General features: G+C 71.8%; 53 protein-coding genes, 1 tRNA gene and 1 riboswitch (1 of these 55 running past the window's edge). Of the genes, 23 read left to right on the top strand and 31 right to left on the bottom strand.

What is annotated here, in order from left to right; all coding sequences use genetic code 11:
• Nucleotides 1-354 carry the beginning of an isoprenyl transferase gene (locus tag B2W79_RS09680; protein ID WP_025103942.1) on the bottom strand. Its footprint begins 426 nt before the window's first position, so the window shows 354 of its 780 coding nt (coding positions 1-354); its start codon is at nt 352-354; its stop codon lies off the left edge, out of view.
• Between the two features lie 96 nt (nt 355-450).
• On the opposite strand from B2W79_RS09680, the gene trhA reads away from it, so the two are divergent.
• Nucleotides 451-1,182: a PAQR family membrane homeostasis protein TrhA gene (gene trhA, locus B2W79_RS09675; protein ID WP_071328155.1), complete on the top strand. Its 732-nt coding sequence runs from the start codon at nt 451-453 to the stop codon at nt 1,180-1,182.
• Nucleotides 1,183-1,189: 7 nt separating this feature from the next.
• Here the strand turns inward: trhA and B2W79_RS09670 are convergent, their stop codons facing one another.
• On the bottom strand, nt 1,190-1,477 hold the full coding sequence (locus tag B2W79_RS09670) for a hypothetical protein (RefSeq protein ID WP_071328154.1): 288 nt from the start codon (nt 1,475-1,477) through the stop codon (nt 1,190-1,192).
• Between the two features lie 68 nt (nt 1,478-1,545).
• Here B2W79_RS09670 and B2W79_RS09665 point away from each other — a divergent pair, with 68 nt between their 5' ends.
• A complete protein-coding gene (locus B2W79_RS09665) occupies nt 1,546-1,932 on the top strand; it encodes a DUF4307 domain-containing protein (protein ID WP_060922683.1) in 387 nt (128 codons plus the stop codon).
• 97 nt (nt 1,933-2,029) lie between these two features.
• On the top strand, nt 2,030-2,521 hold the full coding sequence (gene greA, locus B2W79_RS09660; protein WP_025103938.1) for a transcription elongation factor GreA: 492 nt from the start codon (nt 2,030-2,032) through the stop codon (nt 2,519-2,521).
• 60 nt (nt 2,522-2,581) lie between these two features.
• On the opposite strand, the gene ilvA is transcribed toward greA, so the two are convergent.
• Both ilvA and B2W79_RS09650 read right to left on the bottom strand, forming a co-directional pair.
• On the bottom strand, nt 2,582-3,811 hold the full coding sequence (gene ilvA, locus B2W79_RS09655; protein WP_071328153.1) for a threonine ammonia-lyase: 1,230 nt from the start codon (nt 3,809-3,811) through the stop codon (nt 2,582-2,584).
• Nucleotides 3,808-5,004, bottom strand: a complete 1,197-nt coding sequence (locus tag B2W79_RS09650; protein ID WP_083391664.1) for an AI-2E family transporter — start codon at nt 5,002-5,004, stop codon at nt 3,808-3,810. Before B2W79_RS09650 ends, ilvA begins: the two co-directional genes overlap by 4 nt.
• Before the next feature lie 85 nt (nt 5,005-5,089).
• Between B2W79_RS09650 and B2W79_RS09645 the strand changes: the two genes are divergently transcribed.
• Complete coding sequence (locus B2W79_RS09645) at nt 5,090-6,349, top strand: winged helix-turn-helix domain-containing protein (protein ID WP_071328152.1); 1,260 nt, start codon at nt 5,090-5,092, stop codon at nt 6,347-6,349.
• Complete coding sequence (locus B2W79_RS09640; protein ID WP_071328151.1) at nt 6,346-7,245, top strand: hypothetical protein; 900 nt, start codon at nt 6,346-6,348, stop codon at nt 7,243-7,245. Before B2W79_RS09645 ends, B2W79_RS09640 begins: the two co-directional genes overlap by 4 nt.
• Nucleotides 7,246-7,254: 9 nt before the next feature.
• Here the strand turns inward: B2W79_RS09640 and B2W79_RS09635 are convergent, their stop codons facing one another.
• From B2W79_RS09635 to B2W79_RS09625, 3 genes are all read right to left on the bottom strand, one after another.
• Complete coding sequence (locus tag B2W79_RS09635) at nt 7,255-7,821, bottom strand: LemA family protein (RefSeq protein ID WP_071328150.1); 567 nt, start codon at nt 7,819-7,821, stop codon at nt 7,255-7,257.
• Between the two features lie 87 nt (nt 7,822-7,908).
• Nucleotides 7,909-9,222 carry a D-arabinono-1,4-lactone oxidase gene (locus tag B2W79_RS09630; protein WP_071328149.1) on the bottom strand — a complete coding sequence of 438 codons (1,314 nt, stop codon included), beginning with the start codon at nt 9,220-9,222 and terminating at the stop codon, nt 7,909-7,911.
• Nucleotides 9,219-10,463 carry an alanine racemase gene (locus B2W79_RS09625; RefSeq protein ID WP_071328148.1) on the bottom strand — a complete coding sequence of 415 codons (1,245 nt, stop codon included), beginning with the start codon at nt 10,461-10,463 and terminating at the stop codon, nt 9,219-9,221. Before B2W79_RS09625 ends, B2W79_RS09630 begins: the two co-directional genes overlap by 4 nt.
• Nucleotides 10,464-10,528: 65 nt before the next feature.
• Here B2W79_RS09625 and B2W79_RS09620 point away from each other — a divergent pair.
• A tRNA-Leu gene (locus B2W79_RS09620) sits at nt 10,529-10,601 on the top strand.
• A gap of 4 nt (nt 10,602-10,605) precedes the next feature.
• Here B2W79_RS09620 and B2W79_RS09615 read toward each other — a convergent pair.
• From B2W79_RS09615 to B2W79_RS09565, 11 genes are all read right to left on the bottom strand, one after another.
• Entirely contained in the window at nt 10,606-11,478 is an 873-nt protein-coding gene (locus B2W79_RS09615) for a cation-transporting ATPase (protein ID WP_292788979.1), read from the bottom strand.
• Nucleotides 11,479-11,675: 197 nt separating this feature from the next.
• Nucleotides 11,676-12,755 (bottom strand): hypothetical protein, encoded by a 1,080-nt coding sequence (locus tag B2W79_RS09610; RefSeq protein ID WP_292788976.1) that lies wholly within the window; start codon nt 12,753-12,755, stop codon nt 11,676-11,678.
• 164 nt (nt 12,756-12,919) lie between these two features.
• Complete coding sequence (locus B2W79_RS09605) at nt 12,920-14,446, bottom strand: NAD(P)/FAD-dependent oxidoreductase (protein ID WP_071328145.1); 1,527 nt, start codon at nt 14,444-14,446, stop codon at nt 12,920-12,922.
• A 25-nt stretch (nt 14,447-14,471) separates the two neighbouring features.
• A complete protein-coding gene (locus tag B2W79_RS09600) occupies nt 14,472-15,788 on the bottom strand; it encodes a S8 family peptidase (RefSeq protein WP_292788972.1) in 1,317 nt (438 codons plus the stop codon).
• Nucleotides 15,785-16,327, bottom strand: coding sequence for a DUF501 domain-containing protein (locus B2W79_RS09595; protein WP_071328143.1), 543 nt, complete (start codon nt 16,325-16,327; stop codon nt 15,785-15,787). Before B2W79_RS09595 ends, B2W79_RS09600 begins: the two co-directional genes overlap by 4 nt.
• Before the next feature lie 47 nt (nt 16,328-16,374).
• Entirely contained in the window at nt 16,375-16,911 is a 537-nt protein-coding gene (locus tag B2W79_RS09590; RefSeq protein ID WP_292788969.1) for an FtsB family cell division protein, read from the bottom strand.
• 76 nt (nt 16,912-16,987) lie between these two features.
• Nucleotides 16,988-18,268, bottom strand: coding sequence for a phosphopyruvate hydratase (gene eno / locus B2W79_RS09585; RefSeq protein ID WP_292788966.1), 1,281 nt, complete (start codon nt 18,266-18,268; stop codon nt 16,988-16,990).
• 87 nt (nt 18,269-18,355) lie between these two features.
• Nucleotides 18,356-19,015, bottom strand: a complete 660-nt coding sequence (locus B2W79_RS09580; RefSeq protein WP_292788963.1) for an O-methyltransferase — start codon at nt 19,013-19,015, stop codon at nt 18,356-18,358.
• Between the two features lie 4 nt (nt 19,016-19,019).
• Complete coding sequence (locus B2W79_RS09575; RefSeq protein ID WP_292788961.1) at nt 19,020-19,988, bottom strand: CPBP family intramembrane glutamic endopeptidase; 969 nt, start codon at nt 19,986-19,988, stop codon at nt 19,020-19,022.
• Complete coding sequence (locus tag B2W79_RS09570; RefSeq protein WP_292788958.1) at nt 19,985-21,040, bottom strand: DUF1648 domain-containing protein; 1,056 nt, start codon at nt 21,038-21,040, stop codon at nt 19,985-19,987. Before B2W79_RS09570 ends, B2W79_RS09575 begins: the two co-directional genes overlap by 4 nt.
• Nucleotides 21,027-21,434 (bottom strand): GntR family transcriptional regulator, encoded by a 408-nt coding sequence (locus B2W79_RS09565; protein WP_292788955.1) that lies wholly within the window; start codon nt 21,432-21,434, stop codon nt 21,027-21,029. Before B2W79_RS09565 ends, B2W79_RS09570 begins: the two co-directional genes overlap by 14 nt.
• A gap of 99 nt (nt 21,435-21,533) precedes the next feature.
• On the opposite strand from B2W79_RS09565, the gene B2W79_RS09560 reads away from it, so the two are divergent.
• Nucleotides 21,534-22,004, top strand: coding sequence for a PaaI family thioesterase (locus B2W79_RS09560; RefSeq protein WP_105949465.1), 471 nt, complete (start codon nt 21,534-21,536; stop codon nt 22,002-22,004).
• A 41-nt stretch (nt 22,005-22,045) separates the two neighbouring features.
• On the top strand, nt 22,046-23,281 hold the full coding sequence (locus B2W79_RS09555; protein WP_292788949.1) for an APC family permease: 1,236 nt from the start codon (nt 22,046-22,048) through the stop codon (nt 23,279-23,281).
• 5 nt (nt 23,282-23,286) lie between these two features.
• Here the strand turns inward: B2W79_RS09555 and B2W79_RS09550 are convergent, their stop codons facing one another.
• Complete coding sequence (locus tag B2W79_RS09550) at nt 23,287-24,066, bottom strand: AraC family transcriptional regulator (RefSeq protein WP_292788946.1); 780 nt, start codon at nt 24,064-24,066, stop codon at nt 23,287-23,289.
• Nucleotides 24,067-24,161: 95 nt separating this feature from the next.
• On the opposite strand from B2W79_RS09550, the gene B2W79_RS09545 reads away from it, so the two are divergent.
• Nucleotides 24,162-24,689 (top strand): VOC family protein, encoded by a 528-nt coding sequence (locus tag B2W79_RS09545; RefSeq protein WP_292788944.1) that lies wholly within the window; start codon nt 24,162-24,164, stop codon nt 24,687-24,689.
• Here B2W79_RS09545 and B2W79_RS09540 read toward each other — a convergent pair.
• From B2W79_RS09540 to nhaA, 4 genes are all read right to left on the bottom strand, one after another.
• Nucleotides 24,658-25,452, bottom strand: coding sequence for an SGNH/GDSL hydrolase family protein (locus B2W79_RS09540; RefSeq protein WP_396654764.1), 795 nt, complete (start codon nt 25,450-25,452; stop codon nt 24,658-24,660). The two genes, B2W79_RS09545 and B2W79_RS09540, sit on opposite strands and share 32 nt — an antisense overlap.
• 69 nt (nt 25,453-25,521) lie before the next feature.
• A complete protein-coding gene (gene hisS / locus B2W79_RS09535) occupies nt 25,522-26,772 on the bottom strand; it encodes a histidine--tRNA ligase (protein WP_292789037.1) in 1,251 nt (416 codons plus the stop codon).
• A gap of 67 nt (nt 26,773-26,839) precedes the next feature.
• Nucleotides 26,840-27,502, bottom strand: coding sequence for a MazG family protein (locus tag B2W79_RS09530; RefSeq protein ID WP_292788938.1), 663 nt, complete (start codon nt 27,500-27,502; stop codon nt 26,840-26,842).
• A 19-nt stretch (nt 27,503-27,521) separates the two neighbouring features.
• Complete coding sequence (gene nhaA, locus B2W79_RS09525) at nt 27,522-28,688, bottom strand: Na+/H+ antiporter NhaA (protein ID WP_292788935.1); 1,167 nt, start codon at nt 28,686-28,688, stop codon at nt 27,522-27,524.
• Between the two features lie 174 nt (nt 28,689-28,862).
• On the opposite strand from nhaA, the gene B2W79_RS09520 reads away from it, so the two are divergent.
• Entirely contained in the window at nt 28,863-31,472 is a 2,610-nt protein-coding gene (locus B2W79_RS09520) for a phosphoenolpyruvate carboxylase (RefSeq protein ID WP_396654765.1), read from the top strand.
• Nucleotides 31,473-31,604: 132 nt separating this feature from the next.
• Nucleotides 31,605-32,975, top strand: coding sequence for an NADP-specific glutamate dehydrogenase (gene gdhA / locus B2W79_RS09515; RefSeq protein ID WP_071328131.1), 1,371 nt, complete (start codon nt 31,605-31,607; stop codon nt 32,973-32,975).
• A 72-nt stretch (nt 32,976-33,047) separates the two neighbouring features.
• Here gdhA and B2W79_RS09510 read toward each other — a convergent pair whose 3' ends face one another.
• On the bottom strand, nt 33,048-33,644 hold the full coding sequence (locus B2W79_RS09510; RefSeq protein WP_025103909.1) for a gamma carbonic anhydrase family protein: 597 nt from the start codon (nt 33,642-33,644) through the stop codon (nt 33,048-33,050).
• Nucleotides 33,645-33,705: 61 nt separating this feature from the next.
• Nucleotides 33,706-37,272: a transcription-repair coupling factor gene (mfd, locus tag B2W79_RS09505; protein ID WP_292788927.1), complete on the bottom strand. Its 3,567-nt coding sequence runs from the start codon at nt 37,270-37,272 to the stop codon at nt 33,706-33,708.
• Nucleotides 37,273-37,415: 143 nt separating this feature from the next.
• On the opposite strand from mfd, the gene B2W79_RS09500 reads away from it, so the two are divergent.
• From B2W79_RS09500 to B2W79_RS09470, 7 genes are all read left to right on the top strand, one after another.
• A complete protein-coding gene (locus B2W79_RS09500; RefSeq protein WP_071328128.1) occupies nt 37,416-37,979 on the top strand; it encodes a GNAT family N-acetyltransferase in 564 nt (187 codons plus the stop codon).
• A gap of 50 nt (nt 37,980-38,029) precedes the next feature.
• Nucleotides 38,030-38,893 carry an Fpg/Nei family DNA glycosylase gene (locus B2W79_RS09495; RefSeq protein WP_071328127.1) on the top strand — a complete coding sequence of 288 codons (864 nt, stop codon included), beginning with the start codon at nt 38,030-38,032 and terminating at the stop codon, nt 38,891-38,893.
• Between the two features lie 68 nt (nt 38,894-38,961).
• Nucleotides 38,962-39,106: riboswitch (FMN riboswitch) on the top strand.
• A 64-nt stretch (nt 39,107-39,170) separates the two neighbouring features.
• Nucleotides 39,171-40,229 carry a bifunctional diaminohydroxyphosphoribosylaminopyrimidine deaminase/5-amino-6-(5-phosphoribosylamino)uracil reductase RibD gene (gene ribD, locus B2W79_RS09490; protein ID WP_292788922.1) on the top strand — a complete coding sequence of 353 codons (1,059 nt, stop codon included), beginning with the start codon at nt 39,171-39,173 and terminating at the stop codon, nt 40,227-40,229.
• A complete protein-coding gene (locus B2W79_RS09485; protein ID WP_292788919.1) occupies nt 40,229-40,897 on the top strand; it encodes a riboflavin synthase in 669 nt (222 codons plus the stop codon). Before ribD ends, B2W79_RS09485 begins: the two co-directional genes overlap by 1 nt.
• The gene (ribA, locus tag B2W79_RS09480; protein ID WP_292788916.1) at nt 40,894-42,162 is read left to right on the top strand and encodes a GTP cyclohydrolase II; all 1,269 of its coding nucleotides are present in this window, start codon (nt 40,894-40,896) and stop codon (nt 42,160-42,162) included. Before B2W79_RS09485 ends, ribA begins: the two co-directional genes overlap by 4 nt.
• Complete coding sequence (gene ribH / locus B2W79_RS09475) at nt 42,159-42,632, top strand: 6,7-dimethyl-8-ribityllumazine synthase (RefSeq protein ID WP_025103903.1); 474 nt, start codon at nt 42,159-42,161, stop codon at nt 42,630-42,632. The genes ribA and ribH overlap by 4 nt, the downstream gene beginning before the upstream one ends.
• Before the next feature lie 85 nt (nt 42,633-42,717).
• On the top strand, nt 42,718-43,077 hold the full coding sequence (locus B2W79_RS09470) for a Fe-S protein (protein ID WP_071328707.1): 360 nt from the start codon (nt 42,718-42,720) through the stop codon (nt 43,075-43,077).
• Nucleotides 43,078-43,085: 8 nt separating this feature from the next.
• On the opposite strand, the gene B2W79_RS09465 is transcribed toward B2W79_RS09470, so the two are convergent.
• Both B2W79_RS09465 and B2W79_RS09460 read right to left on the bottom strand, forming a co-directional pair.
• Nucleotides 43,086-43,589 (bottom strand): GAF domain-containing protein, encoded by a 504-nt coding sequence (locus B2W79_RS09465; protein ID WP_292788909.1) that lies wholly within the window; start codon nt 43,587-43,589, stop codon nt 43,086-43,088.
• Nucleotides 43,586-44,083, bottom strand: a complete 498-nt coding sequence (locus tag B2W79_RS09460) for a metallophosphoesterase family protein (RefSeq protein WP_292788906.1) — start codon at nt 44,081-44,083, stop codon at nt 43,586-43,588. Before B2W79_RS09460 ends, B2W79_RS09465 begins: the two co-directional genes overlap by 4 nt.
• 145 nt (nt 44,084-44,228) lie before the next feature.
• Between B2W79_RS09460 and B2W79_RS09455 the strand changes: the two genes are divergently transcribed.
• Nucleotides 44,229-45,689 carry an MFS transporter gene (locus B2W79_RS09455; RefSeq protein WP_071328121.1) on the top strand — a complete coding sequence of 487 codons (1,461 nt, stop codon included), beginning with the start codon at nt 44,229-44,231 and terminating at the stop codon, nt 45,687-45,689.
• Nucleotides 45,690-45,761: 72 nt separating this feature from the next.
• Here the strand turns inward: B2W79_RS09455 and B2W79_RS09450 are convergent, their stop codons facing one another.
• The gene (locus B2W79_RS09450) at nt 45,762-46,148 is read right to left on the bottom strand and encodes a type II toxin-antitoxin system VapC family toxin (protein WP_292788903.1); all 387 of its coding nucleotides are present in this window, start codon (nt 46,146-46,148) and stop codon (nt 45,762-45,764) included.
• A gap of 221 nt (nt 46,149-46,369) precedes the next feature.
• On the opposite strand from B2W79_RS09450, the gene B2W79_RS09445 reads away from it, so the two are divergent.
• Both B2W79_RS09445 and B2W79_RS09440 read left to right on the top strand, forming a co-directional pair.
• Nucleotides 46,370-46,576, top strand: a complete 207-nt coding sequence (locus B2W79_RS09445) for a hypothetical protein (protein ID WP_060923460.1) — start codon at nt 46,370-46,372, stop codon at nt 46,574-46,576.
• A gap of 76 nt (nt 46,577-46,652) precedes the next feature.
• Nucleotides 46,653-48,539, top strand: a complete 1,887-nt coding sequence (locus tag B2W79_RS09440; protein WP_292788899.1) for an ABC transporter ATP-binding protein — start codon at nt 46,653-46,655, stop codon at nt 48,537-48,539.
• A 245-nt stretch (nt 48,540-48,784) separates the two neighbouring features.
• Here the strand turns inward: B2W79_RS09440 and B2W79_RS09435 are convergent, their stop codons facing one another.
• Nucleotides 48,785-50,647: a phosphoenolpyruvate carboxykinase (GTP) gene (locus tag B2W79_RS09435; RefSeq protein ID WP_396654763.1), complete on the bottom strand. Its 1,863-nt coding sequence runs from the start codon at nt 50,645-50,647 to the stop codon at nt 48,785-48,787.
• A gap of 109 nt (nt 50,648-50,756) precedes the next feature.
• Between B2W79_RS09435 and B2W79_RS09430 the strand changes: the two genes are divergently transcribed.
• Entirely contained in the window at nt 50,757-52,199 is a 1,443-nt protein-coding gene (locus B2W79_RS09430) for an XRE family transcriptional regulator (RefSeq protein ID WP_292788896.1), read from the top strand.
• 103 nt (nt 52,200-52,302) lie between these two features.
• Here B2W79_RS09430 and B2W79_RS09425 read toward each other — a convergent pair whose 3' ends face one another.
• Nucleotides 52,303-53,346: a winged helix DNA-binding domain-containing protein gene (locus tag B2W79_RS09425; protein ID WP_292788894.1), complete on the bottom strand. Its 1,044-nt coding sequence runs from the start codon at nt 53,344-53,346 to the stop codon at nt 52,303-52,305.
• Between the two features lie 98 nt (nt 53,347-53,444).
• The gene (locus B2W79_RS09420) at nt 53,445-54,887 is read right to left on the bottom strand and encodes a glyceraldehyde-3-phosphate dehydrogenase (protein ID WP_292788891.1); all 1,443 of its coding nucleotides are present in this window, start codon (nt 54,885-54,887) and stop codon (nt 53,445-53,447) included.
• 164 nt (nt 54,888-55,051) lie between these two features.
• Between B2W79_RS09420 and B2W79_RS09415 the strand changes: the two genes are divergently transcribed.
• Nucleotides 55,052-56,395, top strand: coding sequence for an amidohydrolase (locus B2W79_RS09415; protein WP_292788888.1), 1,344 nt, complete (start codon nt 55,052-55,054; stop codon nt 56,393-56,395).
• Nucleotides 56,396-56,434 lie beyond the last annotated feature (39 nt).

The raw sequence follows: 56,434 nt of genomic DNA, 5'->3' as shown, positions 1-56,434 counted from the left end.
CTTGACCCGCCAGTTCCCCTTCTGGGACAGCGCCTCGGCGAGCTCCGCGATGATCTCGATGAGGTCGGCGAGCTCGGCCGAGTCCCGTTTGCGGAGGTTGTCGCTGGAGAGGAGGTAGAGCGAGACCACACGCACCCCGAGTTCGTCGCACCAGCCGAGGAACTCCTGCATCTTGGCGGCGCCTGCACGGTGCCCTTCGGCTGGGGTGTCGAATCCGAGCTGTCGCGCCCATCGGCGGTTGCCGTCGATCATCATGGCGACGTGGTGCGGAACGGAGGCCGGATCGAGGTGGCGGCGCAGCCGGCTGGTGTACAGCCGGTACAGCGGTCCCCGCCCCGGGCTCTCGCGTGACATCACCCACCTACGCTACCCTGCCCCGCTCTTCCGCGTCGGTGCAGAACCTGGGGACATGTACGGGGACGGGCATGCGCTCCCACCTAGAGTGAGCACGTGAGCACTTCCGACCAGACCGGCGCCGACCTCCCGAAGCTGCCGCTGCTCGAAGCGGCGGCCGTCGACGCGGCGGCCGAGATCAAACCGACCTGGCGCGGGTGGATCCACGCCGGCACGTTCCCCGTCGCGATCGCCGCAGGCATCGTCCTCATCGCCGTATCCCAGGGGGCGGCGGCGAAGTGGGCGGCGGCGGTCTTCATGGCCACCTCGTTGCTGCTGTTCGGGAACTCCGCCGTGTACCACCGCTTCAACTGGCGCCCCCGGGTGAAGGGCATCCTCAAGCGGATCGACCATGCGAACATCCTGCTGCTCATCGCCGGCACGTACACGCCGCTCGCCACCCTGGCGCTGCCGCCGGAGAAGGGCGTTCTGCTGCTGACCCTGGTCTGGAGCGGAGCCCTGCTCGGCATCCTCTTCCGGGTGTTCTGGATCCATGCGCCGCGCTGGCTCTACGTCGCGCTGTATCTGCTGCTCGGCTGGGCCGCGGTGATGTACATCGTCGACCTGCTCGACGCCAACGTGGCCATGATGGTCCTCGTGATCGTCGGCGGTCTGCTCTACACGGGCGGCGCCATCGTCTACGCGCTGAAGAAGCCGAACCCGTGGCCGGGACACTTCGGCTTCCACGAGATCTTCCACGTGTGCACGGTCCTGGCCTTCCTCTGCCACTGGACCGCGTGCCTGCTGATCGCCCTGCACCCGCTGTCGCCGTCGCTCGGCGCGCCCTGAGCGGCGGTCAGCGCTCGCGCGGCTCCTCGTCGGGCGCGGCGGGCGCTTCCGGTGCGGTGCGGCCCTGGTCCTGGGCGTCTCCGGCGGCGCGGGCGGCCTCCTCCGCGTCGAGCTCCTCGCGCACCTCTTCGCGGTACCGCACCCGGCGGATCCGGCGGTTCATGTCCCAGATCAACAGGATCACGGCGACGAGCACGATGACGATCACCGCGAAGCCGGCGAAGCCCGGCGTGACCGACTCCGGGGCCACCGTCATCGACGGTGTCGGCATCGGGGTCTCGGAGAGGAAGCGCATGAATCGGCCTTTCGTACGCAGGTCGCATAACCTGGTATCACCAGCCTAACGACCGGAAGACCCCACCTGTGACGACCGCCCTCCAGCTCGACGAACGCTACGGCCGCACCCGACGCCGTCGGTGGCCGTGGTTCCTCGCCGGGGCCGTCGCGCTCCTCCTCCTCGCCGCCCTCGCGTGGTCCATCGTCGGCCAGTCGCTGAGCGCGGTCGACGCCGATGATCTGGGCTTCGAGCTCGTGGACGAGCACGCCGTCGACGTGCGCTTCCAGGTGACCGGCGTCCAGGGCAAGGACGTCGTGTGCGTGCTCGAAGCCCTCGACGAGGAGTTCGGCGTCGTGGGCTGGAAGATCGTGGAGATCCCGGCCGGAGATGCCCATGCGCTCACCCGCGCGGAGCGCATCCCGACCGTCGCGGAGGCGACGACAGGTTTGGTGAACACCTGCTGGGTCGCCTAGACTGATGCCAGACAGACGACGCCCCGGCACCGTGCCGGGGCGTCTTGGCATATCCCCCGCGGCATCTCGGCGGGATCCCGATAGAAGGAGCTTCGTCATGTCCACCGATGCTCAGGTCCCCTTCCTCACGCAGGAAGCCTACGACCGGCTCGTCGCCGAGCTGGAACACCTCTCCACCGTCGGTCGCGACGAGATCGCCAAGCGCATCGAGGCGGCCCGCGAGGAGGGCGACCTCAAGGAGAACGGCGGCTACCACGCGGCGAAGGACGAGCAGGGCAAGCAGGAGGCGCGCATCCGCACCCTGGAAGCGCTGCTGAAGACCGCCAAGGTCGGCGAGGCCCCTGCCAGCCGGGGCATCGTCGAGCCGGGCACCGTCGTGACCGCGATCGTCGCGGGCGGCGAAGAGGTCTTCCTCCTCGGCAGCCGCGAGATCGCCGCCGCCGGCAGCGACCTCGACGTCTACAGCGAGGCCAGCCCGCTGGGCCAGGCGATCCTCGGCCTCAAGGTCGGCGAGTCCTCGTCGTACGAGGCGCCGAACGGCCGCTCGATCAGCGTCGAGATCGTGAAGGTGGAGACCTACACGGGCTGACGCCCCTCACGAGACACCCCCTCGACCGCCACGGTCGAGGGGGTGTCTCGCGTCCGGGGGTCAGTCCTGGACGACGATGGGTGCGAAGCCGGCGCGACGGAGGGTGTCGAGCGTGTGGGCCGAGTGGTCCGCCCCACGGGTCTCGACACTGAGCTCGAGGATGACCTCGCTGATCTGCAGTCCGTGGCCGTGACGGGTGTGCATCGCCTCGATGACGTTCGCTCCCGCCTCCGCGATGAGTTCGGACACGCGGGCGAGCTGACCGGGGCGATCGGGCAGCGGGATGCGGATCGTGAGATACCGTCCGGAGGCGGCGAGGCCGTGCGACACCACGCGTTGCAGCAGGAGCGGGTCGATGTTGCCGCCGGACAGCACGGCCATCGTCGTGCCGGTCGCCGACACGCGTCCGGAGAGGAGAGCGGCGACCCCCGCGGCGCCGGCGGGTTCCACGACGACCTTGGCCTGCTCCAGGAGGACGAGCATGGCGCGCGCGAGGTCGTCGTCGGAGACGGTGACGACCTCGTCGACGAGGTCCTTGATGATCTCGAACGGCACGGCCCCGGGGCGGGCGACGAGGATGCCGTCGGCGATGGTGGGGCGCGTGACGATGTCGACCGGTTCCCCGGCTGCCAGCGACGGCGGCACCGCGGCCGCGTTCTCCGCCTGCACGCCGATCACGCGGATCGTCCGCCCGAGCTCGGCGGCCTTGGCCTTGATCGCGGCGGCGACGCCGGCAATCAGCCCTCCGCCGCCGATGCCGAGGACCACGGTGTCGATCTCGGGCGCATCCTCCAGTAGCTCCAGGCCGAGGGTGCCCTGCCCGATCACGATGTCACGGTGGTCGAACGGATGGATGAGCACGGCGCCGGTGCGCTCGGCGAACTCGGCGGCCAGGCGCAGCGACGTGGCGACGGTCTCCCCCTCGAGCACCACCTCGGCCCCGTAGCCGCGGGTGGCGAGGAGTTTCGGCACGGGGACCCCGAGCGGCATGAAGATCGTCGCCGGGATGCCGAGCGCCTGAGCGGCCAGAGCGACGCCCTGCGCATGGTTGCCGGCCGAGGCCGCCACGACCCCGCGGGAGCGCTCCTCCGCGCTGAGACGGGAGAGCCGGTAGGTCGCCCCGCGGATCTTGAAGGAACCCGTGCGCTGCAGGTTCTCCATCTTCAGCAGCACCGGGGCGCCGAGCGCGTCGGACAGCGCCCGGGAGGGCAGCGTCGGGGTGTGCGAGATCACCTCAGCCAGACTTCGAGCCGCGTCCTGGAACTCGGTCAGGCTGGGGACTGCGCTCATCGATTCCTCCGTCTCCGCTCGCGCGGAACTGTGCTCCAGATCAGGTCTCCGCTCGGCCCGACGCCGGTGCGCCAGGATCCCGAGCTGATGGTCACCGCCGCCACGTTCACGAACGCGGCCAGCGGGACGGCGAACAGGGCACCGGGGATGCCCGCGATCATCGCGCCGCCCGCGACCACGAGGACGACGGCGAGGGGGTGCACCTTGACGGCGGAACCCATCATGATCGGCTGCAGGATGTGGCCTTCGATCTGCTGCACGGCCAGCACGACGACGAGCATCCAGAGGGCGATCCACGGCCCGTTGTAGACCAGGGCGAGGAAGACGGCCACGGCACCGGTCACGACCGCACCGACGATCGGGATGAACGAGCCGAGGAAGACGAGCACGGCGACGGGCAGCGCGAGCGGGACCTGGAGCAGGAACGCGCCGAGGCCGATGCCGATCGCGTCGATCGTCGCCACGAACAGCTGCGTCCTGGCGTAGTTGACGATCGTCGTCCAGCCGTTGCGCGCGGCGCCGTCGACAGCGGGGCGGGCCTTCCGCGGGAAGATCCGCAGCGTCCAGCGCCAGATGCCCGCACCGTCGGCCAGGAGGCAGATGAGGATGAACAGCGACAGCAGCGCGCCGGTGGCCACGTGCCCGACGGTGGTCCCGATCGCGAGGGCCCCCGTCCAGAGGACCTGCGCCTGCTCGCTGATGAAGTCGAGGCCCTGCTGCAGGTAGTTCGCGATCTGCGTGTCCGACAGGTTCAGCGGACCGTCGTGCAGCCACACCTGGAACTGGTCGAAGGCCTCGGTCGTGCGCTGCTGCACGTCCGGGAGCTGGGCGCGCACCTGCCAGACCACGAGCCACATCAGTCCGGTGACGATGGCGATCGTGCCGATGAGCGAGACAGCGATCGCGAGCCAGCGCGGGAAGCCGCGGCGCAGCATCCAGGAGAACGCCGGCCACAGCAGGGCGGTGATGAGGATGCCCACCATTAGCGGGATGACGAGGAGCTTGAGCAGCATCACCAGCCAGATGAAGACGCCGGCCGCCGCTGCGATGAGCAGCAGGCGCCAGGCGTAGCTCGCCGTGATGCGCAGGGGCAGCGGCACCGCCTCGTCGGCTTCGGTGGTCACGGTCCGATCGGTCACCACGGGGCGCGGACGGAACAGATCGCGCAGCCGGGGTCGCTGGTCCTCGCTCATCGCCTCAGTCTACGGTCATGCCGTATGCCGCTCGACGCATCTTGCGCTCTCCGACGATGTCGGAGAGCGAGGATACGCTGGCGGCGTGACCGACACCCTCAGTCCCGCCCAGGCGCGCCGCATCGCCCTCGCTGCCCAGGGCTTCACCCGCGCCCGTCCGGCCACCGTCTCCGGTCGCCATCTGCACCGCGTGATGGAGCGGCTCGGCGTGCTGCAGATCGACTCGGTCAACGTGTTCGCCCGGTCGCACTACCTTCCCCTGTTCTCCCGGCTCGGCGCCTACGATCCGGCGCTTCTCGACCGCCTCTTCCTCTCTCGCACGACGCACTATGTGGAGTACCTCGCCCACGAGGCGACCTTCATCCCCGTCGAGGACTGGCCGCTGTGGCGGTTCCGCATGGACGACTTCCGGCGGCGCTGGTCCGCGGAGGACTCCTGGCTCCGCACGAACGCCCGGACGGTGCAGTGGGTGCAGGACGAGCTCCGTGCGCGGGGACCGCTCCGCCCGGTCGATCTCCGTGCCGACGCCCCACGCGAGCGCGGCACCTGGTGGGACTGGGACGAGGTCAAGCTCGCCCTCGAGCATCTGTGGCGCACGGGAGACGTGGCGGTGAGCGGGCGCCGGGGATTCGAGCGCACCTACGCCCTCGCCGAGCAGGTCATCCCCGACGGCATCCGGTCCCGTGAGATCCCGCGCGAGGACGCCATCCGCGAGCTCGTCCGGCGCGCCGCGCGGTCGAGCGGCGTCGGGACGGCGGCCGACCTGGCCGACTACTACCGCCTCCGCGACCGTGCCGCGGTGACCGGAGCGATCGCCGATCTCGTCGACGCGGGCGACGTGCACCCCGTGACCGTCCGCGGCTGGGAGCGCGGCGGTCGGCCCCTGCCCGCCTGGCGGCATCGCGACGCGGTTCTTCCGCGCCGGGTCGAGACCGCCGCCCTGTTGACCCCGTTCGATCCCGTGGTGTGGTTCCGGGAACGTGCGCTGCGGGCGTTCGAACTCGACTACCGCATCGAGATCTACGTGCCGGCAGCGAAGCGCCGCTACGGCTACTACTCGCTGCCCGTGCTCGTCGGCGACCGGATTGTGGCGCGGGTCGACCTCAAGGCGGACCGCGGCACGTCCACGCTGCAGGTGCAGTCGGCATGGTGGGAGCCGCAGGCGCGTCCCGGCGACGCCGAGGCGATCGCGGCGGAGCTCCTGCGCGCCGCGCGGTGGCAGGGTCTCGACCAGGTGTCGGTCTCCGGATGGGGCGATGCGACCGCCGCCGTCCACACCGCACTCACCGCCACCGCCCCGGACACGGTGCGTCGCCATGTCCACGTCCGGGAGGGCGTCGCGTGAGCCATCGTCGATGGTGGCTCCTGGGCGGGCTCGTCGCGGCCGTCGCTGTCGCGGGGGCGGTGTGGTGGGGACTGTCCGCGCTCCGCTCGCCCACGGCGGAGGAGGCGGCGCTGGCCTATCTCCACGCGCTGGAGTCGGGCGATCCGGAGGCGGTCGCGGCGACCGGGACCAGGGCGTCCGACGCCGCCCTCACCGCGTTCGCCGGAGCGACGTCGACCATCCAGGATGCCGAGGTCACCGATGTCCGCGAGGGGGACGGTGGCGCGTCCGCGACGGTGCGCTTCCGGCTCGACGGAGACGAGCACGAGGCGGACCTCCGACTGACGCCGGGCATCGGCGGGTGGGTCGTCGATGACTCCGGCCTCGGCGCCCTCCGCTCCACGACCACGATCGGGACGGCGGTGCAGGTCGGCGATGCGGTCCTCCCGGTGGAGCAAGACGCCGCGCTGCTCCCTGGCGTGTACCCCGTGACGGCCGCACCTCGGACGCTGCTGACGGGTACGGCCGAGGTTGTCGTGCTCCCCGGGGATGACGCCACCGCGGGCGTGACCGCCGAGCTCCGGCCCGAGGCGACGGAGGCTGCGCAGACCCAGCTGGAGGCCTACCTGACGAGCTGCACCGCCGACGGCACCGTGGTCCCCGAGAACTGCGGCGTGCGGATCCCGTGGGGGACGGAATTCCGAGAGATCTCCGACATCGCGTTCCGTGTCGAGCGGTTCCCCGCGGTGCTGCTCACCCCGACGGCGTTCACCGCGGACGACGGCATCCTCGAAGCGACCGTGACCGGCACCGGCCAGGACGGCGCCGCGCGCACGGTCACCTATCGCAGCACCGCGTGGAGCGTGCGCGGAGGCGTGGACGTCACCGCAGACGAACTCGCCCTCACGGTGTGGTGAGGGCGAGGATCAGAACTGCACGCGCGGCGGCTCCGAGATGGCGCCGCTGTCGGCGACCTCGAAGAACTCGCGCTCGGTGAAGCCGAGTCCCTTGGCGAAGAGGTTGTTGGGGAACACCTTGATCTTCGTGTTCAGCTCGCGCACGCCGCCGTTGTAGAAGCGTCGCGCCGCCTGGATCTTGTCCTCGGTGTCGACGAGGGCCTGCTGCAGCTGGAGGAAGTTCTGGCTGGCCTGCAGCTGCGGGTAGGCCTCGGCGACGGCGAAGAGGCTGCGCAGCGCCTGCTGCAGGTGGCCTTCAGCGATCCCCGCCTCACCGGGACTGCCGGCAGAGAGAGTCTCGGCACGGGCGCGGGTGACGTTCTCGAACACGGCTTTCTCGTGCGCGGCATAGCCCTTGACCGTCTCGATGAGGTTCGGGATGAGGTCGGCTCGACGCTTGAGCTGTACCGTGATGCCGCTCCAGGCTTCGTCCACACGGACGTTCAGCTGCACCAGCGAGTTGTATGTCGCCCAGAGATACACGCCGACGAGCAGGATCACCCCGACGACGATCAGTACCGGCACGAGCCATTCCATCAGTGCCCCACCCTTTCCCGTATTTCTCTCATCCTAGACGCGGTGCCTGCACGTGGACTGGGGACGAGAGTCTCCGGCCCGACTCGATCAGCGCCCGAGCACGCGTTCCAGGTAACGGTTCGAGAATCGGCGGTCCGGATCGAGGCGGTCGCGCAGCGCCACGAAGTCCTCGAAGCGCGGATACCGCCCCCGCAGCGTGTCGTGCGTGAGCGTGTGCAGCTTCCCCCAATGCGGGCGACCGTCGTGCGCGCTCATGATCTCCTCCACCGCGCCGAAGTACTCGGTCGGGTCCGCCCGCCAGTACCGGTGGACCGCGATGTAGGCGGTCTCGCGACCGTATGCGGTCGAGAGCCAGCGGTCGTCGGCTGCCGCGAACCGCACCTCCACCGGGAACTCGACCCGCCAGCCGCGCTGGTCGATGAGATCCTGGAGAGCGCGGAACGCGGGCACGACGTCCGCCGCCGGGAGCGCGTACTCCATCTCACGGAATCGCACCGTCCTGCTCTGGGTGAGCACGCGGTTCGACAGGTCGGTGTACTCGCGGTCCCCGGTGAGTCGCACGGCGAGCCGGTTGAACCGAGGGGTGATCGCCGGAACAGCCTGTCCCGCCGCGCAGACGACGCGGTACACGCCGTTCGCGAGCAGCGTCTCGTCCACCCATCGGCCCACGGGAGGAAGGGGCCGGCGTCGCGTCGACTCCGGCAGACGCGCTTGGCGCTTGGTCAGCGCGACGTCGGTGTGCGGGAACCAGTAGAACTCGAAGTGATCGGCCGCCGCGACGCGCTCATCGATCGTCGAAAGGACTTCCTCCATCGGCACGGGTTCGTCGATCGCATGCATCACGAACGTCGGCACGCACTGCAACGTCACCTCGACGATGATGCCGAGCGCTCCCAGCCCCACGGCGACCGCGGGCAGCAGCTCGGGGCTGTGGGCTTCGTCGATGCGGAGGAACTCGCCGTCCGCGGTGATCAGAGTCACCCCGACCACCTGGGTGGCGAGACCGCCGAAGCCGGCGCCGGTCCCGTGGGTGCCCGTGGAGATCGCCCCGGCGATGGACTGCCGGTCGATGTCGCCGAGATTCTCCATCGCGAGTCCGTAGCGCGCCAGCAGCCCGGGGATGCGGTGCAGCCGGGTGCCGGCGAGGAGCGTGACGCGCCCGCTTACGGCGTCCGCGGATACGAGTCCCTGCAGGTCGTCGAGCTCCAGGAGGACACCGGGAGCGACGGCGATCCCGGTGAAGCTGTGACCGGCGCCGACCGCCTTGACCGTGAGTCCCTGTCGCACCGCTGCCCGCACGGCACGCTGTACGCCCTCGGGACTGCGCGGCCGCTCGACTCGGACCGGGCGCACCGACGCCGACCGGCCCCAGTTCTGCCAGGTGCCGCCGATTCTCGTCACAGGAACGCCTTCCCCTCGCCGCGGTACGTCGGCAGCTCGTCGATGACCTCGTCGCCGGACACGAGATGGTAGGCGGCGATGCGCTCGGCCGGTTCGCCGCTCTTCGCATGACGGAACCAGACGCGATCGCCGACGCCGAGCGTCGCGGCGCTCGGCCCCTGCAGCGGCGTCTGCACCTCGCCTGCCGCCTCCCGCGGAAGCGTGCGGAGATTCGCCGGCCACACCGGGCGCGGCTGTCGGGAGGCGACCGCGGGACCGGAGGCGATCCAGCCGCCGCCCAGCACCGTTGCGATGTCGGCCGCAGGACGGCGCACGACGTCGAAGGCGAAAGCCGCAGCCGGTGCCGGGTGGAAGGACCGGTACCCGTCGAACAGGTGCCCTCCGAGCAGGCCGCTACCCGCGCTGGCCTCGGTGAGGGACTCGTCGCTGCCGCTGAACTCGAGGGAGCCGGTGCCCCCGCCGTTGAGGAACTCGAGGGAGGTCACGGCACTGACTGCGGCGACGATCTGCGCCCGCCGCTCCCGCAGCTCGTCGCGCGAGCGGGCCTGAACGCGGCGGATCAGCGGCCCATCGGGGCCGGCGTCACCCTGTCCGGCGATCTGCGCGTCGTACATCTGCAGCCCCACGAGGCGGAAGCCGGGGCGAGCCACGACCTTCCGGGCGAACGCCGCGACCTCGCCGGCGGAGAAGAGAGCTGACCGGCGGACGCCGATGTGCCCGAGCAGCGCCGATCGCCAGGATGCATCGACGTCGATCGCCACCCGGAGCTCGGGGCGCGCTGCGGGGGCCACCACACTGTCGACGAGGTCGAGGTGCACGGGATCGTCGATCATGAGGGTGATGCGCTGCGCGGCCTCTTCGTCGGCGCAGAGCCGTTCGAGGGCGGCCCGGTCCACGGTCGGATAGCCCAACACGATGTCGTCGTGCGTCTCGGCGAGCCAGAGCGCTTCCTCGAGCGTGAACGCGAGGATGCCGCGGAAGCCGGGGACGCGGAGCACGGCATCGAGGACGGCACGCACCCGCACCGATTTCGACGCCACCCGGATCGGCAGACCGCCTGCACGGACGAGCAGATCCATGGCGTTGTAGCGCAGCGCCTCCCGATCGATGACGGCGACCGGGGCCGGAAGGTGCCCGGTCGCGGCCGACAAGCGCGGCCAGTAGCGGCCCGGGTCCTCCCATTCGGGGGCGACCGCGGGGCCACCCGGGACGGGGCTCAGTTCGTCGGTGAGGTCGAGCACTCCCCCACCCTACGGCCTGAGCCCCGCCCGGGTCACGACCCCGCCGACGATAGGCTGGCGGCACGGCCCCCGTAGCCCAATGGCAGAGGCAGGCGACTTAAAATCGCTTCAGTCTGGGTTCGAGTCCCAGCGGGGGCACCCGTCAGCGGCCGAGGATGTCGCCGATCCCCGGGAGGCCGAGATCGCCGAGCCGCTCTCCCCAGCCGGTCGCGGTCTCGCCGAGTCCCGAGACGGCCTCCCCGGCCGAGCCGAGCATCTCGTCGGCGCCACCGGCCAGCGCATCGACGTCGACGCCGGAGGCGAGGGCGTCGATGTCGATGCCCTGCGCCCAGGCGTCGAAGTCCACTCCGAGGCCTGCGGCCTGTTCCAGGAGGGGTGCCGCCACGGTGCTCAGGACGGCCCCGCCGGCCACCACACCCAACAGGCCGACCGCCGCACCGCCGGCGGCGACCGCCGCCCCACCCGCGCCGGCGCCCCGGACCCGGGAGAGGAGGCCGCGCAGACGGCCCGGCTGCATCGCCTCGGCGCGGCCCGCCGCGCGGGCGAGGTCACCCGCGGAGGAGGAGCGCGGTCGCTCCTCCGCCGGGAGCTCGGCCCGCATGCGGGCCTCGACCTGCTCCCGCTGCGACGGCGTGAGACGCGCGAAGGCCTCGCGATGGATCTGCTCGACGCGGTGCGGGTCCGCCGTCTGCAGAAGGTAGTCGTACCGGGCGATGGCCGCACGGTCCGCCGCGGAGGCGTCCGGCCGACCACCGGCACCGGGGGCAGGCGGCGGCGCGTACGAGGTCGACGGTCGTCCCGCGGCAGGGCCGCCGGCCGACGACGAGGCGGGAGACGGGGTGTCCGGGCGCGGCCCCTCGGTACCGGGACCACGGACGGCATCCACGGCGCCACGGATCATCCCGCTCCAATCCGTCGAAGAACGAGAGCCCTCCCCGCCCCTCGCGGCGGGGCTCGCGCCCTTCGCGTCGAGGGCGTCGGTGGCGAGGCGGATCAGGCGGGAGAGTTTCGACATGAGGGTCCGTTCGTGAGACGGGCCGCCGTTCTCCGCGACGTCGGTCGACGCAAGGTTCCGGGCAGCCCGCGATGCGGGTGCCAAGGTCTCCTCCACCCTCACGGGCCAGCGGGCCGGGGCACGATGACATGCCCGTCATGACGACGTCGCTGCAGACGGGAGTACTCCCCTTGCCCTCGACACGCTAGTGAGGCGGCCTATGGATCGGCTCCATGCTCCGGCCGGGGCGACCCGCGGAGGATGGCGGTCATCTCCTCGTACAGCGCCTCGAACGTCTCGCGGAGCTCCGCCGCACCGTCCGGACGACGTGCTGCCGGAACGGCCTCCGCCAAGGTCCCGAGTGCGAGCGTCGCCGCCGCTTCCCGGGCCACGGCCACGCCGAACGCATCGGACGGCCGCCCCCACGCCGCTGCGAGGAGGAGCTGGTCGCGCAGCACTCCCGCCACGCCGAGGAGTACAGCCGCCGCCCGGAGGTGACCGCGAGCGACCTCGGTGCCCAGAAGCCGGTCGTGCATCACCCGCGCGAACCGGCGGGCGTGCGGTGTCGGCACATCTCGGCGCGCGCGAAGACGCCAGCCGTCCGACGTACCCGGCACAGCCTCGTACGACAGCGGCTGCCCGTCTCGCAGATGCACCACAGGGATCAGCGGCGGTGCCTGGAGCGTGTCCCGTCGCCACCACTCCGCGGGAGCGACCTCGGCGGGCAGGAAGGCGGTGGCCGGAGCGTGCGCCCCCGGCTCGTCGCGTTGCACGAGATCGGCAGTGCTCGCGAGCAGGGCGAGTCCCCGCTCCTCCGCGAACCGCTGGAGCAGCACGCCCTCAGGAGGGTCGTCGCCCGCCGGGACGGAACGGGCGAACTCAGCCGCCTCGGGAGTCGGCAGCACCACGGCGATCGACGTCGGATCGGCTCCAGGCGGCACGAGCCACGGATGGCCGGCGAACGCCGCCACCCGGAGGGCGTGCGAGGCATAGCCGTCTCCGGGAGTGAAGAACCGCAGGGCGGCCCGGGGCCGCCCTCCCACGGCGTCGTGCACCTGCGCGACGAGGCTCGGGTGCGGGCGCACTGCGGCGTCCAGGACCATGTGGTGGGTCGCCCGCCGGGTCCATGGCTGCCACGCCTCGGTGAAGGCTCCGGCATCCGTCCCCACACCCGTTCGGCAGATGCGGACGAAAGCGCCGTCGAGTCGCTCCGCGAGCTGCTCTGCGCGACCTTCCTGGCCCGGAGTCGCCCGGATCGACACACTGACCGTCGGCGGCTCTCCCCCCTGCGCGCTCACCGGACCTCCTCCCAGCGTCGTCCGGGGTCGCGTGGTAGACGCCCCTCCCGAGCACTCTGCGAGCGTACAATGTGAGATGTTACGTCGCCAACTCGCGCTGCGCGCGGGAACGAAGAAGGCCCCGGCGCTCGTGCGCTCGGGGCCCTCCTCTCAGAACCGTGCGGTCACTTCACCGCGGCGGTCTCCACCGAGTCATCCGCCGACGCGGCCGGAGCCTTCTTGGCAGCGGGCTTCCTGGCCGCCGGCTTCTTGGCCGCGGGCTTCTTGATCTCCGCCGGTGTCTCCGCCGCCGGCGCAGCAGCCGGCTTCTCGGCAGCCGGCGCCTTCGCGGCCGGAGCGGCCGACGCGGGAGCCGCGTCCGCAGGTGCCGCGGGACGCGGGCGAGCGGCGAACTCCTCGAAGACGTACCGCGGGTTCTGCACCGTCTGCAGGTTCACGAGGTCGCGGCCCAGCCAGAGGTTGTTCCACCAGCCCCAGAGCACGCGCCACTTGCGCTCCCACGTCGGCATGGCGAGACCGTGGTAGCCACGGTGGGCGAGCCAGGCGATGAAGCCCTTCAGCGCGATCTTGCCGGACTGGAAGACGCCGTTGTACAGGCCGAGACCTGCGACCGCGCCGAGGTTCTTGTGGAAGTACTCCTTGGGCTCCTCGCCGCGGAGCACGGCGACGACGTTCTTGGCCAGGAGCTTCGCCTGACGAACGGCGTGCTGTGCGTTCGGGACGCAGAATCCGCCGACGCCGCCACCGGAGAGGTCGGGAACGGCCGAGACGTCGCCCGCGGCCCAGGCACCCTCGACGAACGCCTCGGGCGTGCCGACGCGGAGGTCGGCGCGGGTCTGGATGCGACCGCGCTCCTCCACCGGCAGATCACCGCCGCGCACGACGGTCGGGTTGGCCATGACACCAGCGGTCCACACGATGACGTCCGTCGGGATGACCTCGCCGGTGGAGAGCTCGACGTTGCCGTCGATGGCACCCGTGACCTGCGTGTCGAGGTGGACGTTGGCTCCGCGCTTGGCGAGGTCCTTCAGCACCCACTCGCTCGTCTTCAGCGAGACCTCGGGCATGATGCGGCCCATCGCCTCGATGAGGTGGAAGTGCGTGTCCTCGAAGCTCAGCTGCGGGTACTTGCTCACCAGCGAGGACGCGAGGGAGCGGAGCTCCGCGAAGACCTCGATGCCGGCAAAGCCGCCGCCGACGACGACGACGGTGAGCAGACGGTCGCGCTCGGGACCGGCGGGGAGGGACGCGGCCTTGTCGAAGTTCGACATGACCTTGTCACGGATCGCGACGGCCTCTTCGATGGTCTTGAGCCCGATGGCGTTGTCGGCGATGCCGGGGATCGGGAAGGTGCGCGAGACGGCGCCCGCGGTGACGACGATCTGGTCGTACGCGAACTCGTACGGCTCACCGACGGGCGGCGTGATGGTGGCGACCTTCTGCGCGTGGTTGATGTTGGTCACCTTGGCGGTGAGAACGTGGGTGCGCTTGAGGTGACGACGGTGCGCGACCACCGAGTGACGGGCCTCGATGGAGCCCGCGGCGACCTCGGGGAGGAACGGCTGGTACGTCATGTACGGCAGCGGGTCGACCATGGTCACGTCGGCCTCGCCCTTGCGCAGATGCTTCTCGAGCTTCCACGCGGTGTAGAAACCTGCGTACCCTCCGCCGACGATCAGGATCTTGGGCACAGTGCTGTTCTGAGGCACAGAAGAACTACTCCTCGGAGTCGGGATTGTGGCGTACGGGAACGCGCGCCGATCGGATGCGCCGGGCAGCTGCGGTGACGCCAAGCGCTACCAGGATACCAGGGACGGTGAGGGCGATGAGCGGCAGGGTACCGTAGCGCAGGGAATCGGCGCTGGGAAGCAGCGGTGAACCGGCCTCGGTCGGGGCGTCCGCGTCCGGCAGCGGTGGGATGTCCACCGGGCCAAGAGACGGTTCCGGCGTGGGCACACTGTCCGCACGGCGGAACAGCCGCACCCATTCCGCCAGATCTCCCATCGGGTTCTCGCTCACGGAGGGGATGTTCGCCGAGATCGCCGCGTCCGCGTCCACGAGCCCGAAGCCGTAGAGCGGATCTCGCGGCTTCTGTGCGTCGGCCACCGGCATGGCCGTCTTGATGATGCGGTTGATGACGTCGTTCGCCGAGATGTCGGGATGCGCCGAGCGGATCAGCGCCGCGACACCGGCCACGATCGGAGCCGCACCACTGGTTCCGCTCCACGAGACGACCTCGCCGTCCGCCGACACCCCGAGCAGCCCCTCACTCGGCGCCGAGATCCCGATGGTGATGCCCTGCGTCGATGCCTCGATGCTGGCCGTGCCGGTCTGGTCGACACCGCCGACCGTGAGCACGCCGGGAATTGTGGCGGGCGCTCCGATGATGTTCGTGCCGCTCCCCCGGTTGCCGGCGGCGACGACCACGACGACATCGTGCTCGAAGGCGTACAGGAACGCGTCGTCCCAGCTCTCGTCCCAGTCGAGGGTGTTCGTCGTGAACGACAGATTGATGATGTCGGCACCGTGATCGACCGCCCACCGGATGCCCTTGGCGACCTGCTCGGTGAACGGCACGGCTGCCGCGGCGCCGAAGCCCACCGAGACCGACAGCAGGTCGGCCTCCGGCGCGACGCCGATCATGCCCGTGCCGTCAGCCTTACCGCGCCCCGCCGCGAGGGAAGCCACCCAGGATCCGTGGTTGCCGTCCACAGCGCCCAGCGGCGTGCGACCGTCCGGGGTGCCGGCACCGGAGACGTCGGTCCCGCCGACCACCGCGTCCCCGAAGACCTCCGGGACCTTGCCGATACCGGTGTCGATGACGGCGATGGTGACGCCTTCTCCGCGCGTCGTCTGCCATGCATCCCTGATCCCTGCGCCATCCAGCCAGTACTCCGCCGCACGGACCGGGTCCGCGGGATCGTCGGCGACCGGCGGCGTCGGGGTCGGGGACGGGGTCGACCCGAGGAGCAGGACGGATGCCGCCACCGCCACGAGGGCGACGGCGCCGCGCAGCATCCGTCGCCGCGTCATGCCGAGCGTGCCGGATCGTCGCGGAGGGCGGCGCCGGGCTCCTCGCAACGGCAGACCTCGGGTGACCAGGAGCTGCGAGCGAGAGCGGCGTCGCCGATCGGGTTCACGCCGGCACCCGCCGCCAGGGCGTGCCCGGCGAGGGCGTGCAGGCACTTCACTCGCGTCGGCATGCCCCCAGCGGAGATCCCGTCGATCTCGGGCACCTCGCCGAACTGCGCCCGGTCCGCGAGGTAGGCCTCATGGGCGGACCGATAGGCTGCGGCCACCGTCTCGTCCTCGGCGAGCAGCGCCGCGAGCTCGGGCATGACCTGGGTGGCCTCGAGCGTCGACATCGCCGCGGTCGCCGCCGGATGCGTGAGGTAGTAGAACGTGGGGAACGGCGTCCCGTCCGGCAGCCGCGGAGTGGTGGCCACCACCGTGGGGTTGCCACAGCGGCAGCGCGCGGCGATGCCGACGACGCCGCGAGCGGGTCGTCCGAGCTGGGTCGAGACGACGGCGAGCTCGGCGGACGTGGGCGCGGGGAACGGCGGGGTGGTCACCCCACCAGCGTAGGGGAGCCGTCCGGGAGGATGCTCGGAACGAGCGTTCAGCCGGGGGCGGCGGCCGTGTCGCTCAAGCCTGCGGACACGAGGGTGCGCAGCAGCTGCGGCATCCAGTCGGCGGGCTTCTCCTCGAGGGTGTCGCTCACCGGCTCCTGCTCGCGCGGGAGGGTGGACGGATCGAGGTCGTTGTCGATCAGATACACGACCTCGCCCGGCTTCACGTAGTAGAGGCGCTCACGGGCCTGCGTGGTGATGTACGCAGGGTCTTCCCACCGTTCGCGCTCCGCGGTCAGCGCCGCGATCTCGTCCTCGCTCACCTGCACGGACTGCTCCAGCGCCGCGATCTTCTGCCGCTGGTCGATGAAGGTGCCGAGCGTGGGCACGAGCACCCAGGCCCCCAGCACGACGAGGGAGAGCATGATCACCGAGAAGGCGGAGAGCCGGATGCCCGATGCCCACTCGCGCACGTCCACGCGAGGGGCGGCCGTCGCGCCACCCCGCGGCTGCCGCGATGTCGACGCGGCGCGGCCCGGCGCGGCGGACGCGGGAGACGACGAAGGAGGAGCCGGTCGTCGTGCCACGGCTCCTCCTTCGTCTCTGTCGCCGCCGGGCGGCGCGGTCATGCCGCGGATGCGGCGTCGTTGCTGTCGCGGGCGCTCAGCCCTGGTAGCGCGGGAAGGCGGAACGGCCGGCGAAGACCGCCGCCTCGCCCAGCTCCTCCTCGATGCGCAGCAGCTGGTTGTACTTCGCGACGCGCTCGCTGCGCGCCGGGGCACCCGCCTTGATCTGGCCGGCGTTCGTGGCGACCACGAGGTCGGCGATCGTCGTGTCCTCGGTCTCACCCGAACGGTGCGAGAGCATCGCCGTGTAGCCCGAGCGCTGCGCGAGGCTGACGGCGTCGAACGTCTCGGTGAGCGTGCCGATCTGGTTGACCTTCACGAGCAGCGAGTTGGCGACGCCGCGCGTGATGCCGTCCGCCAGCCGCTGCGGGTTGGTGACGAACAGGTCGTCGCCGACCAGCTGCACCTTCGAGCCCAGAGCCTCGGTGAGGTGCTTCCAGTTGTCCCAGTCGTCCTCGGCGAGCGCGTCCTCGATCGTGACGATCGGGAAGTCGTTGACGAGCCCGACGTAGTACTCGGTGAGCGCCTCGGCGTCCCAGTCCTTGTTGTCGAGGCGGTAGACGCCGTCGTTGAAGAACTCGGTGGCGGCGACGTCGAGGCCGAGGGCGATGTCGGTGCCCGGCGTGAATCCGGCCTTCTCGATCGCCTTCACCAGGAAGTCGAGGCCCTCGCGGTTGCTGGGCAGGTCGGGAGCGAAGCCGCCCTCGTCGCCGAGGCCGGTCGCGTAGCCCGCGGCCTTCAGCTCAGCGCGCAGCACGTGGTAGGTCTCCACGCCCCAGCGCAGCGACTCGGAGTAGCTCTCCGCGCCGATCGGTGCGAGGAAGAACTCCTGCATGTCGATGCCGTTGTCGGCGTGCTCTCCGCCGTTGATGACGTTGAACAGCGGCACCGGCAGCACGTGCGCGTTCGGGCCGCCGAGGTAGCGGAACAGCGGGAGATCGGCGGAGTCGGCGGCGGCCTTGGCGACCGCGAGGCTCACGCCGAGGATGGCGTTGGCGCCGACGCGCTTCTTGTTGTCGGTGCCGTCGACCTCGATGAGGATCTCGTCGACGATGCGCTGCTCGCTCGCGTCCACGCCCTCGATGGCCGGGCCGAGCTCGTCGATGACGGCCTCGACGGCCTTGAGCACGCCCTTGCCGCCGTAACGGCTCTTGTCGCCGTCGCGCAGCTCGTACGCCTCGAAGGCGCCGGTCGAGGCACCGGAGGGGACGGCGGCGCGCTGCACGATGCCGTCGTCGAGGAGCACCTCCACCTCGACGGTCGGGTTTCCGCGCGAGTCGAGAATCTCGCGTGCGCCTACAGCCTCGATCAGTGCCACTGATGTGCTCCTTGCTCAGGATGGAAGGGTGTGTGGAGCGTCGTCGGTCCGCGCCCAGTCTATCCCTGGCGGGGCGGGGCGCCGGAGTCAGACGACGAGGGCGAGCGCGACGCCGTCCCATCCCTTGACACCGACGGTCTGCAACGCCGTGGCGTCGAAGCGCGGGTCCTCCCCCAGCATGCGCAGCCCCGCGCGCGTGCCGTTCACCTTCGGGTCCGTCGAGTCGTCGCGGACGATCTCGCCGTCGCGGCCGATGTTGTCGAGCACGACCACGGTGCCGGGGTGACCGAGCTTCGCGGCCCAGTCCAGGTACACGGTGTTGGACTCCTTGTCGGCGTCGATGAAGACGAGGTCGAAGCCGCCGACGAGCGTCGGGAGCACATCGGCTCCTCGGCCGACGCGGATGTCGACCCGGTCCCCCACCCCGGCGGCGTCGATGCTCGCACGGGCGACGGCGGCGTTGTCGGCCTCCGCCTCGATCGTCACCACCTGCCCGTCGGGACCGACGGCGCGCGCCATCCAGATCGTCGAGTAGCCGCCGAGGGTGCCGATCTCCAGCACGCGGCGCGCGCCGCTCATCCGCACGAGGAGGTTCAGCAGCTTCCCCGCGACCGGGGCGACCTCGATCTCGGGCAGCCCCGCCGCCCGCTGCGCTTCCAGCGCGTGCTCCAGAGCCGGATCCGTGCCCGCGAGCATGTCGGCGAGGAAGGTGTCGGCGCGGGCCCAGGCGGCGGGAGTGGATTCCATGTGCTCAGCCAACCCCCGGCTCCGGCCGGGCGTCAAGCGTCGGCGGTGTCGGCGGGGTGCGCGGCGCGGCGAGCTCCGGCTGCTGGCGGAACTGCCCGGTGAGGGTGAGGACGAGGACCACGACGGCGGCGACGATCCAGCCGGCGACGCCGAGCGGTCCGGCGAGGGCGAGGTCGGGCTGCATGGCGGCGACGACCAGGACCAGGCCCGCGGCGGCGTTGAGGGCCCCGTGCGCGACGACCGCCGGCCAGAGCGAGCCGGAGCGCAGCCGCAGCCAGCCGAACAGCACCCCCCACGCCACGCAGCCGCCGATCATGAACAGCACGCCGGTGACATCCGTCCGGCCGAAGTTGTAGCCGAGGAGGATGACGGGGCTGTGCCACAGTCCCCAGATCGCCCCGCTGAGCAGGAGCGCCGGCCAGGTGCCGAGCGGACGCAGCGCCGGGAGCAGCCAGCCGCGCCAGCCGAGCTCCTCGCCGAAGGCGAGCACGCTGTTCACCAGCGCCCCGACCGGGATCGCGGCGAGCTGTGCGAACACGACCACGCCGACCGGCGGTACCGGCGTCCCCGGGGGAAGCGCCTGGGCGAGCTGATCCGCGAAGGCCGAGAAGGTGAGGTCGAGCCGCACCCACCCGAAAGCGGCCGCGAGGAGGACGCCGAGGGCGACGAGCACCGGCGGCACGAGCCAGGCCGCGATCAGCAGCCCGACGACGCGCTTCGCGGGCCGCGGCGGCCACAGCCCGAGGAACCGCGCCCGGCTGCCCTTCTCCGGTACGCCCGTGGTGAGCGTGACGACGAGCACCGCGGCTGCGGGCGTGAACATCATCACCGGGAGGAGCGCTCCCGCGAAGGGTTCGGCGAGGCCGTCGCCGAGCCACAGGGGCAGGCAGACGAGGGCCGCGAGCCCGCAGGCCGTGAGGGTGAAGATGAGGACCGCGCGCCAGGGCACGCGGGTCGGCGTCAGAGCGCTCATCGTGCCGTCCTCTCCGTTCCTCCGGAGGGCGCCGACCCCGCGGATCGGTCCACGTAGGCCTGCAGGAGCGCTGCTGCTTCCTCCGCCCCGTCGATCGTGATGACGAACGGTCCGTGGTCGCGGCGATGCACCTCGATCGCCGGACCCTGCCGCATCACGATCCCGCTGCGGCCGTCCGGAGCGAGACGCCACCCCCAGCCGCCGAACTCCCCGAAGGGCGAGATGCGCACGGCCCTGGCCGACTCGATCTCCGCCACCGGGATGGTCTTCCGCGGCCACCCGATCACGGCACGGGCGTCGATGCCGTCCGGCGTGACGCGCACCCGGAACGAGGCGGTCGCCGCCAGCGCGAACCCGACGACGAGGGCGACCAGGCCCGAGACCCAGGCCAGCGGGGTGCCCGTGACGAGCATCGTCACGGCGAGCGCCACGAGCCCGAGCAGCACGAGCAGGAGGAAGACGAGCGCGCCGGTGGGCATGGTCGTCGTGCCCACCCAGACGACCCGCTCGCCCTGACCGACCCGCACGTCGTGGCGCGGCTCGAGAGCGGCACCGGGCACCGACTGCACGCGCGGCTGCACGAACCACGCCATCGCGCCCACCCCCAGGAGAGCCGCGAAGGCCAGCGCCATCACCCCCGCGATGCCCGGGACCTCACCGGAGGGCGGGAGGTCGCGCTGGATCGCGAGGGAACCCAGGCAGATCACGCCCGCGAACGCCGACATGCCGGCCGCCGTCGCTCCGAGGAGACGGGCGGTCGCGCCCCAGTGCGCCCCGACGGCGATCACCGTGGTGACGGCCAGGAGCACCGGGATACCGAGACCGACGCCGAGGAGCGCCCAGAGGTACGTGGCGGCCGGGCCGAACCCGTCGGCCCCGTCGACGCCCCAGTGGATCGCGACGTCGGCAGGGAACGACGGGAGCCAGGCCGTGAGCACGAGAGCGGAGATCGCGACGATGAGCACCGGGAGGACGAGCGCCACGAGGACGAAGGCCCGTCGTGCGCGGCGCAGGGTGGCCGGCGGGGTGCGGGTGGGGTCAGGCGTCGTCATGGGAGGCCTCCTGGGGAGTCGCGGCGGGAGTGGGAGGTTCGGCTTCTGCGCGGTGCGTGCGGACGATCCCGGCGAGGGTCTCGGCGGAGACGCCCAAAGCGGCGGCCCGCCGGATCAGCCCGTCGATCTCGTGCGCGAGCTCGGCGAGCGGCGCGGCGGAGGCGGCGACCACGGCGCCCCTTCCCCGTCGGAGGTCGACCAGGCCCTCGTCGCGGAGGCGCTGGTAGGCGTGCAGCACGGTGTGCTGATTGATGTCGAGCGCGGCGGCCACGTCGCGGGCGGCCGGCAGACGGTCGCCCGGCGCGAGGGCTCCGTAAAGGATGTGGGCGCGCACCGAGGCGGCGACCTGGTCGTAGAGCGCGTGCGGGCTGTCGACATCGACGCGGATGAGCATGACGCCTCCCTTCCCCAGTTATTCTAGGTGAACTAGAACAACTGTGCCAACCCTCCAGACGTCTTCGCGGGGACTCGGCGCATCCTCCACACTGACCTCATGCGCATCACGCCCCGACGCCTCGCCCTCGGCATGAGCCTCTGGATCCCCAACCTGTGCAGCGGCATCCGCGTCCGCCGGTTCAGCGACGACTGGACCCACGCGACCGTGGAGCTGCATGTGAACCTCCTCACCCGCAACTACGTCAAGACGGCGTTCGGGGGGTCGATGTCGGCGATGACCGACCCGTACTTCTTCATGCTCGTCATGCACCAGCTCGGGCGGGACTACGTCGTGTGGGACACCCGTGGCGAGATCGAGTTCCTCAAGCCGGGTCGCGGGGTGCTGACCGCGGAGTTCGAGGTGACGCGGGAGAAGGCGGAGGAGCTCCGGCAGCGCGCCCACGGCGGCGCGAAGGTGCTGGAGTGGTTCGAGACCGTCATCACCGATCGTGACGGGGACGTCGTGGCGAAGGTGCGCCGCGAGGTCTACATCCGTGAGAAGAAGCGCGTCACCGCGTCCCGCGGCTGACGCGTCACCGGCCGTTCACCCCGGCGTGCGACGATGACCGGATGCCCCTCGCCCGCCGCCTGACGCTGCCGGATGCCGTCGCCATCGGCCTCGGATCGATGATCGGCGCCGGCGTGTTCGCGGTCTGGGGTCCGGCCGTCGACGTCGCCGGGAACGCGACGCTCGTCGCCCTCGTCATCGCCGCCGCGGTCGCCTACGCCAACGCCACCGCCTCCGCACAGCTCGCGGCCGTCCACCCCGTCGCCGGTGGCACGTACGCCTATGCGCGAGCGGAGATCGGACCGTGGTGGGGCTTCGTCGCCGGCTGGAGCTTCGTGATCGGCAAGATCGCGAGCTGCGCCGCCATGGCCATGACCTTCGCCGCCTACGCCGCTCCCGCGGGGTGGCAGACCCCGGTCGCCGTGATCGCCGTCGCCGCGCTCGCGGTCGTGAACTGCCTGGGTGTGACACGGACGGCGCTGGCGACCCGGATCCTCGTGACCTGCTCGCTGCTCGGCCTCTCGGTCGTGGTCGCGGTCGGCCTCGGCGCCGCGCCGACCGCCTCCCCCGCGCCCCTCCCCGACACGACCGTGTACGGCGTGCTCCAGGGCGCCGGACTGCTGTTCTTCGCCTTCGCCGGCTACGCCCGGATCGCGACCATGGGCGAGGAGGTGGTGGACCCCGCGCGCACGATCCCGCGCGCCATCGTGCTCGCCCTCGGCGGTGCCGTCGTCGTCTACGCGCTCGTCGGCGTCGTCGTGCTCCTCGTGCTCGGCGGCGCCGTCAGCGGAGCGGCCGCGCCCCTGGCCGACGTCCTCACCGCCGCCGGCTGGTCCGCGTTCGCCCCCGTCGTGCGGATCGCCGCGGCCGCCGCGTCCCTCGGCGCACTGCTCGCCCTGCTCACCGGCATCGGGCGCACGACCCTCGCCATGGCGCGAGAGAGCGATCTCCCACGGTTCCTCGCGCGAATCGACGAGCGCCATCAGGTGCCGCGCCGCGCCGAGATCGCCCTCGCGGTCATCGTGATCGCACTCGTGCTCGTCGGGGATCTCCGAGAGGTGATCGGGTTCTCGTCCTTCGGCGTGCTGCTGTACTACCTCATCGCGAACGCCGCCGCCTTCCGCCAGCGCGGCGCGGCCCGACGATACCCCCGGGCACTGCAGGTGGGCGGCGCCCTCGGCTGTCTCGTGCTCGTGAGCACCCTTCCCGCCCTCGCCTCGCTGGTCGGCATGGGCGTCGTGCTGCTCGGGGTCGCCGGTCGGGCGCTGCGGATACGACGGCAGCAGCAGCGCGCCTGATCGCCTCAGCCGGAGACCCTGGTGCGATAGTCCCGCGGCGGCAGACCGAGGACGGCCGCGAAATCGCGCGTGAGATGGGCGTGGTCGGCGTACCCCAACGCGGCGGCGAGCGCCGTCAGGTCCGTCTCCGGCTCCTCGCGGAGGCGCTGCGCCGCCTCCTGCAGCCGGCGGCGGCGGATGATGGCGCCCGGCGAGAGCCCGACGGTGCGGTGCGTGAGCCGCTGCAGCGTGCGCACCGAGAGCGCGAGTCGGGTCGCCGCCTCCTCCGGCGTCAGCGCCGCCCGCTCCCCCAGGAGGACGTCGAGCATCACGTTCGCCTGCCGCCCCGCCGCGCTCACCGGTCCGACCCGCTGCGACAGCCACGCGGCGAAGACCGCGACGGCGCGCTCCCGTCGCCCGTCTGCGCGCCGCATCGCCGTCGTCACCGCCGCGTGCAGATCGGGGGCGTCGAAGGAGCGCTCCGCGTCGACGAGCTGCGCTGCGGCGTCGGTGAGCGCGGGGACGGCGGCAGGGCGCAGCAGCGCGCCGACGGCCCAGCCCGCACCCCGCAGCTCCCTCGTCGACGCGCGGGTCGTGGCGCCCGAGATCGACACGCCCTCCGGGGCGACGACGAGGTTGACGGCCGGATACGAGACGATCTCCTGCCGCGACACCTCGCCCTCCGGAAGGCTCCACTCCGGGATCCAGAACCAGGAGACGAGCGCGGCGGCCTCTGCGGGCGGGGGCAGCCGATGGAACGAGGGCAGCCGCGCGGGATAGAGCACTCCGCGCGTCCGGTCGACCATGGCCCCAGCGTAGGACGCGCCACCGACGCCACGGCCCCGAGGGCGTGTCGCGGATCTTCAAGCGCCGGGCGCCCTCCCCCGTCTACCGTGGCCGCATGACCGAACAGACACCTCCGGCCGGCGTGACCGGCGCGCACACGACCGACGGCCGCCCGCACAGCGCGACCTCGCTCACCCCCTTCCTCGCGATCCCCGACGCCGCCCGTGCCGTCGAGTTCTACCGGGACGTCTTCGGCGCCCGCGGGGTCGACGTCACGGAGTTCGGCGGTGTCGTCGCGCATGCCGACCTCGACTTCGGACTCGGACGGCTCCAGCTCGGCGAGCCCAGCCCCGAGTATCACCTCGTGCCCGCGCCTTCCGGCGACGACGACTGCTACTCGATGGGCCTGTACGTGCCCGACGTGGACGCCGTGGTCGCGCGCGCCGTCGCGGCGGGGGCGACCGTTCGCGAGGCGCCGTCCGTGTTCGTCTCCGGCGACCGCTACGCCAGCATCCGCGACCCGTTCGGCGTGCGGTGGTCGATCATGACCCGCGTGGAGGATCTCTCCGACGAGGAGAGCGCACGACGGGTCGCGGAGTGGGCGGCCTCGTTCAGCGCGGCGCCGGAGAACGCCGAGAGCTGAGCGCGACCAGGGCGGCCCGCTCGACGGCCGGCAGCAGCGCCTCCGCGGTGCGGCGGTAGCCGAGGGCGCTCGGATGGAAGCGGTCGAGGCTGAACATCTCCTCCGGCTCGTCGAAGAACATCGGGCCGACAGCCCGCCGCAGGTCCACCGTCTCCGCTCCTTCGCGGTCCGCGGCCTCCGCCTGCACCTCGGCCAGCCGTCGCGACAGACCGGAGGCGATGCGGCGCAGGGGCTGCGGCACCGCGCGCAGGGCGCCGAGGTCGGGGCAGGTGCCGACGACGACGCGGGCACCGCGAGCCTGCAGGCGGACGATGGCCTCGCGCAGGTGGCGGGCCGACTCCGCTGCCGGAAGGCGGTGGGTGACGTCGTTGCCGCCGACCACGACCACGGCGACGTCCGGGCGATAGTCCGCGGGGAGGCGGGAGAGCTGCCCGGCGAGATCCCGCGACTCCGCGCCCACGACCGCGGCGGTGCGCAGCCGCACCGGACGCCCGAGTCGGCGGGCCGTCGCCTTCGCGAGCCGCGCCCCGAGGGTCTCCTTCCGCCGTGCCGCTCCCAGGCCGGCAGCGAGGGAGTCGCCCAGGAGCAGGAGGTCGAGCGGTTCGCCCTCGAGCCCCGGGCGCCAGACGCGATCCGCGTCGAGCGACTGCTCCCCCAGCGGCTTCCCGATGCGCCGCCGCGCGACGGCGGCCTGCCGGTCGAGCACCGCGCGGGCGCCCACGACGAGCGCGGCGGCGAGCGCGACCAGGGTCAGCAGGGGCAGACGACGCACGGCGCGATTCCAGCCGACCGCCGTGAACGTCCGGTGAACGCCCCGTCCCGATGGAGCGACTCAGGCCAGCGTCTTGACCTCGAGCTCGTCGTCGCCGGCCCGCACGCTCGCGAAGTGGGTGTAGCCGTCCGCGGCAGAGCGCTCCAGCAGCGCCTTGAGGTTCTTCGTGCGCTGTTCGAGGCGGACCCGCGCCCCCTTCGCGACGAGGGCCGTCTTGTGCGCCACGAGCTCCGCGACGGGGACGGCCGCGTCGTGGACGAGCACGATCGCCTGCGCCGCGGTGGCCGGGTCCGTCGAGACGAGGTCGACCAGGCGCTCGAACCCGAGGGAGAAGCCCACCGCCGGCACGTCCTGCTGGAGGAACCGGCCGATCATGCCGTCGTACCGTCCTCCGCCACCGAGCGAATACGTCACCGACGGGTGCGCGAGCTCGAAGATCGTCCCCGTGTAATACCCCATGCCGCGCACGAGGAACGGGTCGAACACGAGCGGGGTGTCGTCCTGCCCGCGGCCCGCCGCGACCGCCTCGCCGATGCCGACGAGGTGGGCGACGAGCTCGTCGGGTGCGTCGTCCGGGAGCGCCTTGCGGATCTGGCGGTCGCCGAACGGGTGGTACTCGAGGGTCTGCGGGCGACCGAGGAAGGCCTGGAACGCGTCGACCGCGGTCGTCGTGGCCCCGCGCTCGCGGAGCTCGGCGGCCACGCCCTCGGGCCCGATCTTGTCGAGCTTGTCGATCGTGATCAGCACCTGCGGGCGCTCATCCTCGGTGAACCCGAAGTGCCCCAGCATCCACTCCAGCACGCGGCGGTCGTTGATCCGCACGCTCGCGCCCTCCAGCCCCAGGGCGTCGACGGCGTCGAGCGAGGCGGCCAGCAGCTCGGCCTCGGCGCGAGCGGACGCGTCGCCGATGATGTCGATGTCGCACTGGACGAACTGGCGGTAGCGCCCCTTCTGCGGACGCTCGGCCCGCCAGACGGGACCGATCTGGATGGACCGGAAGACGCCGGGGAGCTGTCCCCGGTTGCTCGCGTAGAAGCGGGCGAGAGGCACCGTCAGGTCGTAGCGCAGGCCGAGGTCGGAGAGCTCCGCGGGATCGTCGGCGGCGGCGCGGACGGCCTCCGCATCCAGGCCGCGGCGCAGGATGTTGAACGACAGCTTCTCGTTGTCGCCGCCGATGCCGGCATGCAGCCGGTCGTACTCCTCGACCACGGGGGTCTCGATCTCGTCGAATCCGTGCGCGCGATAGCGGTCGCGGATGACGGAGAGCACCCGCTCACGGCGGGCCTTGTCGGCGGGGAGGAAGTCGCGCATGCCGCGCGGCGCGTTCACGGTAGCCACCCGTCCATCTTCCCAGGTCGACGGCGGTGCCCGTGTCGTATCAACCGGCCTCGGCGGCGCGGACCTCGTCCTCCAGGCGCGTCAGCCGTTCCCGGAGGGCGCGCTCCGCGTCCCAGCCCTCGGCCCGAGCGGTGTCCACGAGGGCGAGGAGGGCATCGCCGAGCTCCTCCTCCGACGACGGGCGCAGGGCGGACGGCGGCGCGGGCACCACGCCGACACCGGCGGCACGACCCGACATCTTCTGCGCACGCGCGAGGGCGGGCATCGCGCGCGGGATCCCGTCGAGCACGCTGCGGCGGGTGCGCTTCTCCGCCGCCTTCGCCGCGTTCCAGTGCACGAGCACCTCCTCCGGCGTCTCCGCGACCTCGTCGCCGAACACGTGCGGATGCCGCCGCACCATCTTCTCGGTGAGCGTGCGGGCGACGTCGTCGATGTCGAACGGGTCATCCGGATCCTGTGCCGCGATGGCGGCATGGAACAGCACCTGCCACAGCAGATCGCCCAGCTCCTCGCGGAGGTCGGCGCGCGAGCCGTCCTCGACCGCGTCGATCACCTCGTGCGACTCCTCGACGAGGTACGGCACGAGATCACGGTGAGTGATGCGTTGCGACCACACGCACCGCTCCCGCACCGCACGCATGGTCTCCGCGGCCGCGCGCAGCGGATCGGCGATGTCCTCGGGGCGCTGGTGATCGCTGGTCATGCTTCCTCCGGACTCCGGCTCAGGCGGGGATGGGCGCAGCGCGACGGTACCACCGGGCGCGCAGGGTGACGACGATGCCGGAGAGGATCAGTGCGAGGAGCGAGCCCACGAGGACGCCGAGGATCGCCTGGTCGCGGATGACCGCGTCGCCCTCGAAAGCGAGGTTGGCGAGCAGGAGCGAGACGGTGAATCCGATGCCGCCCAGGGCGCCGGCGGCGAGGAGGTCCGCGAAGGGCAGGGCCGGGTCGGCTCCCTTCGGACGGATGCGCATGGCGAGCCAGCCGAACAGGGAGATACCGACGATCTTCCCCACCGGCAGGGCCACCACGATCGCCCAGAACGCCGGGGAGAGGGCCGTCGGCGAGACGGCGGGGATGACGACGAAGGCTGCCACGAAGGCGAAGAGCGGCAGGATCGCGCCGTTCACGGTCGGCTCCAGCGCATGCCGGGTGCGTCCGGCGGGTATCGGCGCCATGACGAGGCCGAGCATCACGCCGGCGATGGTCGCGTGGATGCCGGACGAGGCGACGAGGCCCCACGTGACGACGCCGACGACGGCCATCGCGACCGCGACGAGCGTGTGTCCGGTGGCGTGCAGCAGGCGGCTCAGCAGCCAGAACACCGCCACCCCGACGATCGCGAGCCCGAACAGGAGCCACTGCACGTCGTGCGCGAAGAGCACCGCGATGAAGATGATGCCGATGATGTCGTCGAGGATCGCGAGGGCCAGCAGGAACACCCGCACCCGGGACGGGAGTCCTCGTCCGAACATCGCCAGCACGCCGAGCGCGAAGGCGATGTCGGTGGCGGTCGGGATCGGCCAGCCGGACGCCGTCTCCGGCCCTCCCGCGATCAGCAGGTACACGAGGATCGGCACGAGCACGCCGCCGGTCGCCGCGATGGCCGGCTGCACGGCCTTCCGCGGGGAGTCGAGCTCGCCGTGGGTGAGCTCGTGCCGCAGCTCGATCGCCACGACGAGGAAGAAGATCGCGAGCAGGCCGTCCGACACCCAGTGCGCGATCGAGAGGTCCAGCGCCGTCCCCGGGACCGCGAGATGCGTCTCCAGCAGTCCGGCGATCGCGTCGTGCGTGGGCAGGTTCGCGAAGAGGAGGCCGAGACCGGCGGCCACGAGCAGGAGGACGGCGGGGAACTGCTGCCCGCGGAGGGGGTTCGCTGTGATGCGCATCCCGTCCATCGTAGGCCGGGATGTCACACGGTCGTCATGCGTGCGGGACACCCCGATCCACCCGGCTACTCTCGGAGGGTGACCCCCGATTCCCCCGCTTTCTCCGAGCCGACGCCCACCGAGGCCATCCGCGTGATCGGTCGTTTCGAAGCCGGTCGCGGCATCCCCGATGCCATGCGCTCCGACGTGCGGATGCTGGGCCAGCTCCTCGGCCAGGTGCTCCGCGAAGCCGGCGGCGACGACCTCTTCGAGGACGTCGAGCGCCTGCGCCTCGCGACCATCCAGGCCTACGAGGACCACAGCTCCGACGCGTTCGACCGCGCCGCGGCGATCGCCGACTCCTTCACGATCGCCCGCGCCGACGAGGTCGCCCGGGCGTTCACCTGCTACTTCCACCTCGTGAACCTCGCCGAGGAGCACCAGCGCGTGCGCGTGCTCCGGGAGCGGGCGGGGCAGGCCCCTTCGACAGGCTCAGGGGCCCAGGCGACGGACACGGTCGCAGGGGCGTACGCCCGGCTGCGCGAGGAGGTCGGCGACGACGAGGCCCGTCGTCGTCTGGACGGCCTGCGCTTCCACCCCGTCTTCACGGCCCACCCGACCGAGGCCCGCCGCCGTGCGGTCTCGTCGAGCATCCGCCGGCTCTCCGAGCTGCTCACCCAGCACGACGCGGCCAGCGCAGGCGGCTCCGAGGAGCACCGCGCCCGCCGCCGGATGCTCGAGGAGATCGACACCCTGTGGCGCACGGCGCCGCTGCGCGCGCAGAAGCCCTCCCCGACCGACGAGGTCCGCACCGTCATGGGCGTCTTCGACGAGACGCTGTTCACCACCGTCCCCCACGTCTACCGCCGGATCGACGACGCCCTCCGCGGCGAGGAGTCCGGCGCCAGCGCCCCGGTCGTCCCGGCGTTCGTGCGGATCGGCTCCTGGGTCGGCGGCGACCGCGACGGCAACCCGTTCGTCACCGCCGCGGTCACCCGCGAGGCGTCGCAGATCGCCTCCGACCACGTGCTCCGCGGCCTCGAGCGGGCGCTCGACCGGATCGGCCGCACCCTCACGCTCGCCGCGGACGACACGCCGCCCAGCGCCGAGGTCACCGCGCTCTGGGAGCGTTTCGCCGCTACGGAGCCGACGGCCGCCGACGAGCTCGCGGCCCGCTCCCCTGACGAGCCGCACCGCCGGGTCGTCCTCGTCATGGCCCGCCGCGTGGCGGCCACGCGCCGCGGAGACGAGGAGGGGTACACGGGCCCGGAGGAGCTGCTCGCGGAGCTGCGCGCCGTGCAGTCCTCCCTCGTCGCCGCCGGAGCCCGCCGTCACGCGTTCGGCGGCGTGCAGCATCTGATCTGGCAGGTCGAGACCTACGGCTTCCACCTCACGGAGCTCGAGGTCCGTCAGCACTCCCAGGTGCACGCGAAGGCCCTGGCCGAGCTCGAGGCCGGCGGTCCGATCAGCACGCAGACCGAGGAGGTGCTGGAGGTGTTCCGCGCGATCGCGGACATCCAGCGCGACCGCGGTCTCCGCGCCGCGGGTCGCTACGTCGTCTCCTTCACGCAGGCGGCCTCCGACCTCGCGAACGTGTACGAGCTGGCCCGTCATGCGCTCGGCGACGACGCCCCGGTGCTCGACGTCGTGCCCCTGTTCGAGACCTTCGCCGACCTCCAGGCCGCCCCGGGGATCCTCGCCGAGGCCGTGACCTTCCCGGAGTTCCGCGAGCGGATGGCCGCGACCGGCAACCGACTGGAGGTCATGCTCGGCTACTCCGACTCCTCCAAGGACGTCGGGCCCGTCGCCGCGAACCTCGCGCTGTACACGGCGCAGGAGAAGATCGCCCGCTGGGCGCAGGAGTCCGGCATCGAGCTGACCCTCTTCCACGGCCGCGGCGGTGCGCTCGGCCGTGGCGGCGGCCCCGCCAACTCCGCGATCCTCGCGCAGCCCCCGCACTCCGTCGACGGTCGGTTCAAGCTCACCGAGCAGGGCGAGGTCATCTTCGCCCGCTACGGCGAGCCCGCGATCGCGATGCGGCACATCGACCAGGTCGCCGCCGCGACGCTGCTGGCCTCCTCCCCCACGGTCGAGGAGCGCACGAGCCGCGCGGCCACCCGCTACGCCGACGTCGCCGCGACCATGGACGCCGCCTCCCGCGAGCGGTTCTTCGCGCTCGTCAAGGCCGAGGGCTTCGCCCCGTGGTTCGCCACCGTGACCCCGATGGAGGAGATCGGCCTGCTCGCGCTCGGCTCGCGTCCCGCCCGCCGCGGCCTCTCGGTGGAGTCGCTGGAAGACCTCAGGGCCATCCCCTGGGTGTTCGCCTGGACGCAGGCCCGCATCAACCTCGCCGGCTGGTTCGGCCTCGGCACCGCGCTCGAGGCCGTCGGCGACGAGGAACTGCTCACGGAGGCCTACCGCGAGTGGCCGCTGCTGCGCACGATGGTCGACAACGTCGCGATGAGCCTCGCCAAGACCGACGAGCGCATCGCCCGGCAGTACCTCGCCCTCGGCGACCGCGACGACCTCGCTGCCCTGGTGCTCGACGAGCTCGCGCTCACGCGGCGCTGGGTCATCCGTCTCACCGGAGGCGAGGGCCTGCTGGAGAACAAGCCCGTGCTGCAGCGCGCCGTGCAGCTGCGCAGCCCGTACGTCGACGCCCTCTCGCTCCTGCAGCTGCGGGCGCTCCGCGCGCTCCGGTCGGCACCGGAGCAGCCGGAGGGCTCGGGAGCCGACGCCGAACAGCAGCGCCTGCTCCTCCTCTCCGTTAGCGGGGTCGCCGCCGGCCTGCAGAACACCGGGTGACCCCGGCCGCTCCACCGTGTGCGCGGAGGCCCTCGTCGCCGACGCTAGAGTGAAACCTCCGCCTCACCCGGCTCTGCTTTCGCGCGCGACACGATCGCCCGCACCCCATCCCCCATCAGAAAGCCCTCCCGCGTGACCGTCACCACCCCCACCGACTTCCACCCGCTCGCCGACTCCGTGCAGCCCGTCTTCGACACGGTGCTGGCCCGCAGCCCGCACGAGCCGGAGTTCCACCAGGCTGTCCACGAGGTGCTGCACTCCATCGCCCCGGTGCTGGAGCGCCACCCGGAATACGTGGACGGCGGGATCCTGGAGCGCCTGGTCGAGCCGGAACGGCAGATCATGTTCCGCGTGCCGTGGGTCGACGACGCCGGGAAGCTGCAGGTCAACCGCGGCTACCGCATCCAGTTCTCCTCCGTGCTCGGTCCCTACAAGGGCGGCCTGCGGTTCCACCCCTCGGTCAACCTGTCGATCATCAAGTTCCTCGGGTTCGAGCAGATCTTCAAGAACGCCCTCACCGGTCAGGGCATCGGCGGCGGCAAGGGCGGCTCCGACTTCGACCCGCACGGCAAGTCCGACGCCGAGGTCATGCGGTTCTGCCAGTCGTTCATGAACGAGCTCTACCGGCACCTCGGCGAGCACACCGACGTCCCCGCGGGCGACATCGGCGTCGGCGGCCGCGAGATCGGCTACCTGTTCGGCCAGTACCGCAAGGTCACCAACCGGCACGAGTCCGGCATGTTCACGGGCAAGGGCACCGGCTGGGGCGGCGCCGAGGTGCGGACCGAGGCCACCGGCTACGGCGCCGTGTTCTTCGCGCAGGAGATGCTCGGCGTGCACGGCGACTCCCTCGACGGCAAGCGCGTCGGCATCTCGGGCTCCGGCAACGTGGCGATCTACGCGATCCAGAAGGCCGCCCAGCTCGGCGCGACCGCGGTGACGGCGTCCGACTCCTCCGGCTACGTCGTCGACGACGCGGGCATCGACCTCGACCTGCTGCGTCAGCTCAAGGAGGTCGAGCGCGCCCGCATCGTCGAGTACGCGAACCGCCGCCCGAGCGCCCGGTTCGTGGAGAGCGGCAGCGTGTGGGAGGTGCCCGTCGACATCGCGGTGCCCTCCGCTACCCAGAACGAGGTCAGCCTCGCCGATGCGGAGGCCCTGATCGCGAACGGCGTGCGTGCCGTGTCCGAGGGTGCCAACATGCCGTGCGTCCCCGAGGCCGTCGAGGCCTTCCAGAAGGCCGGAGTGCTGTTCGCCCCTGGCAAGGCCGCGAACGCCGGCGGTGTCGCGACCTCGGCCCTGGAGATGAGCCAGAACGCGTCGCGGCAGCGCTGGAGCTTCGGCGACAGCGAGAACAAGCTCCGCGAGATCATGGGCGACATCCATCGCGCCGCCTTCGAGGCCGCGGAGCGCCACGGCGTCCCCGGCGACTACGTCGCGGGGGCCAACATCGCCGGCTTCGAGCGCGTCGCTGCGGCGATGCTCGCCCAGGGCGTCATCTAACCCGTTCGAATCGCCTGAATGGTCCCACATCCGGCCGAGATGGGACCATTCGGGCGATTCGAAGGGTGGGGGTCAGACCTGGCGGTCGTCGGCGTGCCGTGCGAGGGAGCTGCCGTAGCGCTCCGTGAGCTGCACCATGAGGTCGGGAGTGTCCCGGTCGACGCCGAAGACGTGTCCGGGGAAGTCGAGCTCGGGCTGCGCGGCCGCGATCTCGGCGTCCCGGTCGGGTGAGAGCAGCTGCACCGGATCGCCGACCGCGACCCACCCGATCGGCACCACCGTCCCCGAGGGCAGCACGGCCCGGCGATGCACGATGGCGTTGACACGCACCTCGCAGCGGTCCCCGACGAGGGCCCCGTTGAAGACCCGGGCTCCGGACGCGAAGAACACCTCCTCGCCCACGGTCGCCCCGGCGATGCTGGCCAGTGTCCCGACGAGGGTGTGCGCCCCGATGTGGACGGCGTTGGCCGCGGTCGCCCGGATCAGCGCGTTCTCCATCACGATGACGTGCGCGCCGAGCGTGATCGGGCCGCCCTCCGCGGTGATCACGGCGCCGTGCAGCACCTGGCAGCCCGGTCCGAGCTCCACGTCGCCGGAGATGACGGCGGTGGGAGCGACGACGGCGGTGTCGTGGATGCGGGGGCGAGCCCCGAGGTGCTCGTACAACATGCGGCCAGACTAGCCCGCGGCGTCTGCGGCGTGCACGACTTCGGAGATCATCACCACCGGGTCACTCGGGCTTGGCGGGCTCGGGGAAGATGGCGGTGAACAGCTGGTCGACCCAGGCGAGCAGCTCCGCGTCGGGCAGCGGCTCCACGCCCACGCCGACCGCCGCGGGCACGGTGGGCATCGGCACGACGAGAGCCTCCCCGCCGGAGACGAGCTTCGCCTTCGGATACAGCCGCTGCAGCCGGACCTTGATCGAGTCCTCGAGGCGGGCGGGCGCGAGGCGCAGGTTCGACCCCATGGCCACGACGTCGGTGAGCCCGGCCCTGGCCGCCCGGCGCCGCAGTCGCGCGATCGACACGAGTCCGGTGACCTCCTCCGGCGGCGTGCCGTACCGGTCGACGAGCTCCTCCACCACGAGGTCGATGGCGTCGTCCTTCGCGGTCGCGGCCGAGGCGGCGGAGAGCTTCTGGTAGGCCTCGAGCCGGAGGCGCTCGCTGTCGATGTAGTCCTCGGGGATGCGGGCGTCGAGCGGCAGCTCGAGCCGGAGCTCCTGCCCGGTCTCGACCTCCTCGCCGCGGAAGGTCGCGACGGCCTCGCCGATCATGCGCAGATACAGGTCGAAGCCGACCCCGGCGATGTGCCCGGCCTGTTCAGCGCCGAGGAGGTTTCCGGCACCGCGCAGCTCGAGGTCCTTGAGGGCGACCTGCATACCGGAACCGAGGTCGTTGTTGACCGCGATGGTCTGCAGCCGGTCGGCCGCGGTCTCGCTCAGCGGCTTCATGTCGTCGTAGAGGAAGTACGCGTAGGCGCGCTCGCGTCCGCGGCCCACGCGTCCGCGGAGCTGGTGGAGCTGGCTGAGGCCGTACTTGTCGGCGCGGTCGATGATGATCGTGTTCGCGTTGGAGATGTCGAGGCCGGTCTCGATGATCGTGGTCGAGACCAGGACGTCGAACTTGCGCTCCCAGAAGTCGTCGACGACCTGCTCCAGCGCGTGCTCCCCCATCTGACCGTGCGCCACGGCGATCCGCGCCTCGGGGACCAGCTCGGCGAGCTCGGCCGCGACCCGCTGGATCGACTGCACGCGGTTGTGCACGAAGAAGACCTGCCCCTCGCGGAGGATCTCGCGACGGATGGCGGCGGCGATCTGCTTGTCGCTGCGGGGTCCGACGAACGAGAGGATCGGGTGCCGGTCCTCCGGGGGCGTGGCGAGCGTCGACATCTCGCGGATGCCGGTGACCGCCATCTCCAGGGTGCGCGGGATCGGGGTGGCGCTCATGGCGAGGATGTCGACGTTGGTCTTCATCTTCTTCAGCGCGTCCTTGTGCTCGACCCCGAAGCGCTGCTCCTCGTCGATGATCATGAGGCCGAGGTCCTTGAACAGCACCTGGTCCGTGAGGATGCGGTGCGTGCCGATCACCATGTCCACCGAGCCGTCGAGGAGGCCCTGCAGTGTGAGCTGCGCCTCCTTGTCGGTCTGGAACCGGGACAGCGGCCGCACCTTGACCGGGAACCCGGCGAAGCGCTCGGTGAACGTCTCGAGGTGCTGCTTGACGAGCAGGGTCGTCGGCACGAGCATCGCCACCTGCTTGCCGTCCTGGATGGCCTTGAACGCCGCGCGGACGGCGACCTCGGTCTTGCCGAAGCCGACGTCGCCGGAGAGCAGCCGGTCCATCGGGATCGGCCGCTCCATGTCGGCCTTGATCTCGTCGATGGTCTGCAGCTGGTCCTGCGTCTCCGCGAACGGGAACGCCTCCTCCAGCTCACGCTGCCAGGGGGTGTCCGGGCCGAAGGCGTACCCCTTCGCGCTCATCCGGGCGGAGTAGAGCTTGACGAGCTCGACGGCGATGTCGCGGACCGCCTTGCGCGCCTTGCCCTTGGCCTGCGCCCAGTCGCTGCCGCCCATCTTCGACAGGGTCGGGGCCTCGCCACCGACGTACTTCGACAGGAGGTCGAGCTGGTCGGTGGGGACGAACAGCTTGTCCCCGGGGTAGCCGCGCTTCGACGGCGCATACTCCAGCACGAGGTAGTCGCGGACGGACTTCGCCGCGTTGCGGCCGCCGGTGGAGACCTCGCGCTGGGTCATCTCGACGAACCGGCCGATGCCGTGCGTCGCATGCACGACGAAGTCGCCCTGCTTGAGCTGCAGCGGGTCGACGACGTTCTTCCGACGGGAGGCGAGCTTCTTGACGACGCGCTGGTCGCCGCCGATCGTGCGGCCGTAGAACTCGTTGTCGGTGAGGACGGCGAGCTTCGCCTCCGGCACCTGGAAGCCGGCCTCGACGCCGCCGACGGTGAGGGTCGCGACCCCCGCGTCCGGCGCGTCCGCGATGGTCTCGACGACCCGGGCCGCGATGCCGCGGTCGGACAGCACGTCGCGGGCGCGGTCGACGAGGCCGTGTCCGGTCGCGAGCACGACCACCCTCCAGCCCTCGGCGACCTTCGCGTCGACGAAGGCGATCGCGCCGTCGACGTTGCCGTGGAAGGAGGGGATGACGGTGGCCGCCTCGACGCTCTCCACGGTCGCGTCGCCGATCCCGAACGGGCTCAGGCGCCACCACACGCCGCCGCGGTCGCGGACGACCTCGCGCAGGTCGGCGATGGTGAGGAAGTCGCCGGCGCCGAGGTCGATGGGGGCCGAGGCCCCAGAGGTCGCCGCGCTCCAGGCGGCGTCGAGGAACTCGCGGTTCGTCTCGCCGAGGGTGAGGGCGCGGGCGGTCGAGCGCTCCGGGTCGATGACGGCGGTCGCCGTGCCCTCGGGCAGGTACTCGACGAGCGACTTGAGCGGGCCGGCGACCGCGGGCAGCAGCGACTCCATGCCCTCGACCGGGATGCCCTCGGCCATCTTCTCGAGCATGCCGCTGATGGCCGGGAAGCCCCCGATGAGCGCCCTGGCGCGCTCCCGCACCTCGGCCGTGAGCAGGAGCTCGCGGCTGGGCGGGAGGTCGACGCGCGGCACGTCGCCGGGGAGCGAGCGCTGGTCCGCCACGGAGAACGCGCGGATCTGATCGATCTCGTCGCCGAAGAACTCCACGCGGTAGGGGTGCTCCGACGTGGGAGGGAAGACGTCGAGGATGCCGCCGCGGACCGCGAACTCGCCTCGTCGCGACACCATGTCGACGCGGGAGTAGGCCCGTTCGACGAGCTGCTCGGCGACGTGGTCGAGCTCTTTGCCGCGGCTGCCCACCGTCAGCTCCAGCGGCACGATGTCGCCGAGGTTACCAGCGATGGGCTGGAGCGCGGCGCGCACGGAGGCCACGACCACGAGAGGGCGCTCCCCGGACCATTCGGCGACGCGCCGCAGGGTCTGCAGTCGCAGGCCGACCGTGTCCGGACTCGGGCTGAGGCGCTCGTGCGGCAGCGTCTCCCAGGCGGGGAAGGTGAGCACCTCGGCGTCCGGGACGTACGTCTCCAGGGCCTGCGCCACCGATTCCGCCCGGCGCCCCGTTGGCACGACGGCCAGCAGCGCCGCCGGGTGGCCGGCCGCCGCGCGTTGGGCGAGCAGGCCGGCGAGCACGGGCGCGTCGAGCCCGTCGACCAGGCCGAGGTCGGCGTCGGTGTGCGCCCAGGCGAGAGCGTCACGATACAGAGACGCCTCTTCCAAGGCGCGCAGAATCCCCGGAACAGTCACCGGACAAGCCTAATCGCGCCCACGGACACTGCGGTCGGCTTCCTCCCCTCCCACCCCTTTCCGTGCCTCCCACCCCGTTACGGACGCGCGGAAGGGGCCGGGGCGAACCGAAGGGGCCGGGTCGAGCGTCTTAGGCTGGAGGGATGCTTCCGGTCACCCTCACCACCGCACGACTCGTCCTCCATGCCCCGACGGAGGCGGATGTCGACGCGATCACCGAGGCCTGCCAGGACCCGGAGATCGCGCGGTGGACGACGGTGCCCTCCCCCTACTTCCGGCAGGACGCGGAGGACTTCGTCGCCCTCGTCGAGCAGTGGTGGGAGGACGGCTCGCAGACCGTCTGGGGCGTCTACGCCGACGGCGCGCTCGTGGGCATGGTGGGGCTCCACCACATCGTCGAGCACGCGGCCGGCGGCCACGCCGAGCTCGGCTACTGGGTCGTCGCCGATGCCCGCGGCCGCGGCTACCTCGTCGAGGCCGCGCGGGCCGTGCTCGACTGGGGCTTCGCGGAGCTCGGCCTCGCCCGCATCCGCTGGCAGGCCGTCGTGGGCAACATCCCCTCCGCCCGCGCGGCCCGCGCCCTCGGCTTCCGCTTCGAGGGCACCATGCGTCAGGGACTCACCAGCCAGCGCGGACGGGACGACGGCTGGCTCGCCGGGCTGCTGCGCGACGACGACCGGACGCCGGTCGAGTGGCCGGTGCTCTGAACGGACGACCGACGCGTGACAGCGTCGGACCCCGGTGACAGGATGGCTGCATGCCTGAGATGCCGGAGGTCGAAGGACTCGTCGCGTTCCTCGGCGAGCGCACCACCGGACGCACGATCACCCGTGCCTCCGTGGCCGCGATCGCCGCGCTGAAGACCTACGACCCGCCGATCTCGGCGCTGGAAGGCGCGGCGATCACCGGGGCGGAGCGTCGCGGCAAGTTCGTGGTGCTCTCCTGCGGGTCCGAGCTGCACCTCGTCTTCCACCTGGCGAAGGCCGGATGGCTGCGCTGGTACGACACCCTGCCGACCACGCTCCTCAAGCCGGGCAAGTCGCCCATCGCGCTGCGGATCGCTCTCGACGACGGCAGCGGCTTCGACCTGACCGAGGCCGGGACGAAGAAGTCGCTGGCCGTGTACGTGGTCCGCGACCCCGCCGAGGTGCCCGGCATCGCGCGGCTCGGCCCCGACCCGCTCGATCCGTCCTTCACGCGCGACGCCTTCGCCGCGCTGCTGGACGACCGGCGGATGCAGATCAAGGGTCTGCTGCGCGACCAGGGCGTGATCGCGGGCATCGGCAACGCCTACTCGGACGAGATCCTGCACGCGGCCCGCATGTCGCCGTATGCGATCGCCGGCACGCTGGACGACGCCGAGATCGACCGCCTGTTCGCGGCGATGCAGGAGACCCTCGCCGAGGCCGTCGCGGCCGCCGCGGGCAAACCTCCGGCTGACCTCAAGGACGCCAAGCGCCGCGGCATGCGGGTGCACGCCCGCCGGGGCGAGGCGTGTCCGGTCTGCGGCGATGAGGTGCGCAGCGTCTTCTTCGCGGACCGCTCCCTGGAGTACTGCCCCACCTGTCAGACCGGCGGCAAGGTGCTCGCCGACCGGCGGCTCTCCCGCCTGCTCAAGTGAGGGGCGGGGACCGCCCCCCTGCCACGGAATGAAACGGGCGCGGACGCGTTGAGTACACTCAGAGCAGCAACGTGCTCCGGGGTCGGTGGGAATCCGAACCGGCGGTGACAGTCCGCGAGCGTTCCGAGTGATCGGGATGCCGATCCGGTGGAATTCCGGAACCGACGGTGATGCGAGGGACACCTCGCTAGTCCGGAAGGGAGGCAGCACGAGGCGCACGCGCGTGCGTCCGTTCCGCCACCCTGCAGCGACCCCGAGGCCGCAGAGAGGACGACGGATGGCAGTGACCGCGACAGAGCGCCGCGCGATGGATCGCGCGCTCGCCCTCGCGACCCGAGGCCCCCGCGGAGTCAATCCGCAGGTGGGCGCCGTGCTCCTCTCCCCCGACGGCGAGGTGCTGGCCGAGGGCTGGCACCGGGGCTCCGGCACTCCGCACGCCGAGGTCGACGCGCTGTCGAAGCTCGCCCCTGGCGCTGCACGCGGCGCGACCGCGGTCGTCACCCTCGAACCGTGCAACCACACCGGTCGCACCGGTCCGTGCGCGCTCGCGCTCATCGAGGCCGGGGTGGCCAGGGTCGTCTACGCCCTCGACGACCCGGGTGAGGTCTCCGGCGGCGGCGCAGAGCGGCTGCGCGCCGCGGGCGTCAGCGTCGAAGCCAGGGAACGGGCCGAGGAGGCGCGGGCGCTGATCGGCGACTGGCTCTTCGCGGCGCGGCGCGGCCGTCCGCACGTCACCGTGAAGTGGGCGCAGAGCCTCGACGGCAGGGCCGCGGCGGACGACGGCACCAGCCAGTGGATCACCGGTCCGGAGGCGCGTGCCGACGTGCACCGGCGACGCGCCGAGGCCGACGCCATCGCGGTCGGCACCGGCACCGTGCTCGCCGACGACCCTGCGCTCACCGCCCGCGCCGGCGACGAGCTCCTCCCGCATCAGCCCGTCCCGGTCGTGATCGGCGCCCGGCCCACCCCTGCGGATGCGGCGGTGCACCGCCATCCGCACACGCCGGTGTTCTTCGACACGCACGACCTGTCGGCGGTCCTCGCCGCGCTGCACGGGCGCGGCATCCAGACGCTGTTCGTGGAGGGCGGCCCGACGCTCGCCAGCGCGTTCCTCGCCGCCGGACTCGCGGACCGTGTGCTCGCCTACGTCGCCCCGGTCCTCCTGGGCGGGAGCCGCCTGGCCGTGACCGACATCGGTGTCCGTTCGATCGACCAGGCACGTCGCCTCGTCGTGGACGAGTGGCTGCCGTTGGGCGCAGACCTGCTCGCGATCGCGCATCCTGCGGACGCGGACGACCCGGACCACACGGGCCCGGAGAAGGAGGGAAGCCTCTGATGTTCACCGGAATCATCGAGGAGATCGGCGAGATCACCGCCATCGCCGAGGCGGGCGACGGCTGGCGGCTCACGGTCCGCGCCCCGAAGGCGGCCGCCGACGCCGTGCACGGGGAGTCGATCGCGGTCTCCGGCGTCTGCCTGACCGTCGTCGGCTCCACCGCGGAGACCTTCGACGCCGACGTCATGAAGCAGACGCTCGACGTCGCGGCCCTCGGCACGGCGACCGTCGGCACGAGAGTCAACATCGAGAAGGCGATGCCCGTCGGTGCGCGGCTCGGCGGGCATATCGTGCAGGGCCACGTCGACGGGACCGGTGTCGTGCTCGAGGTGCGCCCGGGCGCGCAGTGGAGCGTGCTCCGCATCAGCCTTCCGGACGACCTCGCGCCGCTCGTCGTCGACAAGGGCTCCATCTCGGTCGACGGCACTTCGCTGACCGTGAGCGCGGTGAGCCCTGCGACCCCTTCGACAGGCTCAGGGACCCCGGACGGCTCAGGGTCCCGGGGCGGGCACTGGTTCGAGGTGTCGCTCATCCCGGAGACCCTGGCGGCGACCACCCTCGGCACCCGCGCGATCGGCGACCGCGTGAACCTGGAGACCGACATCCTCGCGCGGCACGTCGAGCGGCTGCTCGCGTTCCGCGCCGCACCGGAAGGGGGCTCGCGATGAGCCTGGCAACCATCCCTGAGGCCCTGGAGGCGCTGCGCGCCGGCCGGCCCGTGCTCGTGGCCGACGACGAGAACCGCGAGAACGAGGGGGACGTCGTCCTCTCCGCCGAGCTCGCCACCCCCGAATGGGTGGCGTGGACGGTGCGCTGGTCGTCCGGCTTCCTCTGCGCGCCGATGCCCACCGACCTCGCGGACAGCCTCAACCTCCCGCCGATGGTCGCGGCCAGCGAGGACGCCCGCTCCACCGCCTACACCGTGAGCGTCGACGCCGCGGAGGGCGTGACGACCGGGATCAGCGCGAGCGACCGCGCCCGCACCCTCACCGTGCTCGCGAACCCCGACTCGACCCCTGCGAGCCTCATCCGCCCCGGCCACGTGCTGCCACTGCGGGCCGTCGACGGCGGCGTTCGCGAGCGGAGCGGCCACACCGAGGCCGCGGTCGAGCTCATGAAGCTCGCCGGCCTCCGGCCCGTCGGCGCCATCGCCGAGGTCGTCGCCGAGGACGGCAGCATGATGCGGCTTCCCGGGCTCCTCGAACTGGGCGCCCGCGACGGTGTGCCGGTCATCACGATCGAGCAGCTCATCGCGCATCTCAACGAGATCGACCCAGACGGAGCGACACCGGCCGCCCAGCGCGGACGCCGCGTGAGCCTCCGTGCCGACGCCACCGTGCCCACCGACCACGGCACGTTCCGCTTCCTCGCCTATAAGGACCGCGTCACCGGCACCGACCACATCGCGGTCGTGTCCGGCGAGCCGACCGAGACCGCGCTCGTCCGCGTGCACTCCGAGTGCCTGACCGGCGAGGCATTCGGCTCCCAGAAGTGCGAGTGCGGGCCGCAGCTCGACGCCGCGCTGGACGCGATCGACCGCGAGGGCGGCATCGTCATCTACATGCGCGGGCACGAGGGTCGGGGCATCGGGCTCATCAACAAACTGCGCGCCTACAGCCTGCAGGAGGACGGCCTGGACACCGTCGACGCGAACCTGGCGCTGGGCCTCCCGGCGGACGCCCGCGACTACGCGGCAGCGGCCGGGATCCTCACCGACCTCGGCGTCTCGAAGGTCCGGCTGCTCACCAACAACACCGACAAGGTGAACAAGCTGCGCGAGCTCGGCCTCGACGTCGTCGAGCAGGTGCCGCTGATCGTGGGCGTGGGCCCGAACAACCATCAGTATCTGGAGACCAAGCGCGACCGCATGGGCCACATCATCGGCGAGGCAGAGCTCGCCGAGGCTCTCGCGGCAGGAAAGGACGAGGAATGAGCGGCGCCGGAGCACCGAAGACGGGGAACATCGACGGGCGGGGGCTGGAGGTCGTCGTGATCGCCGGCACCTGGCACGAGGTGATCTCGAACGGCCTGATCGCCGGTGCGCAGCGGGTACTCGACGAGGCGGGGGCGACGCATCGCCTCGTGCGGGTGCCCGGTTCGTTCGAGCTCGCCGTGGCCGCACAGGCCGCCTTCGCCGGCGGTGCGGACGCGGTGGTCGCCCTCGGGGTCATCATCCGTGGCGGCACGCCGCACTTCGAGTACGTCTCGGCGGCGGCGACGGACGGCCTCACCCGGGTCTCCCTCGATGCCGGCAAGCCGGTCGGGTTCGGGCTGCTCACGCTCGACGACGAGAAGCAGGGACTGGACCGCGCGGGCCTGGAGGGCTCGAAGGAGGACAAGGGCGCGGAGGCCGCGGACGCGGCGCTGCGCACCGCCCTCGTGATCCGCGAGCTGCGCGGCTGACTCCCTCCACCTCGCGCCCGATCGCGGGCGCGAGGTCAGGCGTGCCTTGGTGGCGCGGAACGCCGCACTCTCGTACGGTGAGGGCATGGAGACCCTGCGCCACATCGTGCTCTTCGTCCACCTCATCGGCTTCGCCGTGCTCTTCGGAGCTTGGGCGGCGCAGGCGTTCGGCGGCAAGCGGGTGTTCACGCGTCTGATGACCATCGGCATGACGATCGCCGCAGTCGCCGGCCTCGCCCTCGCCGCCCCGTGGGGCCTCCCCGAAGGCGTCGAGATGAACTACGCCAAGATCGGCACGAAGCTCGTCATCCTCCTTGCCATCGGCGCCCTGCTCGGGATCGGGACGGCGCGCCAGAAGCGCGACCAGGTGGTGCCGCCGGCGATCTTCTGGCTCGTGGGCATCCTCACCGCGGTCAACGCGGCCATCGCCGCGATCTGGCGCTGAGGCGCGGATCAGCGGACGCCGCGCTCCCAGAGTGCGGCTGACTGCTCCGCGGCCCCGGCCGTCCGGATGCGCTGGCCGTTGCGTCCGCCGCGGGCGAACGTGGCCGTGACGCCCGGCGGGACGTCGGCGGTTGCCACCGGGCGCGAGGACCAGGTGCAGTCGCGCACGTGCACGAGGTCTGCCGCCACCGCCGCCGGATCGTCGTCGTAGCGCCACGGCCCCGTCAGCGTCCCGAGCCAGAAGTACCCGTCGACGTCCCGCGTCCAGACGAGGGTTCCCGTCGGAAGCGCCGCGAACCGCTCCAGCCGCCGCGCCGCTCGCTCGCCATGACGGGCATCGACGGCCGCGAGCGCCGCGGTCAGGGAGCGGGGCTCGCGGTCGAGCCGCCCGCCCATGCCGCACACCCCGCCGGCGAGCGCCCGCTCGACCGCGACCCCCGGGGCGACGGCGTCGTCGCGCGAGCGCATCGGCGCCCGGTAGGCGATCGGCCCGTCGGCTCCGTCGTCCGTCATCGGAGCGGCACCAGGGTCGCCTCGACATCGCGCCCGTCGACCACGACGTGCATCATCGTGTGCACCGGCTGCCGTCGCCGGTCGGTGGGAGAGCCCGGGTTGAGCAGGCGCAGCCCGTTCGGCGTCACGGTGTCCCAGGGGATGTGCGAGTGCCCGAAGACCAGCAGGCCGGCGTCGGGGAAGGCCAGGTCCATCCGCTTCTCGCGCCCGGTCGCGGCGCCCGTCTCATGGACGATGGCGACGGCGGTGTCCTCCACGGTGAACCGCGCGATCTCCGGCAGCACCCGGCGGATCTCGGGGCCGTCGTTGTTGCCGTGCACGCCGTGGAGCACGCGCGCGCGGGCCTGGAGCAGCTCGACGGTGGCGAGATCGACCCAGTCCCCCGCGTGCACGACGACGTCGGCCTCGTCGATCGCCTGGAGCACCGCGTCCGGCAGCCGCTTCGCCCGCTTCGGGACGTGCGTGTCGGCGAGGAGCAGCATCCGCGTGGTCATGGTCCCCCTCCGGCCGGTCTTCCCCGACTCTACGCGGCGGCACCGACGCGCTCGGCACCATCGCGTCATGAACGTCCAGCCAACTCTCAGGAAGGCGTAGACTCGCCCGAGTCCGCTGGTATACCGGCGGAGGATCGGAGACCCCTTGAGCACCGCCACCACACCCGCGAACCCCCGCTCGCGCGTCATCACCGCGAGCCTCGTCGGCACCACCATCGAGTTCTACGACTTCTACGTCTACGCGACGGCAGCCGTGCTCGTCTTCCCCACACTCTTCTTCCCGAGCACGAACGACACCGCGTCGCTGCTGTCGTCGTTCGCGGTCTTCGGCGCGGCGATGGTCGCCCGCCCGATCGGTGCCGTGATCTTCGGGCACTTCGGCGACAAGTTCGGGCGCAAGGCGACCCTCGTCGCATCGCTCCTCACCATGGGCATCGCGACCTTCGTGATCGGCCTCCTGCCCACCTTCCAGCAGATCGGCTGGGTCGCCCCGCTGCTCCTGCTGATCCTCCGTCTCGCCCAGGGCTTCGCGCTGGGCGGCGAGTGGTCGGGCGCGGCGCTGGTGGCCACCGAGAACGCCCCGAAGGGCAAGCGCGCCTGGTACGGCTCGTTCCCGCAGCTGGGCGCGCCGCTCGGCTTCATCATCGCGAACGGCATCTTCCTCGCCATCAACTTCGCGCTCCCCCACCCGGAGGACCCGGCGCTGAAGTCGGAGGCCTTCCTCTCCTGGGGCTGGCGCGTGCCGTTCCTGTTCTCCGCCGTCATGGTCATCATCGGCCTGTGGGTGCGGCTCCGGCTCGTCGAGTCGGACACGTTCAAGAAGGCGGAGAAGACCGGGGCCATCCGCAAGCTCCCGCTCGCGACCGTGTTCCGGCACCACTGGAAGCAGCTCATCCTCGGCACGTTCATCATGCTGGCGACCTACGTGCTGTTCTACCTGATGACGAACTTCACGCTCACCTACGGCACGAAGGCCGCCGACCTCGAGACCGCCTCGGCCGCCGCCCGTGCTGCGGCGGAAGCGACCGGAAAAGACTTCGACCCGAGCGCGTTCGCGGCGCAGTTCTATCCGGGCCTCGGCTTCGGCTACACGGACTTCGTGCTCATGCAGATCATCGGCGTCGTGTTCTTCGGCATCTTCACGCTGCTGTCCGGGCCGATCGCCGACGCGATCGGACGCCGCAAGCTGCTGCTGTGGGTCACCGGACTCATCGTCGTCTTCGGCCTGTCGTTCAACATCTTCCTGCTCCCGCAGGCGGACCCGAAGTTCACCGGGGCCCTCACCCAGGCCTTCCTCGTGTTCGGCTTCATGCTCATGGGCACGACGTTCGGGCCGATGGGGGCCCTCCTGCCGGAGCTCTTCCCGACGAACGTGCGCTACTCCGGCTCCGCGATCGCGTACAACGTGTCGTCGATCCTCGGTGCGGCCGTGGCGCCGTTCATCGCGGTGGCCCTGTGGGCGGCTGTCGGCGGCGAGCCGTGGCTCGTGGGACTGTACCTGTCGTCGATGGCGGTGCTGACGTTCATCGCGCTCATCTTCACCCCGGAGACGAAGGACCACGACTACGAGGACGACCTCGGTCTGGCCTCCGCGGTCGAGCTCTAGGCCGACCGAACGACGAAACGAACGGCTGCACTCCCGCGGGGTGCAGCCGTTCTCGTCTTCCTGGCCAGACGCTCACAGCACCACGACGTCGCAGTACCGCCCCGCCGTCTTCGCCAGCCGGCGATCGGCCGTGAGCAGCGGGACGTCGAGGGCCTCCGCGAGCGCGACATAACCGGCGTCGTACGCGGAGACGTCCTCGCGCAGCGACCAGATCCGCGGGATGAGCCGGCGCAGCGGATGGCGGGTGATCTGCAGCGCCCCGAATGCATCGAGGGCCTCGCGGGCAGCGTGTGCCGGCATCGAGGACAGCATCGTGAGTCGGCGCAGCACGGACAGGACTTCGATGTCGAGACCCGTGTGTGCATGGAACTCCTCGCCGTGCGTCCAGACCTCCTCGCCGAGCAGTGCCTCGATCGCGGCCGAGGCATCGAGCACGACCGCCTCCGACGTCCCGCTCACTCGCGCTCGTCCCGTTCGCGATCACGGGCGGTGAGGATGCTCTCACGCGTCAGGGAGACGCCGGCGGCGCGCGCCCGTGCCCGGGACGCCTCGAGAACCTGCGCATTGCTGCGGTACCGGACGAGGTCTTCCAGCTCGCGCGCGACATAGTCAACGTGCTCGTCAACACTTCTTGACAGGGGCCCGCCGCGTCAACGAATATTGACGCGAAGGAGGTCCCCATGTCTCAACCGACCACCATCGCCGCGGCCGAGGGCGGCGAACCCCTCGCCGAGCTCCACCGCCTGGCCGCGCTGCGCAAGGAGCTCGCCCGCGCCGAAGAGGCCCAGGTCCGTCGCGCCCGCACGAGCGGCTACTCGTGGCAGGCGATCGCGAGCGCCCTCGGCGTCACGAAGCAGGCGGCACATCGGCGCTTCGGCCGCACCTGAGCCCATACAGCCGCCCCATAGGAAACGACCGTCCCCCGAGTACGGTCGAAGTACCATCTCCAGATCGAGGTCCCCCATGTCCCGCACGGCGACAGCACGCCGACGCGGACGGGGCGCACCGGCCGACGGGCCCCGCGCCACCTTCCGCCAGCTCCTGCCCTTCCTCTTCGAGCACAAGCGCACCCTCGTCGTCGTCGCCGTCCTCAGCGTGTTCGGTGCCGCGACCTCGCTCGTGCAACCCCTCCTCGTCGGACAGGTCATCGAAGCCGTGCAATCGGACGGCACGATCGGCGTGCTCGTGTGGCTGCTCGTCGGCTTCGTGATCGTGTCGTCGATCATCTCCGGCTTCCAGCACTACCTGCTGCAGCGCACCGGCACCGCGGTCGTGTACTCCAGCCGCCGCAAGCTCATCGCCCGCATCCTGCACCTGCCGACGTCCGAGTTCGACGCACGGCGCACCGGCGACCTCGTCTCCCGCGTCGGCACCGACACGACGCTGCTCTACGCCGTCCTCACACAGGGGCTCGCCGACGCGGTCGGCAACGTCGTGCTCTTCGCGGGGGCGCTCATCGCGATGCTGCTCATCGACCCCGTGCTGCTGCTGCTCATCGTCGTGGTGATCGGCGTGTCGGTCGTGGTCGTCGTCGCCCTCAGCGGCCGGATCCGCACGGCGTCCACCGCCCAGCAGGAGAAGGTCGGCGAGCTGGCCTCGGGTGTCGAGCGGGCCGTCGGCTCCATCCGCACCATCCGGGCCTCCGGCGCGACCGAGCGGGAGACCGCGGCGGTGACGGAGCGGGCCTCCGAGGCCTACGGAATCGGCGTGCGCATCGCCAAGATCTCCTCGCTCGTGGTGCCGGTCGCCGGCATCGCCCTCCAGCTCTCCCTCCTCGTCGTGCTCGGCGTCGGCGGCTTCCGCGTCGCCGCCGGAGCCATCTCGATCGCGGCCCTCATCTCGTTCGTGATGTTCCTCTTCCTGCTGGTGATGCCCCTCGCCTCGACGTTCGGCGCGATCACCTCCGTCAACCAGGCCCTCGGCGCGCTCGGCCGCATCCAGGAGGTCCTCGACCTGCCCACCGAGACCCAGGACGACGCGGCCACCGCCGCCGCTCTGCCCCGTGACGACGAGCCCGGTGCGGACGCCCCCGCCCTGGAGTTCCGCGACGTGCGCTTCCGCTACCCGGAGAACGTCGTCGCCGCCCGCCGCGCCGCCGCGCGAGAGGCGCAGACCCTGCTCGCCGACGCACACCTGGACCAGGCCGAGGCCGCCCCCGACCCGCAGGACCACGAGGTGCTCCGCGGGGTCTCGTTCGCGGTCCCTCGGGGGGCACGGGTGGCGCTGGTCGGTCCGAGCGGAGCGGGGAAGAGCACCATCCTCTCCCTCATCGAGCGCTTCTACGACCCGACGGGCGGCTCCATCCGTCTGAAGGGACACGACACCCGCACCTACGCGCGGGACGAGCTCCGCGCCCACTTCGGCTACGTCGAGCAGGACGCCCCGACTCTCGCCGGCACCCTCGCCGAGAACCTGCGGCTCGCCTCCCCCGACGCCACCGATGCGGACTGCGAGCGCGTGCTCCGCGCCGTGAACCTCGGCGACGTGCTGGAGCGGAACCCCCTCGGGGTCGACGCCCCGGTCGGCGAGGACGGCGTGATGCTCTCCGGCGGCGAACGGCAGCGGCTCGCGATCGCCCGGGCACTCCTCACGGATGCCCCGATCCTCCTGCTGGACGAGTCGACCTCGTCGCTCGACGGCGTGAACGAGCAGCGCATGCGCGAGGCCATCGACGCGGTGGCCACGGATCGCACGCTCGTCGTGATCGCGCACCGTCTGTCCACCGTCGTCGACAGCGACCTCATCGTGGTGCTGCAGGACGGCGTGGTGGTCGGACAGGGCACCCACGCCGAGCTCGTGGAGTCGACCCCGCTCTACCGCGACCTCGCCCGCCACCAGCTCCTCGCCTGACTCTCCTGCCCCCTCTCCCTCCCCACCGCCGAGACCCCGCGTTCCCGCCGAGACCCCGCCTTCCGCGCGTATGCGGGGCGGGGTCTCGACGCGAAACCGGGGTCTCGACGGGAGTGAGTGCCACGAAGGCGGGGCGTCGGAGACCACTCAGCCATGGGTTCGTCTCTGATGCCCCGCCTTCGCGGGTCTATCTCGACCCGGAGGCCGAGGGTGCCGGCTCCCCCGAACCGGCACCGGTCTGGGGGCTAGGCCTTCGCGAGGCGGTAGCGCAGCGACGCGAGCTCGGTGCGCAGAGCTGCGGGCACCCGGTCGCCGAACGTGTCGTAGAACTCCTCCGTGAGGTCGGCCTCGGCCTTCCACGCCTCGGGGTCGACCGAGAAGAGCTCGTCGAGGTCTTCCGCGGGGATGTCGAGGCCGTCGAGGTTGAGGTCCTCCACGCGCGGCAGGCGTCCGATGGGGGTGTCCACCGCCGGCACGTCGCCGGCCACGCGGCGGATGATCCAGTCGACGACGCGGGAGTTGTCGCCGAAGCCGGGCCAGAGGAACCGGCCGTCCGCACCACGGCGGAACCAGTTCACCTGGAAGATGCGCGGCGCACGGTCGAACCGCAGGCCGCGACCGACCTTGAGCCAGTGACCGAAGTAGTCGGCCATGTTGTAGCCGCAGAACGGCAGCATCGCGAAGGGGTCGCGGCGCAGCTCGCCGAGCGTGCCCTCGGCCGCCGCCGTGCGCTCGGAGGAGATGTTCGAGCCCAGGAACACGCCGTGGGTCCAGTCGGTGGCCTCGACCACGAGCGGCACGTTGCTCGCGCGGCGCCCGCCGAACAGGATGACGTCGAGCGGCACGGCCTCCTCCCAGTCCTCGGAGATCTGCGGGCACTGGGCCGCCGACACCGTGAAGCGCGAGTTGGGGTGCGCCGCGGGACGGCCGGAGTCGGGCGTCCAGTCGTTGCCCTCCCAGTCGACGAGGCTCGCGGGCGCCTCGTCGGTCAGGCCCTCCCACCACACGTCGCCGTCGGGGCGGAGCGCGACGTTGGTGAAGATCGTGTTGCCCCACAGCGTCTCGACCGCGGTGACGTTGGTCGACTCACCCGTGCCGGGCGCGACGCCGAAGAAGCCGGCCTCCGGGTTGATCGCCCAGAGCCGTCCGTCCTCGCCGGGACGGATCCAGGCGATGTCGTCGCCGAGGGTCTCGACCTTCCAGCCCGGGATCGTCGGGCGGAGCATCGCGAGGTTCGTCTTGCCGCAGGCCGACGGGAACGCGGCGGCCACGTGGTACGCCTTGCCCTGCGGGTCGATCACGCGGATGAGGAGCATGTGCTCGGCGAGCCAGCCCTCGTCCCGGGCGATCACCGACGCGATGCGCAGCGCGAAGCACTTCTTCGCGAGGATCGCATTGCCGCCGTAGCCCGAGCCGTACGAGTAGACCTCGAGCGTCTCGGGGAAGTGCACGATGTACTTGTCGTCGTTGCAGGGCCACTCGACGTCCGGCTCGCCCGCCTCCAGCGGAGCGCCGACGGAGTGCACCGTCTTGACCCAGGGCGCGCCCTCGGCGATCTGGCGGGTGACCTCGTCCCCCACGCGGGTCATGATGCCGATCGACGCGACCGCGTAGGCGCTGTCGGTGATCTGCACGCCGATGTGCGACAGTGGTCCGCCGACGCGACCCATCGAGAACGGCACGACGTACATCGTGCGGCCGCGCATCGAGCCCTCGAAGATCTCGTCCATCTTCGCGTGCATCTCGGCGGGGTCGGCCCAGTTGTTGGTGGGGCCGGCGTCCTCCTCGCGCTCCGAGGCGATGAAGGTGCGGGCCTCGGTGCGGGCGACGTCGCTGGGGTGCGAGCGCGCCAGGTACGAGCCGGGACGCCACTCGGGGTTCAGCTTGATGAGCTTGCCCTCATCGACGAGTCCGCGCAGCAGCCAGTCGTTCTCGGCGCGCGAACCGTCCACCCAGTGCACGGCGTCCGGCTGCGTCAGCGCGCGGATCTCCTCGACCCAGGCGGCGAGCTCCGCCATCGCGGGGGTGTCGTAGGAGGGAGCGGTGCCGAACGTGCGCGTCGGGGCGACAGGGGACGTGCGAGGGGTGAGAACTTCGGCCATGGCCATGACTGCTCCTTCGAAGTGTGGGGCGTTGCTTCCATCTTCTTCGCCCTTGACTCGGACTTTCGGCTAAATCGAGCAGTAAGAATCGCGGTTCTTTCGCTAGACTCAAACTATGGCGTCCTCCGGCATCCACCTCACGACCCTCGGCCACCGCATCCGGCACCGCCGCCTGGAGAAGGGCTACACGCTCGACGAGCTGGGGGCCCTCGTCGGGGTCGCCGGCTCCCAGCTCAGCCTCATCGAGAACGGCAAGCGCGAGCCCAAGCTGTCGCTCCTCCAGGCGATCGCGCAGGCCACCGGCACGGAGGTGACCGATCTCATCTCCGGCGAGCCGCCGAACCGCCGCGCGGCCCTGGAGATCGAGCTGGAGCGGGCGCAGGAGAGTCCGGTGTTCCGTCAGCTCGGGGTCTCTCCCGTCCGCGTCACGAAGGGCATGAGCGACGAGACCATCGAGTCGATCCTCGGGCTGCACCGCGAGCTGCAGCGCCGCGAGCGCGAGGCCATCGCGACCCCGGAGGAGGCCCGTCGCGCCAACACGGAGCTGCGCCTGCGGATGCGCGCGCAGAACAACTACCTCCCGGACATCGAGAAGCTCGCGGAGAAGCAGCTCAAGGCGGCCGGCCATTCGCAGGGCGCCCTGACCCACCGCACGGTGAGCATCATGGCCGAGAAGCTCGGCTTCGAGCTCATCTACGTCAACGATCTGCCGCACTCGACGCGCTCGGTCACGGACCTCGAGAACGGCCGCATCTACCTGCCCCCGGCGTCCATCCCCGGCGGACACGGCCTGCGGTCCATGGCGCTGCAGGCGATGGCGCACCGTCTGCTCGGGCACACGCCGCCGACCGACTACGCCGACTTCCTGCAGCAGCGCCTGGAGATCAACTACTTCGCGGCGTGCTGCCTGATGCCGGAGACCGCCGCGGTGGCCTTCCTGCAGCAGGCGAAGAAGGATCGCAACCTCGCGGTGGAGGACTTCCGCGACGGCTTCGGCGTGACGCACGAGGCCGCCGGCATGCGCATGACCAACCTCCTCACGCAGCACCTCGGCATGTCGCTGCACTTCCTGCGCGTCGACTCGACCGGCGCCATCACGCGGGTCTACGAGAACGATGACCTGCCGCTGCCGATGGACGTGACGGGAGCGGTGGAGGGACAGCGGGTGTGCCGGAAGTTCCAGGCTCGCTCCGCCTTCACGGAGCAGAACCGCACCGTCGAGCACCACCAGTACACGGACACCCCGTCCGGCACATTCTGGTGCTCCACGCAGACCGGCTCGTCGAGCGAGGGCGAGTTCTCCGTCACGGTCGGCGTGCCGTTCGACGACGCCCGGTGGTGGCGGGGACGCGAGACGAACGACAGGGCCGGGTCGACCTGCCCCGACGAGGCGTGCTGCCGTCGTCCGTCGGCCGAGCTCACGGAGCGCTGGAAGGGCCGGGCGTGGCCGAGCGCCCGCGTGCACACCCACATGTTCTCGCCGCTCCCCCGCGGCATGTTCCCCGGCGTGGACGACAACGAGGTCTACAACTTCCTGGGCCGCCACGCGAGTGAGTGACCCGCCGACCCACCCCCTTGCGTGCGCCCCGGCCCGTTACGCGCGGGCGTAAGGGGCCGGGAGGCGCGAAAAGGGGTGGGTCGACGACAGGAGGCAGGCAGGGTCAAGCGAGGAAGGCGGCGAAGCGGGCTAGGGCGGCGGGGACGGCGGCGGGATCTTCGGGGGGCTCGAAGAGCGTGGGAGGGGTGGTGTGGGCGACGGCGGCGTGGGTCCAGCAGCCGATCACGCGGCCGTTCTCCACCACGGTCGCCCTCACCATCCCGTTCTTCCCCGGTCCGACGACGGGGAGGTGCTCCGGAGCGCAGACGACGGTGCGGTCGGCGTAGGAGATGTAGTACTCGTCGAAGGCGCCGAGGGCGAACACGGACGGACGGCCCGCCGCGCGCCGGGGTGGGGTGCGGCCGACGAAGACCCCGTCCTCGACCTCGGTCACCCGGGTCGCCGCGCGCTCCGCCGCCTCCCGAGACCGCCCGAGCGTCAGCCCCGACCACCACGCGAAGTCTGCGACCCCCGCGGGCCCGTGACCCTCGACGTAGCGGACGAACAGCTCGGCCAGCGGGTCCTCCGGGCGGGGGTGATCGCGGATGTGGTCCGCCGCGAGCACGAACCGCTGCTCCCGCGTGATGCCCTCCCGCGGCACGACCGGCCCCTGCACGAGCACGCCGGAGACCGTCAGCGCGAACAGCAGGTGGATGCCGCGCTGCCCTGAGGGGTCGATGCCGATGCCCTCGAGCACCGGGAAGATCTCGCCCCTGGTGAGGCCGCCGTCGCGGAGCCGCGGCGTGAGCTCCCGGACGACCGCGTCGATCATGGCGTCGTCGATGCCGAGCTGCCGCTGTCGGGAGGCCGCCTGCTGCTGCTGTCGTGCGGCCGTGATCTCCAGCACCCAGCCGAGGTCGCGCGCGGGGATCGTGTGCAGCGTCCCCCGCATGGTCCAGGCCCGGACGATGTCGCCACGGTCGAATGCGGCGTCGACGTCGCGGAGGCGTGCGTCGCCCTTCGTCCGCACGGCCAGCGCCCACCGTCCGGCCGTGAAATCCTGGCTCTGCACCGCGAGCAGCCGCGCCGCCGCTCCCGCCACGTCCGCCTCCGGCGCGGTCAGCCCCTGCCACCGCAGCCGCTCCTCCCGCCACTGTGAGGTCTTCATGCCCCTCATCATGCCGCGACCCACCCCCTTTCGTGCGCCCCGGCCCGTTGCGTGCGCGCGCAGGGGGCCGGGTCGAGCGGAAGGGGGTGGGTCGGGAGTCAGAGGGTGACTTCGCGGCGGGTGGGGAGGACGACGGGGTGCGACCCCGCCATGGTCTCCAGCACCCGGATCACCTGGCAGGAGTAGCCGAACTCGTTGTCATACCAGACGTAGAGGATGAGGGTGTCCTCGTCGGCGATCGTGGCCAGGCCGTCGACGATGCCCGCGCGGTGCGAGCCGACGAAGTCCGTGGAGACCACCTCGGGGCTCTCCACGTAGTCGATCTGCTGCCGGAGCTTCGAGTGCAGCGACACCCGGCGCAGGTAGTCGTTGACCTGGTCCTTGGTGGCGGGGCGCTCCAGCGTGAGGTGCAGCACCGCGAGTGAGACGTCCGGCGTGGGGACGCGGATCGCGCTGCCCGTGAGCTTGCCCTCCAGCTGCGGCAGGGCCTTGGCCACGGCCTTCGCCGCCCCGGTCTCGGTGATGACCATGTTCAGCACGGCGGAGCGTCCGCGGCGGTCGCCCTTGTGGAAGTTGTCGATGAGGTTCTGGTCGTTCGTGAACGAGTGCACGGTCTCGACGTGGCCCTTCACCACACCGAACGCCTCGTCGATCGCGGCGAGCACCGGGGTGATGGCGTTGGTCGTGCACGACGCCGCCGAGACGATGCGGTCCTCGTCGGTGATCGTGTCGTCGTTGATGCCCTGCACGATGTTCTTCAGCGGGCCCTTGCCGGGCGCGGTCAGCAGCACGCGGGCGACGCCCTTCGCGCGGAGGTGCTGGGAGAGCCCCGCCTCGTCACGCCAGCGGCCGGTGTTGTCGACGACGATCGCGTCGTCGATGCCGTAGGCCGTGTAGTCGACGGCGGCCGGGTCGTCGGAGTAGATGACCTGGATGCGCGTGCCGTTGGCGATGATCTGCTCGGCGTCCTCGTCCACCGTGACCGAGCCCGCGAAGCGGCCGTGCACCGAGTCGCGCAGCAGCAGCGACGCGCGCTTGACGAGGTCGTTCTCGGAGCCGCGGCGCACGACGATGGCGCGGAGCCGGAGCCCGCTCCCGCCGCCGGTGTGCGCGATGAGGATGCGGGACAGCAGGCGGCCGATGCGGCCGAAGCCGTAGAGCACGACGTCGGTCGGCGGTGCCGGGACCGCGCCGACGGCCGGGGCCAGGGTCTCGGCCAGGTACTCCTCGAGCGGGCGGCCGCTCTCCGCGTGCCCTTCCACGAGGCGGGCCACGTCGATCGACGAGGCTCCGGGGGCCAGGGCGTGGATGCCCTCGAGCACCGCCAGGCTGTCCTCGACCGCCAGGCGCTCGTGTCCGAGCTGGGCCACGCGCTCGTGCACCTCGACGAGGCCGGTGGCCGAGAGGCCGAGCAGGCGATGACCGTGCAACGAGGTGACCACGTCGCGCTCGCGCTTGAGAGCCCCGATGAGCGGGATCATCCGCTCCGCCAGCTCTTCGCTCGCCGTCCATTCGTCGCGGTGTGCCGCGGAATCGTTCATCTGCGTCCTTGCATGTGTGAGCGCGCGCCGAGGTCGCCGGCGCGCATGAGGTTGCCGGGGTGTTCGGGGGATGACTCCAGGGTACAAGCCGCGGAACAACGCGCCGAATCGGCCGGCGCAGGACCTCCCGTGCGCGCGAGTTTTACGTCTACACTGGTGGAATAATGAGCAGCGCACTCCTCGGCGACGACGCCGACCTCCTCGTCCGCGGCGGCCGCATCCACACCGTCGACGCCACCGATTCCGTCGCCACCGCGATCGCCGTCCGGGACGGGGTGATCGTCGCCACCGACGCCGCCGCCGAAGCCCTCCCGGCCCGCGAGGTGGTGCAGCTCGACGGTCGCACCGCGATCCCCGGCCTCAACGACGCCCATCTCCACGCCGCCTGGCTGGGCGCGCGCTGGCCGCACCTGTTCTTCTCCGACACCCCGCCCGAGGAGCAGCCGACCGGCCGCCTCGTGACCACGGCCGACGAGCGACGCGGGGCCCTGCGTCGGGCGTGGGCGCTGCTCGCGGAACTCGGCGTCACGAGCTACACGGAGCCGGGCATCGGCCCCGGCGAGGACCACGGCGAGACCGGCTGCTTCGGCACCGACATGCTCGACGCGTACGTGGAGCTGCACAGGGAGGGCGCGCAGACCTCGCGCGTCACGCTGCTGCGCCTCTTCGGGACGATCGACGGCGAGAGCTCCCTGGACGACTTCGCCGCCGGACTCCCGGTGCCGCCGCCGTCGACCGATCCCCGCTGGCTCGCGATCCCCGGCGTGAAGATCTTCGCCGACGGCATCCCGCCGATGGCCACCGCCTGGACGTCGGAGCCCTACCCCGACGGGACGTCCGGGCACCTGCTCACGCGTGGCGACGCCGATCCGCTCAGCGCCTTCCAGCAGATGATCGCGCTGGCTGCCGGTCGCGGTCTCCAGATCGCGGTGCACGCCACCGGCGACCGCTCGATCGAGGAGTTCCTGATCGCGCTGGAACGGCACGGCCAGACACCCCCGCCGCCAGGACCCCACCACATCGTGCACGGCGACCTCGCGACCCCCGCGCAGATCCGGCGCGCGGAACGCCTCGGCGTCGGCTTCGCCGTGCAGCCCCTCATCGCCGCGCACACGCACTCCTGGGCGGCAGTGCAGCTCGGCGAGGCCCGCGTCGCCGCCGCGTGGCCGCTGGCCGAGATGCTCTCCTCCGGGGCGCTGACCACCGTGACCAGCGACGCCCCGATCGCCACGCCGGACTGGCGCCCGAGCCTCGATGCGTCCCTCGCCCTCCTCGCCGCCGACGGCCGCGCGGACGACGCCGCGACGCGGCGCCGGCTGCTGCGCACCATGACGGCCGACGCCGCGATCCAGGACGGCGCCGCGAGCTGGAAGGGCACCCTCGAGCCCGGCAAGGTCGCCGACATCACGGTGCTCGACGAGGATCCGTGCAGCCCGGGGCGCCCGTTCGCCGCCCTCCAGGTCGAGCGCACGATCGTCGACGGCCGCACGGTGTTCGCGCGCGGCTGACCACCCGCACCACGAAAACGGCGGGCGGCATGTTCACAC

The sequence above is a fragment of the Microbacterium sp. UBA7513 genome (assembly GCF_002478345.1).
Classification (GTDB): Bacteria; Actinomycetota; Actinomycetes; order Actinomycetales; family Microbacteriaceae; genus Microbacterium.
The sequence above is the reverse complement of the archived record's forward strand: the minus strand, read 5'-3'. Positions and strand labels throughout refer to the sequence as shown.

Coding starts and splice junctions, on each gene's coding strand:
- B2W79_RS09670 (WP_071328154.1), bottom strand. CDS start 1,477: ATGCGCTTCCTCTCCGAGACCCCGATGCCGACACCGTCGATGACGGTG.
- greA (WP_025103938.1), top strand. CDS start 2,030: ATGTCCACCGATGCTCAGGTCCCCTTCCTCACGCAGGAAGCCTACGAC.
- ilvA (WP_071328153.1), bottom strand. CDS start 3,811: ATGAGCGCAGTCCCCAGCCTGACCGAGTTCCAGGACGCGGCTCGAAGT.
- B2W79_RS09650 (WP_083391664.1), bottom strand. CDS start 5,004: ATGAGCGAGGACCAGCGACCCCGGCTGCGCGATCTGTTCCGTCCGCGC.
- B2W79_RS09635 (WP_071328150.1), bottom strand. CDS start 7,821: ATGGAATGGCTCGTGCCGGTACTGATCGTCGTCGGGGTGATCCTGCTC.
- B2W79_RS09615 (WP_292788979.1), bottom strand. CDS start 11,478: ATGTCGAAACTCTCCCGCCTGATCCGCCTCGCCACCGACGCCCTCGAC.
- B2W79_RS09600 (WP_292788972.1), bottom strand. CDS start 15,788: ATGACGCGGCGACGGATGCTGCGCGGCGCCGTCGCCCTCGTGGCGGTG.
- B2W79_RS09580 (WP_292788963.1), bottom strand. CDS start 19,015: ATGGAATCCACTCCCGCCGCCTGGGCCCGCGCCGACACCTTCCTCGCC.
- B2W79_RS09575 (WP_292788961.1), bottom strand. CDS start 19,988: ATGAGCGCTCTGACGCCGACCCGCGTGCCCTGGCGCGCGGTCCTCATC.
- B2W79_RS09570 (WP_292788958.1), bottom strand. CDS start 21,040: ATGACGACGCCTGACCCCACCCGCACCCCGCCGGCCACCCTGCGCCGC.
- B2W79_RS09565 (WP_292788955.1), bottom strand. CDS start 21,434: ATGCTCATCCGCGTCGATGTCGACAGCCCGCACGCGCTCTACGACCAG.
- B2W79_RS09560 (WP_105949465.1), top strand. CDS start 21,534: ATGCGCATCACGCCCCGACGCCTCGCCCTCGGCATGAGCCTCTGGATC.
- B2W79_RS09555 (WP_292788949.1), top strand. CDS start 22,046: ATGCCCCTCGCCCGCCGCCTGACGCTGCCGGATGCCGTCGCCATCGGC.
- B2W79_RS09550 (WP_292788946.1), bottom strand. CDS start 24,066: ATGGTCGACCGGACGCGCGGAGTGCTCTATCCCGCGCGGCTGCCCTCG.
- B2W79_RS09545 (WP_292788944.1), top strand. CDS start 24,162: ATGACCGAACAGACACCTCCGGCCGGCGTGACCGGCGCGCACACGACC.
- hisS (WP_292789037.1), bottom strand. CDS start 26,772: ATGCGCGACTTCCTCCCCGCCGACAAGGCCCGCCGTGAGCGGGTGCTC.
- B2W79_RS09530 (WP_292788938.1), bottom strand. CDS start 27,502: ATGACCAGCGATCACCAGCGCCCCGAGGACATCGCCGATCCGCTGCGC.
- nhaA (WP_292788935.1), bottom strand. CDS start 28,688: ATGCGCATCACAGCGAACCCCCTCCGCGGGCAGCAGTTCCCCGCCGTC.
- B2W79_RS09520 (WP_396654765.1), top strand. CDS start 28,863: ATGCGCTCCGACGTGCGGATGCTGGGCCAGCTCCTCGGCCAGGTGCTC.
- B2W79_RS09510 (WP_025103909.1), bottom strand. CDS start 33,644: ATGTTGTACGAGCACCTCGGGGCTCGCCCCCGCATCCACGACACCGCC.
- B2W79_RS09500 (WP_071328128.1), top strand. CDS start 37,416: ATGCTTCCGGTCACCCTCACCACCGCACGACTCGTCCTCCATGCCCCG.
- B2W79_RS09495 (WP_071328127.1), top strand. CDS start 38,030: ATGCCTGAGATGCCGGAGGTCGAAGGACTCGTCGCGTTCCTCGGCGAG.
- ribD (WP_292788922.1), top strand. CDS start 39,171: ATGGCAGTGACCGCGACAGAGCGCCGCGCGATGGATCGCGCGCTCGCC.
- B2W79_RS09485 (WP_292788919.1), top strand. CDS start 40,229: ATGTTCACCGGAATCATCGAGGAGATCGGCGAGATCACCGCCATCGCC.
- ribA (WP_292788916.1), top strand. CDS start 40,894: ATGAGCCTGGCAACCATCCCTGAGGCCCTGGAGGCGCTGCGCGCCGGC.
- ribH (WP_025103903.1), top strand. CDS start 42,159: ATGAGCGGCGCCGGAGCACCGAAGACGGGGAACATCGACGGGCGGGGG.
- B2W79_RS09470 (WP_071328707.1), top strand. CDS start 42,718: ATGGAGACCCTGCGCCACATCGTGCTCTTCGTCCACCTCATCGGCTTC.
- B2W79_RS09465 (WP_292788909.1), bottom strand. CDS start 43,589: ATGACGGACGACGGAGCCGACGGGCCGATCGCCTACCGGGCGCCGATG.
- B2W79_RS09460 (WP_292788906.1), bottom strand. CDS start 44,083: ATGACCACGCGGATGCTGCTCCTCGCCGACACGCACGTCCCGAAGCGG.
- B2W79_RS09445 (WP_060923460.1), top strand. CDS start 46,370: ATGTCTCAACCGACCACCATCGCCGCGGCCGAGGGCGGCGAACCCCTC.
- B2W79_RS09440 (WP_292788899.1), top strand. CDS start 46,653: ATGTCCCGCACGGCGACAGCACGCCGACGCGGACGGGGCGCACCGGCC.
- B2W79_RS09435 (WP_396654763.1), bottom strand. CDS start 50,647: ATGGCCATGGCCGAAGTTCTCACCCCTCGCACGTCCCCTGTCGCCCCG.
- B2W79_RS09430 (WP_292788896.1), top strand. CDS start 50,757: ATGGCGTCCTCCGGCATCCACCTCACGACCCTCGGCCACCGCATCCGG.
- B2W79_RS09425 (WP_292788894.1), bottom strand. CDS start 53,346: ATGAAGACCTCACAGTGGCGGGAGGAGCGGCTGCGGTGGCAGGGGCTG.
- B2W79_RS09420 (WP_292788891.1), bottom strand. CDS start 54,887: ATGAACGATTCCGCGGCACACCGCGACGAATGGACGGCGAGCGAAGAG.
- B2W79_RS09415 (WP_292788888.1), top strand. CDS start 55,052: ATGAGCAGCGCACTCCTCGGCGACGACGCCGACCTCCTCGTCCGCGGC.